Origin of the sequence: Streptomyces sp. NPDC002698 (genome assembly GCF_042888945.1) — a bacterium.
Classification (GTDB): domain Bacteria; phylum Actinomycetota; class Actinomycetes; order Streptomycetales; family Streptomycetaceae; genus Streptomyces.
In genome coordinates this window covers 229,680-271,008 of the sequence record NZ_JBIAQM010000009.1, presented here as the reverse complement: position 1 = coordinate 271,008, position 41,329 = coordinate 229,680, and the positions used below count along the sequence as shown (strand labels likewise).

32 protein-coding genes and 1 pseudogene (1 of these 33 running past the window's edge) are annotated in these 41,329 nt (G+C 71.8%); 19 read left to right on the top strand and 14 right to left on the bottom strand.

Features of this window, described 5'->3' with window-relative positions; translation table 11 throughout:
* The 3 genes and pseudogenes from ACFYW9_RS16355 to ACFYW9_RS16345 form a co-directional block, all read left to right on the top strand.
* Window positions 1-618 (top strand): annotated as a pseudogene (locus ACFYW9_RS16355) (hypothetical protein); the annotation flags it as partial.
* A 208-nt stretch (window positions 619-826) separates the two neighbouring features.
* The gene (locus tag ACFYW9_RS16350) at window positions 827-1,036 is read left to right on the top strand and encodes a hypothetical protein (RefSeq protein ID WP_389150094.1); all 210 of its coding nucleotides are present in this window, start codon (window positions 827-829) and stop codon (window positions 1,034-1,036) included.
* Window positions 1,037-1,119: 83 nt separating this feature from the next.
* Window positions 1,120-1,872 (top strand): peptidyl-tRNA hydrolase, encoded by a 753-nt coding sequence (locus tag ACFYW9_RS16345; protein WP_389150090.1) that lies wholly within the window; start codon window positions 1,120-1,122, stop codon window positions 1,870-1,872.
* A 9-nt stretch (window positions 1,873-1,881) separates the two neighbouring features.
* Here ACFYW9_RS16345 and ACFYW9_RS16340 read toward each other — a convergent pair whose 3' ends face one another.
* On the bottom strand, window positions 1,882-2,355 hold the full coding sequence (locus tag ACFYW9_RS16340) for a hypothetical protein (protein ID WP_351861430.1): 474 nt from the start codon (window positions 2,353-2,355) through the stop codon (window positions 1,882-1,884).
* A 288-nt stretch (window positions 2,356-2,643) separates the two neighbouring features.
* On the opposite strand from ACFYW9_RS16340, the gene ACFYW9_RS16335 reads away from it, so the two are divergent.
* Window positions 2,644-2,874 carry a DUF397 domain-containing protein gene (locus ACFYW9_RS16335; RefSeq protein WP_326784952.1) on the top strand — a complete coding sequence of 77 codons (231 nt, stop codon included), beginning with the start codon at window positions 2,644-2,646 and terminating at the stop codon, window positions 2,872-2,874.
* 129 nt (window positions 2,875-3,003) lie between these two features.
* On the top strand, window positions 3,004-3,927 hold the full coding sequence (locus tag ACFYW9_RS16330; RefSeq protein ID WP_389150085.1) for a helix-turn-helix domain-containing protein: 924 nt from the start codon (window positions 3,004-3,006) through the stop codon (window positions 3,925-3,927).
* A gap of 113 nt (window positions 3,928-4,040) precedes the next feature.
* Here ACFYW9_RS16330 and ACFYW9_RS16325 read toward each other — a convergent pair whose 3' ends face one another.
* A complete protein-coding gene (locus tag ACFYW9_RS16325; RefSeq protein WP_389150082.1) occupies window positions 4,041-4,859 on the bottom strand; it encodes an SAM-dependent methyltransferase in 819 nt (272 codons plus the stop codon).
* Window positions 4,860-5,245: 386 nt separating this feature from the next.
* Here ACFYW9_RS16325 and ACFYW9_RS16320 point away from each other — a divergent pair, with 386 nt between their 5' ends.
* The 4 genes from ACFYW9_RS16320 (at window position 5,246) to ACFYW9_RS16305 (ending at window position 10,652) form a co-directional block, all read left to right on the top strand.
* Window positions 5,246-6,793 (top strand): DUF692 family multinuclear iron-containing protein, encoded by a 1,548-nt coding sequence (locus ACFYW9_RS16320; RefSeq protein ID WP_389150079.1) that lies wholly within the window; start codon window positions 5,246-5,248, stop codon window positions 6,791-6,793.
* A gap of 315 nt (window positions 6,794-7,108) precedes the next feature.
* Window positions 7,109-7,876: a DUF4142 domain-containing protein gene (locus ACFYW9_RS16315; protein ID WP_389150076.1), complete on the top strand. Its 768-nt coding sequence runs from the start codon at window positions 7,109-7,111 to the stop codon at window positions 7,874-7,876.
* A 226-nt stretch (window positions 7,877-8,102) separates the two neighbouring features.
* Window positions 8,103-8,876, top strand: a complete 774-nt coding sequence (locus ACFYW9_RS16310; RefSeq protein WP_351861441.1) for a TIGR04222 domain-containing membrane protein — start codon at window positions 8,103-8,105, stop codon at window positions 8,874-8,876.
* 186 nt (window positions 8,877-9,062) lie between these two features.
* Entirely contained in the window at window positions 9,063-10,652 is a 1,590-nt protein-coding gene (locus ACFYW9_RS16305; RefSeq protein ID WP_389150071.1) for an alpha/beta hydrolase, read from the top strand.
* Between the two features lie 105 nt (window positions 10,653-10,757).
* Here ACFYW9_RS16305 and hemQ read toward each other — a convergent pair whose 3' ends face one another.
* Together hemQ and hemG are read right to left on the bottom strand one after the other, a co-directional pair.
* A complete protein-coding gene (gene hemQ, locus ACFYW9_RS16300) occupies window positions 10,758-11,489 on the bottom strand; it encodes a hydrogen peroxide-dependent heme synthase (protein WP_326784959.1) in 732 nt (243 codons plus the stop codon).
* A 4-nt stretch (window positions 11,490-11,493) separates the two neighbouring features.
* Entirely contained in the window at window positions 11,494-12,978 is a 1,485-nt protein-coding gene (hemG, locus tag ACFYW9_RS16295; protein ID WP_389150067.1) for a protoporphyrinogen oxidase, read from the bottom strand.
* 275 nt (window positions 12,979-13,253) lie between these two features.
* Here hemG and ACFYW9_RS16290 point away from each other — a divergent pair, with 275 nt between their 5' ends.
* Window positions 13,254-14,282: a DUF4349 domain-containing protein gene (locus ACFYW9_RS16290; RefSeq protein WP_389150123.1), complete on the top strand. Its 1,029-nt coding sequence runs from the start codon at window positions 13,254-13,256 to the stop codon at window positions 14,280-14,282.
* Between the two features lie 27 nt (window positions 14,283-14,309).
* Window positions 14,310-15,728 carry an FAD-dependent oxidoreductase gene (locus tag ACFYW9_RS16285; RefSeq protein ID WP_351861448.1) on the top strand — a complete coding sequence of 473 codons (1,419 nt, stop codon included), beginning with the start codon at window positions 14,310-14,312 and terminating at the stop codon, window positions 15,726-15,728.
* Window positions 15,729-15,840: 112 nt separating this feature from the next.
* Here the strand turns inward: ACFYW9_RS16285 and ACFYW9_RS16280 are convergent, their stop codons facing one another.
* On the bottom strand, window positions 15,841-16,173 hold the full coding sequence (locus ACFYW9_RS16280; RefSeq protein ID WP_351861450.1) for a hypothetical protein: 333 nt from the start codon (window positions 16,171-16,173) through the stop codon (window positions 15,841-15,843).
* 200 nt (window positions 16,174-16,373) lie between these two features.
* Here ACFYW9_RS16280 and ACFYW9_RS16275 point away from each other — a divergent pair, with 200 nt between their 5' ends.
* Window positions 16,374-17,192: a rhomboid family intramembrane serine protease gene (locus tag ACFYW9_RS16275; protein ID WP_351861452.1), complete on the top strand. Its 819-nt coding sequence runs from the start codon at window positions 16,374-16,376 to the stop codon at window positions 17,190-17,192.
* A gap of 35 nt (window positions 17,193-17,227) precedes the next feature.
* Here ACFYW9_RS16275 and hemE read toward each other — a convergent pair whose 3' ends face one another.
* Window positions 17,228-18,295: a uroporphyrinogen decarboxylase gene (hemE, locus tag ACFYW9_RS16270; RefSeq protein WP_351861454.1), complete on the bottom strand. Its 1,068-nt coding sequence runs from the start codon at window positions 18,293-18,295 to the stop codon at window positions 17,228-17,230.
* Between the two features lie 174 nt (window positions 18,296-18,469).
* Between hemE and ACFYW9_RS16265 the strand changes: the two genes are divergently transcribed.
* From ACFYW9_RS16265 to ACFYW9_RS16245, 5 genes are all read left to right on the top strand, one after another.
* On the top strand, window positions 18,470-19,147 hold the full coding sequence (locus ACFYW9_RS16265; RefSeq protein WP_351861456.1) for a DUF3000 domain-containing protein: 678 nt from the start codon (window positions 18,470-18,472) through the stop codon (window positions 19,145-19,147).
* 290 nt (window positions 19,148-19,437) lie between these two features.
* Window positions 19,438-20,100, top strand: coding sequence for a response regulator transcription factor (locus tag ACFYW9_RS16260; protein ID WP_019073943.1), 663 nt, complete (start codon window positions 19,438-19,440; stop codon window positions 20,098-20,100).
* Between the two features lie 190 nt (window positions 20,101-20,290).
* On the top strand, window positions 20,291-21,568 hold the full coding sequence (locus tag ACFYW9_RS16255; protein ID WP_389150060.1) for a ribonuclease D: 1,278 nt from the start codon (window positions 20,291-20,293) through the stop codon (window positions 21,566-21,568).
* A gap of 717 nt (window positions 21,569-22,285) precedes the next feature.
* Window positions 22,286-23,512: an acetyl-CoA C-acyltransferase gene (locus ACFYW9_RS16250; protein WP_351861459.1), complete on the top strand. Its 1,227-nt coding sequence runs from the start codon at window positions 22,286-22,288 to the stop codon at window positions 23,510-23,512.
* A complete protein-coding gene (locus ACFYW9_RS16245) occupies window positions 23,509-25,635 on the top strand; it encodes a 3-hydroxyacyl-CoA dehydrogenase NAD-binding domain-containing protein (RefSeq protein WP_351861461.1) in 2,127 nt (708 codons plus the stop codon). The genes ACFYW9_RS16250 and ACFYW9_RS16245 overlap by 4 nt, the downstream gene beginning before the upstream one ends.
* Window positions 25,636-25,716: 81 nt before the next feature.
* On the opposite strand, the gene ACFYW9_RS16240 is transcribed toward ACFYW9_RS16245, so the two are convergent.
* The 5 genes from ACFYW9_RS16240 to ACFYW9_RS16220 form a co-directional block, all read right to left on the bottom strand.
* A complete protein-coding gene (locus ACFYW9_RS16240; protein ID WP_389150056.1) occupies window positions 25,717-27,105 on the bottom strand; it encodes a GDSL-type esterase/lipase family protein in 1,389 nt (462 codons plus the stop codon).
* Window positions 27,106-27,170: 65 nt separating this feature from the next.
* Window positions 27,171-29,150 carry a PIG-L family deacetylase gene (locus ACFYW9_RS16235; protein ID WP_389150053.1) on the bottom strand — a complete coding sequence of 660 codons (1,980 nt, stop codon included), beginning with the start codon at window positions 29,148-29,150 and terminating at the stop codon, window positions 27,171-27,173.
* A gap of 83 nt (window positions 29,151-29,233) precedes the next feature.
* On the bottom strand, window positions 29,234-32,098 hold the full coding sequence (locus ACFYW9_RS16230) for a stealth conserved region 3 domain-containing protein (RefSeq protein WP_389150050.1): 2,865 nt from the start codon (window positions 32,096-32,098) through the stop codon (window positions 29,234-29,236).
* 10 nt (window positions 32,099-32,108) lie between these two features.
* On the bottom strand, window positions 32,109-33,050 hold the full coding sequence (locus ACFYW9_RS16225; protein WP_389150047.1) for a hypothetical protein: 942 nt from the start codon (window positions 33,048-33,050) through the stop codon (window positions 32,109-32,111).
* Window positions 33,047-34,846, bottom strand: a complete 1,800-nt coding sequence (locus ACFYW9_RS16220; RefSeq protein WP_389150044.1) for a stealth family protein — start codon at window positions 34,844-34,846, stop codon at window positions 33,047-33,049. The genes ACFYW9_RS16225 and ACFYW9_RS16220 overlap by 4 nt, the downstream gene beginning before the upstream one ends.
* Before the next feature lie 462 nt (window positions 34,847-35,308).
* Here ACFYW9_RS16220 and ACFYW9_RS16215 point away from each other — a divergent pair, with 462 nt between their 5' ends.
* Entirely contained in the window at window positions 35,309-36,418 is a 1,110-nt protein-coding gene (locus ACFYW9_RS16215) for an LCP family protein (RefSeq protein WP_389150040.1), read from the top strand.
* A gap of 73 nt (window positions 36,419-36,491) precedes the next feature.
* On the opposite strand, the gene ACFYW9_RS16210 is transcribed toward ACFYW9_RS16215, so the two are convergent.
* The gene (locus tag ACFYW9_RS16210; RefSeq protein WP_389150037.1) at window positions 36,492-37,508 is read right to left on the bottom strand and encodes a hypothetical protein; all 1,017 of its coding nucleotides are present in this window, start codon (window positions 37,506-37,508) and stop codon (window positions 36,492-36,494) included.
* 196 nt (window positions 37,509-37,704) lie between these two features.
* Here ACFYW9_RS16210 and ACFYW9_RS16205 point away from each other — a divergent pair, with 196 nt between their 5' ends.
* A complete protein-coding gene (locus tag ACFYW9_RS16205; protein WP_351861478.1) occupies window positions 37,705-38,085 on the top strand; it encodes an NTP pyrophosphohydrolase in 381 nt (126 codons plus the stop codon).
* A gap of 131 nt (window positions 38,086-38,216) precedes the next feature.
* On the opposite strand, the gene ACFYW9_RS16200 is transcribed toward ACFYW9_RS16205, so the two are convergent.
* Both ACFYW9_RS16200 and dxs read right to left on the bottom strand, forming a co-directional pair.
* Window positions 38,217-39,740 carry an amino acid permease gene (locus ACFYW9_RS16200; RefSeq protein ID WP_389150034.1) on the bottom strand — a complete coding sequence of 508 codons (1,524 nt, stop codon included), beginning with the start codon at window positions 39,738-39,740 and terminating at the stop codon, window positions 38,217-38,219.
* 148 nt (window positions 39,741-39,888) lie between these two features.
* Window positions 39,889-41,329, bottom strand: partial view of a 1-deoxy-D-xylulose-5-phosphate synthase gene (gene dxs, locus ACFYW9_RS16195; RefSeq protein ID WP_389150031.1) — the 3' portion only. The gene runs 491 nt beyond the window's last position; the window shows 1,441 of its 1,932 coding nt (coding positions 492-1,932); its start codon lies off the right edge, out of view; its stop codon occupies window positions 39,889-39,891.

Sequence of the window (41,329 nt, the reverse complement as noted above, 5' to 3'; positions counted from 1 at the left end):
AAGGACGTGTCGCTGCCCGAGACGATGAAACGGTCCATGGCCCGCCAGGCCGAGGCCGACCGCGAACGCAGGGCCCGGATCATCAACGCGGACGCGGAACTCCAGGCGTCCAAGAAACTCGCGGAAGCCGCCGGCGTGATGTCGGAACAGCCGGCCGCGCTCCAACTACGGCTGCTCCAGACGGTCGTGGCCGTCGCGGCCGAGAAGAACTCCACCCTCGTCCTGCCCTTCCCGGTCGAACTGCTGCGCTTCCTGGAACGGGCCCAGTCGGGACAGCCGCCGGTGGTGACGGAGTCGCAGCGGGAGCGGCGGCCGAAAGCGCCGTCCGCGGAGGAGCGGCAGCCGGCGGTCGAGCCCGTCGAGCCTCCCGCCCCGCCGGGGCGGATCAACGGGGTGCCGGAGGCCCTCGGCCTTCCGGAGGCGTTCGCGGACACGGACGGACTCGGCATCCCGGACACGTTCGGCATCCTGGGTGAGCCCAGGGTGCCCGTGGAGCCGGAGGGACCCGAGGATTCGGGGAATCCCGACGGGTTCGGGACCGTCGACGCCTACGGGAACGACGCGGACCGGTCCACGACCGCGGCGGAACGCGCGGAGCCGGAGTCACCCGCGGGATAGCCCCGCGCGGACGACGGGGAACTCGGCCTCGGGGTCGCGCCCCCGGCCCGGCCCGGCCCCAGGATCTCGCTCCCGACCCGACCTCAGGGCCGCGCTCCCGACCCGACCGCCGCGAGTCCGCCCTCTCCACCGTTCAGGTCGACTTCCCCCCAGCCGGACCGGCTGAGCCGGCCAGGGACATCAATACGCCTCCTCGTAAGGTGGAGGCATGAGCGACGACCACTGCGCGACCGGCGAAGACGGGCCGGGCACGGAGTCCCGCGACGCCCTCGACGCGGCGGCGGAGCAGGCCGGGCCGCCGTACGCGGAGTGCGTGCTGTGCCGTGAACCGACCGAGTACCCGGAGTCGCACAGGGGGATCACGCTGTGCCCCGTCTGCGCCTGGCAGGAGGCACAGCGCACCGCGTGTTCGGGCTGACCGGCGCGGGCACCGGCCGGACGGGCGGCTCCGGAACCGGACCGTCCGTCCGGAACGGATCTTCCGCCTGGCAGACTGGGGGCGTGAGCAGCGACGACCTGACCCCCGCCGACGACAGCCCGTTCCGTGACGAGCCCACCGTGCGTGACGAGGCACGGCAGTTCGTGCTGCCGCTGGTCGTGCACATCGAGAAGGCCGCTCCCCCGGCGCGCACCGACGCGCTGGAGACCTCGGCCCGGGCCGTGCTGACCATCCTGAGCGACGAGCGGTCGCTCGGGGACGGCATCTGGGCGCGGGCGATGCGGGACTGGCAGGACGCCCGGATCCGCAAGGTCGTGCGGCGGGCGCGCGGAGCCGAGTGGCGGCGGGCCGAGGCCCTGCCCGGCATCACCGTGACCGGGCGGTCCGCGGAGGTACGGGTTTTCCCGCCGGTACCGCTGGACGGCTGGCCCAAGGACCTGGCACGGCTCCAGGTGTCCGGTACGGATCTCGAGGATCCGGAGCCCCCGGCACCGGCCGATCCCGCGGCGCCCGTGCTGTGGCTGAACCCGGAACTCGACATGTCGGCCGGCAAGACGATGGCGCAGACGGGCCATGGCGCCCAGCTGGCCTGGTGGGAGCTGTCGGAGAAGGAACGGATCGCCTGGCGCGAGGCGGGCTTCGCCCTCTCGGTGCGCACGGCCGATCCGGCCCGCTGGAGTGAACTCAGCGCTTCCGAGCTGCCGTTGGTCCGCGACGCGGGGTTCACGGAGATCGCTCCCGGACTGACGGTCGCCGTCGAGGGACACGACCGCGTCGGCGCCCCGGCGAAAAGCGTTCCGGATGCGGCGGTCTGACGGCGGCCCCTACTTCGCCAGCGTGGTGGCGAGTTCCGCCGTGACGCGGACCAGTTCGGTGTCCGGCTCGGCGAGCAGGTGCTGGAGGGTGCCTCTGTGGGCGCGCACGGCCTGGCGGGCTTCGCGCTCCCATCCCACCCAGTTCTCCCGGCGGTTGAGGAGCTTGGGGTAGGCGGCGGCCGTGCGTTCCCACTGCCGTGCGTCCGCGATGTCCCTCAGGAGCTGGATTATCTGGACGCGGCAGGTGACCTGGGGGAGTTCGGCGAGTTCCCAGAGGAAGGGGACGGTGGCGGCCGTCGCCTGCTCCACGACGAATCCGTACTGGCAGATTCGTTCCCTCAGGTCCTGGAGTGCCGCCCTGGCCGTCGCCGCGTCACCCCAGGCGACGGTGTTGAGGAGGAAGGGGATGGCTTCCGCCGACCCCTTGGAGTCCTTGATCTCGTCCCACGGCACGCGTGCCAGATTCCCGAGTGGTGTTGCCATTTCCGCTCCCTCCGAAGGCGTCGGACAGTGACACGCGGGCGGGCCGAGGGCCCGTCCCGGACGATCACGCTCCCCGGGGAGAGCGGCTGAGTCGACGTCAGTACGCGCCCCTGGTAACGAGGTTGACGCCACGGCTATTATCCACGCTGTCAGCGTCTTCGTGCAATTGCACGAGAAATTGCATGGAGCCGGAGAGAGTTTTGGGCCACGTGAGGTCCGGCCGGAGCCCGCGACCGGGCGGCCGGGCGAACACACACCTGGTGGAACGTCAGCAAGGAGAGTGCGTTGGTGCCATCAGTGCCGAACGGAGTGCGGGCGAGCTCGCTGGGCGCCTCCTGGATCAAGAGCAGGCACAGCAATGCCGAAGGCAACTGCGTCGAGGTGGCCGACCTCGGTGACGGAGGTATCGCGGTACGCAACTCCCGCGACCCCGACGGTCCGGCCCTCGTCTACACCCCCGCGGAAGTGGCGGCGTTCCTGGCCGGCGCGAAGGACGGGGAGTTCGACCACCTGCTCTGATCCTGGCGTCCGATGCTCCGAACTCCGCTGAAACGGAACGATGGTTGTCCACTTCTGTCTCCCCCTGCGGCAGAGTCCGGGGCAGTGCGATAATTTTGGCTGTCTTCTGCCGGTCGACTGGGAGTCAGGATGTCCGTCGAGTCACCCCGCGTCTCCCGCCTCGAACCGTATCTGAGCCGGGAGGAGCCCGCTCCTACTCTGCTGAAGATGCTGGTCGGCGTTCAGCTGGCCGGCGCCCGCGAGGACGCGGGGCTGTCCCAGGAACAGGCGGCGCGTTCCCTGGGGTTCAGCGCGGCGAAGCTGTCGCGCATAGAGGCGGGCAAGGGCCGTCGGCCGCCGACGGAGGGCGACGTCCGCGCGCTGCTCGACCTGTACGGGACCGAGGACTACCAGGTGTCGGTCCTGCTCAGACTGCTCAAGCGCGCGGGCGAGCCGGGGTGGTGGCAGCGCTACGACAAGCGGCTGATGCCCGAGTGGTTCGACCGTCTGGTCGGACTCCAGGAGGCGGCCACCACCATCCGCACCTTCGAGATCCAGTACGTTCCGGGCCTGCTGCAGACCCCCGACTACACACGGGCCGTGGTGGAACGCGGGCTGCCGACGGCGCCCGCCGCCGAGGTGCAGCGCCGGGTGGAGTTGCGCATGCGCCGGCGGGAACTGCTGGACCGGGTGGACGCCCCTCAGCTGTGGGCCGTCGTCGACGAGTCCGTACTGCTGCGCGTTCTGGGCAGCCGCGCGGTGATGCGCGCTCAGCTGGAGCACCTCATCGAGATGGCCCAGCGCCCCCATGTGGTCGTGCAGATCGTGCCGTTGGACGTCACCAACGCCTCGGCTCCGGCGATCCCCGTCACCTATCTGCGCTTCGGCGGCGTCGAACTGCCCGACATCGTCTACCTGGAGCACATCAGAAGCGCCAACTTCCTGGAGGACCGGGACGAGACGGAGGAGTACCGGGTGGTACTGGACCGGCTCGCCGACGAGGCCCTCAGCCCGCGCGCGTCCCTGGCGCTGCTGCGCAGCACGGTGGAACAGCGGTACAGCGCCTCGCACTGACGAGCCGTCACCATCGGCCCCGGGCCGTTGCCGACAGGTCCGCCGGGCAGGTCCCGCCGCGCACACGCGAGCGGGTCCCGCCGCAGGTGCCGGGAGGCGGAAGTGGACCGGAACTAGCGGATCCGGCCGACCCCGCCGAACTCGATCCACTCCTGCGTGAGCTGGCGCGGCACGACGTCGGTGTCCGGGCGCCAGGTGGACACCTCGACCAGTCCGGGTTCGAGGATGTCCATGCCGTCGAAGAACTCCTCCACGTCCTTCTCCTGGCGGACCCGGCCCCAGTGCCCCTGCGTCGCGGTGTCCATGAAGCCGGTGACGAAGTCACGGACCTCGGCATCATCGCTGACCAGTTGGCACATCACCATGAAGCTGCCGGGCGCCAGCCGTTCGGCGACGCGGCGGATCACGGGGAGGGGCCCGTCGGTCTCGCTGTCCGGGATGCAGTGGAACACCGAGTTGAACAGCACGGCCACCGGCTGCGAGAGATCGATCAGCCGCCGGGTGTCGGGGTGGGAGAAGATCTCCTCCGTCTGCCGCAGGTCGGCGTGTATGACGGCGGTCCGCTCGTTCTGGTCCAGCAGGGCCCGGCCGTGCACCAGCACCATCGGATCGCTGTCGACGTAGACCACCCGGGAGGTCTCGTCGACCGTCTGGGCGACCTGGTGCACGTTGTTCTGGGTGGGCAGGCCGGATCCGTGATCGAGGAACTGCCTGATCCCGTAGCCGTCCGCCAGCGTCCGGACCACCCGCTGGAGGAAGCGCCGGTTGTTCAGAGCGAGCGCGCGCGTGCTGGGCACGACCTTATCCAGCTCTTCGCAGGCCGCCCGGTCGGCGGCGTAGTTGTCCTTGCCGCCGAGGTAGTGGTCGTACATGCGCGCGGCCGTGGGCACCGTGGCATCGATCGACGTGGTCAGCTGCTCGCCAGGCTGCATCGTTCCCCCAGATCAGTGTCGGCCGGCCTGACCGGCCCGACCGGCAATACATCTTAGGGAAACGGAAGTTGGCGATACCAGTCCCCGAACGAAGGACGCGGGAGGGCTTTCAGGCCGATTGCCGCCCCCTCGTTCACCGTTGTGGCGCGAAATGACCGATCGGCGGGGACCGCCGCCGGCCGTGCCCCGTGCCGGGCGGCCGTCCGCCGCGCATCGGCGTGACGCCGGGCGCGAACCCGCGAAACCTCAAATGTTGCTCTGAACGTCCGCCCCGGGGGGTTCGGTCCCGGTCCCCGGGGCCATGACCTGGTCACGCCGGTGCACCGGCCGTCGTGGGGAGCGACGTACGGTCGGGGCGCGGCCGAGGCCGTGACGGAGGAGGGGACATGAGGGAGCCGGGGCGGCTGGGTACGGGCATCGGGTGGAGGCCGGAGATCGCCGAGGCCGTGGAGAACATGGCCGGCATCGACTGGGTCGAGGCCGTGGCGGAGAACGTGTGCCCCGGTCATCTCCCCGAGTCGCTGCTGCGGCTGCGCGAGCGGGGGGTCACGGTGGTGCCGCACGGCGTCTCCCTGGGCCTCGGCGGCGCCGACCGGCCCGACGAGGCACGGCTCACCGCGCTCGCGGAACGCGCCGAGGCGCTGGGCTCGCCCCTCGTCACGGAACACATCGCGTTCGTCCGAGCGGGCGGCCCGCTCACCGCGTCGCCGCTGCTGGAGGCCGGGCACCTGCTGCCCGTTCCCCGCACCCGGGACGCGCTGCACGTCCTGTGCGAGAACGTCCGCGCCGCTCAGGCCGCGCTGCCCGTCCCGCTCGCCGTGGAGAACATCGCCGCGCTGATCTCCTGGCCCGGCGAGGAGATGACCGAGGGCCAGTTCCTGTACGACCTGGTCGACCGCACCGGTGTCCGGCTGCTCATCGACGTGGCCAACCTCCACACCAACCACGTCAACCGTGGCGAGGACCCCGCCAAGGCGCTCGACGAACTGCCCGTCGAGGCGATCGCCTACGTCCACGTCGCCGGGGGCTTCGAGCGTGACGGCGTGTGGCACGACAGCCACGCCCATCCGGTCGCACGGCCCGTGCTCGACATCCTCGCCGATCTCGCGTCCCGGGTGACCCCGCCGGGGGTCCTCCTCGAACGCGACGAGAACTTCCCCGGACCGGCCGAACTGGAGCGGGAGCTGACCGCGATCCGGGGGACGCTGGAGACGGCGAAGGCCGCGGCCCGGGGCACGCGGGAGACGGCGAAGGCCGCGGCCCGGACGGCGGAGCGGGGTACGGCGGTCCTGGTGGGCGGCCGGGCCGCCTCCCCGGCCGCCGGGGAGGCGGGGGCGGAAACGGAGCCGGCACGGAGTCCGGACACCTCGCCGACCACTCCCGCGATCACCACGCCGGCGCCCCTGGCCCCGGGTGACACCGAGGCCGCACCGGACAAGCAGGCCGGACCGGACGAGCAGGCCGGACCGGACAAGCAGGCCGGACCGGGTTCACGCGCCGGCGCCGGCGCCGGCGCTGACGACGCCCGTCGCCAGCGGGTGGCGCTGACGCAGGCCGCCCTGCTGTCCGCGCTCGTCGCCGGGACCCCCGCCCCCGAGGGCTTCGACCGCGTCCGCCTCGGGGTGCAGGCGCGCGCCCTCGCCGCCAAGCGGGCGGACGTCGTGGCGAAGGTGGCCCCGGAGCTGCCGGAGATCCTGGCCGACGCCTACCGGCCGGCGTTCCTCGCGTACGCGCAGCGGCGTCCGATGACCGGCGGCTACCGCCGGGACGCCCTGGGCTTCGCCGAACACCTGCTGCTCACGGGGCTCCCGGAGGGCGCGGACACGCGGCGGCTGCGCGACTGGTGGCTGGAACGATCGGGTCCGGCCCCGCTGTCCGGGCGGCCCGCGGCCCGGCTGGCCCGGGCCACCCGCCGGGTGCTGCTCCGGCGCTGAGCGGGCGTGCCGGGCGGGTTCCCGGCGGCGCGCGGCCGCGCGCCGCCGGCCACGGCGCGCCGCCCGGACCGGGCACCCCAACACACCTCAGCCGCGGAGTGTGCCCGGAGTAACACCTCCTCTTGTGAAGGTCATGTGTGCGCCCCGTTTCGGTCGTTTCGGGGTGTTCTGGCGTGCGCGCGAACCACCACAACCGGCACCTTCCCCCCTCAGTCCGATCCGTTCTTCGTGTACGGCGGTTGGCGTAGAGCCCCCAGTAGCATGCCAACCCGCACCCGAAGCGCATTAGCGTGCGGTGCCGCAACAGGAGGCACCATGCGATCCGACAACCGCACCGGACTCGTCAGCGGAACAGGGCTCATCGTCGCCGCGCTGCTGGCGACCGTCGTCGCGCTGGCCTTTCCGATCTGGTCGTACGCGGACCGTGCCGGCACCGGCCTGGACACCCTGAACTCCCAGACCGTGCCGACCCCCTACGGCCCGCTGTCGGCCCTGGACCGGGAGTTCGTCACCAGGGTCCGGCTGGCCGGTCTGTGGGAGCTGCCCGCCGGCCAGCAGGCCCAGGAGCGCGGCACCACCCAGGCCGTACGGACGGCCGGACAGCACCTCATCGAGGGGCACACGTTCCTCGACGCCCGTGTCCGCAGCGTCGCCGCGCGGCTCGGCCTGGAACTGCCCAGCCAGCCCAATGCGCAGCAGCGTCAGTGGCTGTCCACGCTCAGCGCGGCGCACGGCACGCGGTACGACCAGGATTTCGCGAACATCCTGCGCGCGGCGCACGGCAAGGTGTTCGCCATGGTCGCCCAGGTCCGCGCGAACACCCGGAACTCGCTCGTACGGGATCTCGCCGACGACGCGAACACCACCGTGCTCGACCACATCAAGGTCCTGGAGGCGACCGGATACGTGGACTTCGACGCGCTCGCCGAGGACGCGGCCACCGCGAGCCCGCCGCCGCTCACCCGCTCCCCCGCACCGCCCGGCCCGGTCCCGTTCCCGTCGTCGCCGATCCCGGTGACCCCGTCCTCGGGCTACCCGCTCCCCCCGGCCGCCACGCGCCCCGATCCCTCCCCGGCCTCCTGAACGACCGGCGCCGTCCGCCGACGCACCGAATGGTGTTCGAGCTCGTACCCGATTCCGCCGGGTACCACCAGGCCCTCAAGAGCGGTCCGGCTCATGCGAGTTGAGCACGTGGGGTGCCGATTCGCCGAGGTCCGCGACAAACGGAACGTCACATACCGGGAACGGCTCCGTCCCACATCGTGGGTGGAGCATGGCGTCCACCGGCCGCATCGCATAGAAAAACGCCATGTTCTGGGTCCTTCTCCTGTTCCTCGCCTGGCTGGCGGCCGGTGTCTCCTGCACCCGGCTGTGTCTGGCCGCGGTCCACTCCGCGTCCCTCGACGCCGACGCCGCGCCCGGGCACGACCTCACGCTGTACGAGGCCGCGTTCCTGTCCGGCGGACCGGCCCGGGTGGCCGACCTGACCCTGGTGTCGATGGCCCGCCAGCGTCGCCTGCTGCTCGCGCACACCGGCTGGGCCACGGTCGTCGACCCGCGCGGGCGCGACGACATGGAGCGCTCGGTCATCGGGGCCATCGGGCCCGAGGGCCAGTCCCGGATAGCACCGCTGCGGGCGGCCACCGCCGCCGCCGACTCGGTACGCCGGCTCGCGGACCGCCTGGTCGCGGCCGGCCTCGCCGTCCCCGACGGAGCCCGCACCGACGTCGCGGGTGCCGTCCGCCAGGTCCGGGCCGCCGCGGCCGCGGTCCTCGCGCTGGGCGTCGTGGCCCTGCTGCTGCCGGGCCAGGCCCCGGGCAGCGACGTCCCGGTGGCCGTCTGGTTCCTGCTCCCGCTCATCCTGACGCTGAGCTGTCTCGCCATAGCCCGGATCGAGGTGCACCCCTGCACCCGCTGGGCCTCCCCGGCCGGACAACGGCTGCTCGGCACCCTGGCCAGGCACTCCGACGCGTCCGGCGACGACCGTACGTACCTCACCTCCGTCGCCGTACGCGGCATCCGCGCGATCGGCGAGCCGGAACTGCGGGCGGCCCTGGCGCACCGCGACCGCGAGACCTCCTGACGGGAAGGGACCCACCAGGGCTGTCCGGCCATGCCCGCGGGTCAGGGCCGGGCCCCGGGGGTCGGAAGGCGCTCCGGGGGGGCGCATCGGGGTCATTGGCGCCGACACCGGCGGGCGGTGCTTTACTTCGCCGGCCTCCGGCCGAAGCATCCCTTCTGTCGCTGCCGTGCGCCGAAGGGATTCGCGATGAGAGCTGCCGTCCTCCACGGAACCGCGGGGTCCCTGCTGCTGACCGGCCTCGTCGCCGCTCCGGCGGACGGCGCGCCGGCCCGGCCGGACCCGTTCGTTTCCGCCGAGACGCGCGGCACCGCCGTCGCCGCCCGGCGCGCCGCCGCCGCGGGCATCCGCTTCGGCAAGTGCCCCAAGGAGGAGCATCTGCCGTCCGGCCTCCGGTGCGGCACGGTCACGGTGCCCCTCGACTACGCGCTCCCCGACGGCAAGCGGATCAGACTGACCGTCAGCCGGGTGAAGGCCACCGGCAAGGACCCGCACAACGCGAGGCACAAGGTGCCGCGCCAGGGCGCTCTCGTGTACAACCCCGGCGGTCCCGGCGCCTCCGGCCTGTACTTCCCGCTGATCGGCATGCTGCCCGCGTGGAAGCGGATCGGAGCCGCGTACGACCTCGTCGGCTACGCCCCGCGCGGCGTCGGCCGGTCGGCGCCGCTGACCTGCCGGGACCCCGAGCACCCGCCGAAGCCGCTCCTCCAGGCCCCGGCGGTCCCCTCGGAGGCGTTCAAGAAGGCACGCGTCGCGGAGGCGAAGGCGTACGCCCGCGGCTGCGCCCGGCGTTCGGGCTCCGCCCTGCGCCACTACACCTCGCTCAACAACGCCCGTGACCTGGACGTGCTGCGGGCCGCGCTCGGCGAGCGGAAGCTGACGTTCATGGGTGCCTCGTACGGGACCTACTTCGGTGCCCTGTACGCGACGCTGTTCCCCTCGCACGTACGCCGTATGGTCTTCGACTCGGCGGTGAACCCCGACCCCGAGAAGGTCTGGTACGGCAACAACCTCGACCAGTCGGCCGCGTTCGAGATCCGCTGGGCCGACTTCCGCGCGTGGATGGCCCGGCACGACAAGGTGTACAAGCTGGGCCGCACGCCCGAGGAGGTGCGGCGCTCCTACGAGAAGGCGCGGGCCCGGCTCGCGGCCTCCCCCGCGGGCGGCACGGTGGGGCCCGCCCAGCTCCAGGGCGCGTTCCTCCAGGCCGGGTACTTCGACGACTACTGGCCGCAGCGCGCGCTGGCGCTGTCCGCCTATCTGAAGGGCGACCCGAAGCCGCTGATCCAGCTGGCGGCACCGCATCCGGAGGCCGCCGCCGAGCAGGAGAACGGCAACGCGGTCTACACGGCCGTGGAGTGCAACGACGCGCCCTGGCCGACCGACTGGCGCACCTGGGACCGCGACAACACCCGTCTCGCGCGGGTCGCCCCGTTCGAGACCTGGGACAACGTGTGGATGAACCTGCCGTGCGCGTACTGGTCCGCGCCCCGGCAGAAGCCGCTCGACGTACGGACACTGCCCGGTGAGCTGCCGCCGACGCTGATCCTCGCCGCCGAGCGGGACGCGGCGACGCCGTACGAGGGTGCCAAGGAGTTGCAGCGACGGCTGTGGGGCTCGGTGCTGGTGACCGAGAACGGTGCCGGGACCCATGGGATCGCGGGCGGCCCCAACACCTGCGTCAACGGCTATCTGGACGCCTACCTGCTGGAGGGCCGGCTCCCCGGGCGGGACGCGGGGTGCGCACCACACCGGGAACCGGTGGCGCGGGCGCGCTGACCCGCCCCGGAAACCCGGAAGGCGGGCGCCCCCGGGAGGGGCGCCCGCCTTCTCGCGGGGACGGCCGGTGAGCTGCCGGGACGGCCGGGCGGAATGCCGGGACGGTCAGGCGAGGCCCGCGACCAGTTCGGCGACGTCCTTGCGGCGGCCGGTGTAGAACGGGACCTCCTCGCGGACGTGCATCCGGGCCTCGGAGGCGCGCAGGTGGCGCATGAGGTCGACGATGCGGTAGAGCTCGTCCGCCTCGAAGGCGAGCAGCCACTCGTAGTCGCCGAGCGAGAACGAGGCGACCGTGTTCGCGCGGACGTCGGGGTACCCGCGGGCCATCTTGCCGTGGTCGGCGAGCATCCGGCGGCGGTCCTCGTCGGGCAGCAGGTACCAGTCGTAGGAGCGCACGAAGGGGTAGACGCTGATGTAGTCGCGGGGCGTCTCGTCGGCGAGGAACGCCGGGATGTGCGAGCGGTTGAACTCGGCCGGGCGGTGCAGCGCCATGTTCGACCAGACCGGCTCCAGCGCGCGGCCCAGCTTCGTACGGCGGAAGAGGTTGTACGCCTCCTGGAGCTGGTCACTGGTCTCGGCGTGCCACCAGATCATGACGTCGGCGTCGGCGCGCAGTCCCGAGACGTCGTAGGTGCCGCGGACGGTGACGTCCTTGGCGGCGAGCTGGTCGAACAGCTCCTGGACCTCGTCGGCGTAACCGGCCCGGTCCTCGGGGAGCACGTCCTTCAGCTTGAAGACCGACCACAGGGTGTAGCGGATGACCTCGTTCAGGTCCTTGGCCAGCTTGCCCTTGTTCGGGATCCTGGCGGCCTCGGTGGTGGGGGCGTCGTCACTCATGAGGCTATTCTCCCGCGCCGCCGTGCAGGCTCTGCACCGGGTCGGCCCGCAGCGCCTCCAGCCCGGCGCCGTCGCCGCCGAGCCGGTCGACGGCGGCGTACGCGGACGCGATGCAGGCCGGGATGCCGACCCCGTCGTACGCCGCGCCGCACACCGCGAGGCCCGGCAGCTTCCCGACGTGCTCGCGGACGCGGGCCACGCGCGCGTGGTGGCCGACCGGGTACTGGGGCAGGCCGTCGTCCCAGCGCGTCACCCGGGTCTCGACCGGCTCGGCGTCGAGCCCGGTCGCCTCCCGCAGGTCGTGCCGGGACACCTCGACGAGATCGGCGTCGGACCTGCCGAGCACCTCCGTCTCGCCGTACCGCCCGACGGAGGTGCGCAGGATCAGCAGGCCGGGGTCCTGGTCGGCGATCCAGCCCCACTTGCGGGAGGCGAAGGTGGACGCCTTGATGGTGTGCCCGTCGACCGGCGGCACCAGGAAGCCGCTTCCTTCGGGGAGGGTGGCGCCCTCGCCGCGGTAGGCGAGGGTCACCAGGGCCATCGACGCGTATTCCACGGCGGCCAGCTCGGCCGCCGCGGCCGGGGCCTCCGCCCGCAGCAGCGCGGAGGCGGCCGGGGCGGGCAGCGCCAGGACGACCGCGTCGGCGTGCAGGACACGGTCCCCGGCGACGACGCGCCAGGCGGCGCGGGCGGGCTCACCGGGCCCGGCCGCCGTGGTCCTGCGCAGTTCGGTCACCGGCGTCCCGGTGAGGATCTCGCCCCCGCGTGCCGTCACCGACTCGGCGACGGCGAGCGGCAGCCGGCCCACCCCGCCGTCGATGCCCATGAACACGGGGCCGGTCTGCCCGGCGGCGGCCGCCTTGGCCTGGATGTCGCGGACGGCCTCGGTGAGGGAGGTGTGCGTGCGGGCGGCGGCGTAGAGCTGGGGGACGGCCAGGCGCAGCGAGATGCGGTAGGCGTCGCCCGCGTACACGCCCCCGAGGAGGGGTTCCACGAGGCGGTCGACGACCTCGCGGCCGAGGCGTGCCGCCACGTACTCGCCGACGGCGATGTCCTCGCCCACCTCGGTGCGGGGCAGGTCGGCGTCCCGCTCGATGCGGCGCAGGCCCTCTTCGGAGAGGACGTCCGCGACGGCGGAGGCGCTGCCGGGGACACCCATGACGTGGCCCTTGGGCATGGGGCGCAGGGTGCCGCGGGTCCACAGGGAGGCCGTCGCGGTGGCGGGCGGCTGGAGGCGGTCGCCCAGTCCCGCCTCACGGGCGAGGTCCACGGCCTCCGGGCGGCGCGCCAGCATCGACTCGGCGCCGAGGTCGACGCGCGCGCCCGCGATCTCGCCGGCCAGCAGCTTGCCGCCCAGACGGTCGGAGGCCTCCAGGACGGTGACGCGCGCGCCCCGCCCGAGGAGGCGGTGGGCGGCCGCCAGCCCCGCGATCCCTCCGCCGACCACCACGACGTGTCCCGAACCCGGAGAAGTGTCCTCTTCACGCATGGCTCCACCTTCTCAGACACCACCGACGCCTCCGTCGGGGAGCCCGGTGTCCGGCGCGAGTCCGGACCGTGACCGCATCGGGACCGGAGTCGTCCAACGTCCCGGGCCGCTGCGGCGTCGAAGAAGCGTCAGTCGTCACCACCTTGGGGGTAGCCCGCATGCTCACACGCAGCTCCGGACGTCCGGACCGACCCGTGCCACCTGTCTCGTCCGTCTCACCCGCTTCACCCGCCTCACCAGGACGCACCGCCCGCCCGGCCCGGGTCCTCGCCGGGATGTTCCTCGTCACCGCGCTCGCGCTGTCGGGATGCGGCGCCGCCGATGACACGGCCAGCACCAGCAGCGACAAGGGGTACGCGCAGGACGCCGGAGACGCGAAGGCCGGCCCCGCGGAGCGGGCGGACTCGGGTGCGGCCGGCAGCGGCAGCGACAGCTCGGGCGGGCGCAAGGCCGCCCCGCCCAAGGTGACGGTGAACCGCATCATCCGCACCGCTTCCCTGACCGTCGAGGTCAAGGAGGTGGCCAAGGCCCTGGACGACGCCCGGGCCACGGCCGAGAACGCCGGCGGCTACGTCGGCAACGAGACCACCACCCGTGACGGCAGGGGCCACGAGCGCACCCGCGTCGTCCTGCGAGTGCCCACCGAGCGCTACGACCAGGTGCTCGCCGACCTGGAAGGCGCCGGCAAGGTCGTCGAGCGGACGGCCAAGGCACAGGACGTCACCGACCAGGTCGTGGACGTGGAGAGCCGGGTCAAGTCGCAGCGCGCCAGCGTGACCCGGGTCCGGGAGCTGATGGACAAGGCGACCAAGCTCAGTGATGTGGTGGCACTGGAAGGGGAGTTGAGCAGCCGGCAGGCCGACCTGGAATCGCTGCTCGCCCAGCAGGCATCGCTGAAGGACCGCACGAGCCTGGCCACGATCACCCTCTCGCTGTCCGAGACCCCGGTGAAGAAGGCCGAGAAGAAGGACGAGGACCCGGGCTTCCTGGACGCGCTCCAGGGCGGCTGGGACGTGCTGGTCACCATGGTGCGCTGGCTGGCCCTGGCGATCGGGGCGCTGCTCCCCTTCGCGGTGCTCCTCGGCCTGATCGCCCTGGTGTGGATGCGTTTCGTGCGTCCCCGGCTGCCCCGTCGCCCGGCCCCGGCGGTGACTCCGGGTCCGGCCCCTGGTGCCGCGCGGGCGTCGGCGGTCCCGGTCCCGGCTTCCCGCCCGGCGCCCGGACCGGCTCCGGCGGGCGAGGCCGCGCCGAAGGCCGCCCCGCCCGCCCGTGGCGGAACCGCGGAAGGCGGCGAGGAGGACTGAAGTGCCGGTCCCCCGTAGCGTGTTCGTATGAGCATGAGCGATACGAACGGCGCGGGCGGCGGGCGTGGCGCCCGGGAACGACTGGTCGTGATCGGGGGTGACGCGGCGGGGATGTCCGCCGCGTCACAGGCGCGCCGGCTGCGCGGTCCTGACGAGCTGGAGATCGTGGCGTTCGAGCGGGGCCACTTCACGTCGTACTCGGCGTGCGGCATCCCGTACTGGGTGGGCGGCGACGTCCCGGACCGCGACCGGCTGATCGCGCGGACCCCCGAGGAACACCGTGAGCGCTCCATCGACCTGCGGATGCGTACGGAGGTCACCGGGATCGACGTCGCGGGCGCCCGGGTGCGCTCCCGGGACCTCGGCACCGGGGCCGAGGAGTGGACGTCGTACGACCGGCTCGTCATCGCGACCGGCGCGCGTCCGGTCCGCCCCGACCTGCCGGGAGCCGACGCGCCGGGCGTGCACGGCGTGCAGACCCTGGACGACGGGCAGGCCCTGCTCGACTCGCTGGCGGCTACCGAGGGCCGCCGGGCCGTGGTCGTCGGCGCGGGCTACATCGGCGTGGAGATGGCCGAGGCGCTCATCAACCGCGGGTACGAGGTGACGGTGGTCAACCGCGGCAAGGAGCCCATGTCCACGCTCGACCCTGACATGGGCCGCCTGGTGCACACCGCCATGGAGGGCCTCGGGATCACCATGGTCGACGACGCCGAGGTCACCGCGTTCCTCACCGGCGCCGAAGGGCGGGTCGGCGCGGTCGTCACCAAGGACGCCACGTACCCGGCGGACGTGGTGGTGCTCGGTATCGGCGTGCGCCCCGAGACGACGCTCGCCCGCGCGGCGGGGCTGCCGCTCGGCGACCACGGCGGGCTGCTCACCGACCTGGCGATGCGCGTGCGCGGGCACGAGAACATCTGGGCGGGCGGCGACTGCGTCGAGGTGCTCGACCTGGTCTCGGGACGCGAGCGGCACATCGCGCTGGGCACCCACGCGAACAAGCACGGGCAGGTCATCGGCTCCAACGTGGCCGGCGGATACGCCACGTTCCCCGGTGTCGTCGGCACCGCGGTGAGCAAGGTCTGCGATCTGGAGATCGCCCGCACCGGACTGCGCGAGAAGGACGCGCGCCGGGCGGGCCTGCGGTTCGAGACCGTCACCATCGAGTCGACGAGCCGCGCGGGCTACTACCCGAACGCCGCCCTCATGACGGTGAAGATGCTCGCGGAGCACCGCACGGGACGGCTGCTCGGCGTGCAGATCGTCGGCCGGGAGGGCGCGGCGAAGCGGGTGGACATCGCGGCGGTGGCGCTGACCGCGGGCATGACGGTGGAACAGATGACGATGCTGGACCTCGGCTACGCGCCGCCGTTCTCACCCGTCTGGGACCCCGTCCTGGTGGCGGCCCGCAAGGCGGTGGCGAAGGTACGGCGGGCAGCCCCGTGACGAGCACGGGACAGCGTGCCTTCCCCCGGTCCGACAGCGTGTCCTCCCCGGTCCGGACGGGTCCGGACGGGTCCGGACGGGTCCGGACGGCGGCCGGTGGCCCGGGTACCGGCTACGCGGACTCGTTCCCGGCCGTGCCGTTGATCCGGTCTATCGCCTGCCGGGCCTGCTCCGCGGGCGGCCGGGGCGGCAGCGAGGAGACGGAGCCGGCCGCGGTGACCGAGGGAGGGGTCTGGGCCGGCTTCGCGTGCGCCGCCGGCCGGGAGGACCGAAGGCGGTGGCTGACGGCCTCGTCCAGGGTCACCGGCCGCTGCATCCGGGCCGCGAGCCGGCCGGCCTCCTGGCCGAGCGCGGCGACGTCCTCCCAGGGGAGGTGCAGCACCAGGGCGATTTCCGCCTCGCCGTCGGGCAGGGCGTGCATCGGAGGAGTAACTCGGTCGCTCATGGCCTTGGTCCTCACGTCTTCACGTCGTCGCGTCGTCGTACCCGCGCCACGCCGCCGGAGCGGAGCGGGGGGCTGAGGAGACATACGGCCGCGGGGGCACATGTGTTCAGTGGGTCCGGCGGGAAACCCTGCCGGCGGCCGGACCGGCCGAGCGCGGTGGAGCCCGGATTCACCCCGCCCAGCGGGGGCAGTAGTCCCTCGTGGTCATTCCCGTCCATGACGTGAACCCGGTGCGGCGCACGCCCTATGTGACGTACGCGTTGATCGCCGCCAATGTGCTCGTGTTCCTCTACACCCCCGGCCTCTCCGGATCGGTGGCGGGCGACAGCGCCCTGTCGCAGCTGTGTCATCTGCGCGCGTTCATGGACCACTACGCCGCCGTGCCGCAGGAACTGATCCACCATCATGTGCCCCGCCTGGTGCCGACCGGGGAGGTCGGCGGCGGCCCGCACGGACCGGGCTGCGTGCTGGGCCCGCGGGGCTACGACAAGTCGCCGCCGCTGTCGGTGCTCACGGCGATGTTCCTGCACGGGAGCTGGCTGCACCTGCTGGGCAACCTGCTCTTCCTGCTGATCTTCGGCAACAACATCGAGGACCGGCTGGGGCACGTGCGCTTCACGCTGTTCTACGTGGCGTGCGGTTTCGCGGCGGCGTACGGCTTCGCGCTGGTCAACGAGGACTCGGGCGATCCGCTGATCGGCGCCTCGGGGGCGATCGCCGGGGTCCTCGGCGCGTATCTGGTGCTGTACCCGAGAGCCAGGGTCTGGGTCCTGGTCCCGTTCCTGGTGTTCCTGCCGCTCCGGCTGCCCGCGTGGCTCGTGCTGGGCTTCTGGTTCGTGCTCCAGGCCGCGTACTCGTCCGGCGCCGCCGTGCCCGCCGCGGGCACCGTGGCGTACGCGGCGCACGTCGTCGGCTTCCTGGCCGGCATGCTCCTGGCCTGGCCGCTGCGTCCGGGCACCCCGCCACCGCCCGAACCGCGCCGCCTGCTGTTCGGCAGACAGGCGCGGCACAGTTGGTGAGCCGGGGGTACGGGAGCCGGGGTACGGGAGCCGGACTAGCGCGCCGTCCGCGTGTGGACGTACTCCACCAGACGGCTCAGCGCGTCCGGGTCCATGCTCGGCATGACGCCGTGCCCGAGGTTGAAGACGTGGCCCTCCAGGCCGGCGGCGGCGTCGAGCACCTCGCGGGTCTTCGCCTCGACGGCCTCGGTGGACGCGAACAGGACCGCGGGGTCGAGGTTGCCCTGGAGCGCCTTGCCGGGGCCGACGCGGCGGGCGGCCTCGTCGAGCGGGACCCGCCAGTCGACGCCGACGACGTCCGCGCCGGCCTCGCCCATGAGGCCGAGCAGTTCGCCGGTGCCGACGCCGAAGTGGATGCGCGGCACGCCGTACGAGGCGACGGCGTCGAAGACCTTCGTCGAGGCGGGCATCACGGAGCGGCGGTAGTCGGCGGGGGCCAGGGCGCCGACCCAGGAGTCGAAGAGCTGGACGGCGCTCGCCCCGGCCTCGATCTGCACCTTCAGGAAGGCGGAGGTGATCTCGGCGAGACGGTCGAGCAGGTCGGCCCACAGCTGCGGGTCGCTGTACATCAGCGCCTTGGTGTGCTCGTGGTTCTTGGACGGGCCGCCCTCCACGAGGTAACTCGCGAGGGTGAAAGGCGCGCCCGCGAAGCCGATGAGGGGGGTCTCGCCGAGTTCGGCCGTCAGGAGCCCGATCGCCTCGGTGACGTACCAGACGTCCTCGGGGGTCAGATCGCGCAGCTGGGCCAGGTCGGCACGGGTGCGGATCGGGTTCTGGACGACCGGGCCGACGCCCGGCTTGATGTCCAGGTCGACGCCGATGGCCTTCAGCGGGACCACGATGTCGCTGAAGTAGATCGCGGCGTCCACGTGGTGCCGGCGGACCGGCTGGAGCGTGATCTCGGCGACCAGCTCGGGCCTCATGCAGGACTCCAGCATGGGGATGCCCTCGCGCACCTTGAGGTACTCGGGCAGTGAGCGACCGGCCTGCCGCATGAACCACACGGGTGTGTGCGGCACGGGCTCGCGCCTGCACGCCTTGAGGAAGGCGGACTCGTACGTGGCTGTCGGCTGCTGCCCGGCGGGGCTGTGGTTGGCGCTCACGACGGAAAGTCTCCCACGGCTCACGGACACCCCCGTCCCGGGCTCCGGTGCGCCCGCCGCCCCTCCGGACGGCGCGCTCGCGCGACGGCGTGCGCCCGGCGTGATCCGGACAGGGGTCCCACGCACGGGTGTCTCTCCCTGCGCGCGGGCTCCGTTCCCCTTAATCTTCCCGGCATGGCTGCGGCTCAGGGACGACTGTCGGACGGCGCTGGCGGAATGGACGACGCGAGGGAGGAGAAGGAGGGGGACAAGGATGCGGCGGAGACGGCCCCGTTGCCCTTCCGGGCGGCTGTCGACGCGCTGCGGGCCGCCCGGCCCCGGCCGGACATCGAGATCGACCCGACACGACCACCGCAGCGCCTGGCTCCGTACGCGTACGCGCTGGAGGCCGCGGTCGTCGCCGACGACGAGGATCTGGCCGACGGCCGCCTCGTCCTGCTGCACGACCCGGCCGGGCACGACGCCTGGCAGGGCTCCTTCCGTCTGGTGACCCTGGTCCGCGCGGAGCTGGAGCCGGAGATGGCCGCCGACCCGCTGCTTCCCGAGGTCTGCTGGTCATGGCTGACCGGCGCGCTCCAGGCCCGCGGCCTCTCGTACGGCGAGCCGAGCGGCACCGTGACCCGCGCGAGCTCGCACTACTTCGGCGGGCTCGCGGAGCGCCCGGCCGCCTCGCAGATCGAGATCCGCGCGTCCTGGACACCCCGGGAGGGGCTCGGCGGCGTACCGGACACCGCCGCGCACCTCGCCGGCTGGTGCGACCTGCTGTGCCAGGTCGCGGGGCTGCCGCCGGTGACTCCGGGTGACGCCTCGGTGGTCACCCTGCCGCAGCGCCGGGGACCACAGTCCCGCTGACCCCGCGAGGGCGCGCGCCGACGCGCGCGCCCTTTCCGTTTCCTTACCGGCCGCATATCGATACGACCACTTTCGGCCGCGTATCGACACGGAACGACGCGGAACGACTCGATTCGATCTTCGGATGATCGATCGTGCGTCCGAATTGCACGGATTGTTACTCACCCCATCGTGATCATTCCCTAAAGGTCGACAGGTTTGATGCCGAAGACGTCTGTGACCTTGAAAGCACGGTTCGTCCTGGCTCGCCCCTCTCAGAGCCGGTCCCGTCCCGCACCCCAGGAGGCCTGGTGTCCGTTCTCCTCGAGCAGCCCGCAAGCCTGGTCGCCTACCGTCCGAACAAGCCGACCGCCATGGTGGTCGTGGCAGACCCCCGGGTCCGTTCCACCGTCACCCGCCATCTGTGGGCGCTCGGAGTGCGCGACGTCATCGAGGCGTCGTCCGTCGCGGAGGCCCGTCCCCGAATCGGCAACCCGCGAGACATCTGCGTCGCCGACGTCCATCTGCCGGACGGTTCCGGCCTCACCCTCCTTTCCGAAACCCGAGCCGCGGGCTGGCCCAACGGCCTCGCCCTCTCCGCCGCCGACGACATCGGCGCCGTACGCAACGCCCTCGCGGGCGGCGTCAAGGGCTACGTCGTCACCGGCACCCGTACGAACGTCGGGCTCCCCACCCGGCCCGGCGCCGCGCCCATCGGCTCGGCCGCCGCCCGTATGCACCGCCGCCCCCCGGGTGCCCCGAGCCACCCGGGCGGCTACCGCGAACTGTCCGGACGAGAGGTCGAGGTCCTGCGCCTGGTCGCGGAGGGCCAGTCGAACAAGGCCATCGGCGTCTCCATGGGCCTGTCCGCACTGACCGTCAAGAGCCACCTCGCCCGCATCGCGCGCAAGCTCGGCACGGGCGACCGCGCCGGAATGGTCGCGGTGGCCCTGCGGACCGGAATCATCCACTGACCCCTCCCCCGCCACCTTCCTCCCGCCTCCCCGCCTCCCACCCCGACACCGGACGGCCTCCCCGCCCCCCGGCCGCCTTCCTGCCCGTGAACCGCGTGTTGCGTTCACCTGACTGGTTTACGACCATCCGACGCCCGTCGACGGAACGTTCCGTCGACGGGCGTCGTCCATCCACAGATACCCTTGACAGGTGACCGACGCCCAAGAGACCGCAGCAGACAGCTCACTGCGAACCACCGGAGGCGGCCCTCCGGACGACGTCGAATCGGCGCCGACCCCGTTGCTCGAGCCCCGAGAAGGCATCCCGCCGGTGATCACCGACGAGGCCTCGCTCGCCGAGGTGATCGCCGCGTTCGCCGCCGGCTCCGGCCCGGTGGCCGTCGACGCCGAGCGCGCCTCCGGGTACCGGTACGGCCAGCGGGCCTATCTGGTGCAGCTGCGCCGCGAGGGCGCCGGCAGCGCGCTCATCGACCCCGTCGCCTGTCCCGACCTGTCCGGTCTCGGTGAGGCCGTCTCCGGGGCGGAATGGGTCCTGCACGCCGCCACCCAGGACCTGCCCTGCCTCCGCGGGATAGGCATGATCCCCACCACCCTCTTCGACACCGAGCTGGCCGGACGCCTGGCCGGGTTCCCCCGGGTGGGCCTCGGAGCCATGGTGGAGAGCGTCCTCGGCTTCGTCCTGGAGAAGGGGCACTCCGCCGTCGACTGGTCGACACGCCCGCTGCCCGAGCCCTGGCTGCGCTACGCCGCGCTCGACGTGGAACTGCTGGTCGACCTGCGCGACGCACTGGAGAAGGAGCTCGACCGGCAGGGCAAGCTGGAATGGGCCCGCCAGGAGTTCGACGCCATCGCCCAGGCCGAGCCCGCACCCCCGCGCAAGGACCCCTGGCGCCGTACGTCCGGGATGCACAAGGTGCGCCGCCGCCGGCAGATGGCCGTCGTACGGGAACTGTGGGAGACCCGGGACCGCATCGCGCAGCGCCGGGACATCTCGCCGGGCAAGGTGCTCGGGGACGCGGCGATCGTCGAAGCGGCGCTGGCCGTGCCCGCCAACCTGCACGCCCTGGCCGCCCTGAACGGCTTCGGGCACCGCATGGGCCGGCGCCAGCTGGAGCAGTGGCAGGCCGCGGTCGACCGCGCGAAGGCGCTGCCGGACGCCGAGCTGCCCCAGCCCGGCCAGCCGGTGACCGGGCCTCCCCCGCCGCGGGCCTGGGCCGACAAGGACCCGGCCGCCGCCGCCCGGCTCTCCGCCGCGCGGGCCGCCGTGTCGGTGCTGGCCGAGCGGCTGAACATGCCGCAGGAGAACCTGATCACCCCGGACACCGTGCGGCGCGTGTGCTGGGAGCCGCCCAGGACACCGGACACGGAGTCGGTGGGCGCGGCGCTCACCGCCTGCGGGGCGCGGCCCTGGCAGGTGGAACTGGTCACGCCGGAACTGGTGACGGCACTGTCCGTGAAGACCGCCTAGGACGTCCGGACCCTCGGGACGCCTTGGCCCGCCGGGAGCGTCACGCCGGGGGCGGACGGATCCGGGACGGCCCGGAGCGCCTCTCCGCGGTGGCGGTCTCCCCCGCTCGGCGGCGGGCCCGGCGTACGGGCCGCGCCTCGGGCGTATCGGCGCACCCGGCGTCGGTCACCCGTTCGGCGTAGGACCGTGCCGGGCGCGCGCCCGTGTCCGTCGTGCGCCGCCTGTACGCCGTGTGCGCGCCGGATGTCCGGCGCGCGCTCCGATTGCTCCGTACGCCGGGCGCTCCGAGCGCCCGGCATGTCCGTCGTGCCCCACCGCGTACGCCGCCCGGGGTGCGTTCCGGCTCTCCCGGTGCACGCCGGACGGGTCCTCGAAGGGGAATCGACCCGTCGAACGGGCGACGAGATCACGCCAAGATCCTGGGACGTCCGAGTGCGGCCGTTTCCCGGGTGTCCGACCCTGGAGAAGCGGCGTGACAGCAGGCCGGACGGCCGCGGTGGGACCGTCCGGCGCGAGGACCGGCGGGGCGGCCCCCGGGCGGCGGCCGCCCGCGCGCGAGTGGCCGGGCCGGAACGCGCGGGCCTTCCGGATGTGACCTTCGCCGCTCCCGCCCGCGGGACTGGGCAGGTTGGTTACTCGTAAGTAGCATGGGTGCTGAGCGCGCGCTCAGGCGTGTGTCGCGCAGCAGTGCCATCCCGCATCTGGAGGAGAGCCATCGTGCCTCGTACCGTCAGGGACGTCGTCTTCGTAGACGGCGTCCGCACCCCGTTCGGCAAGGCGGGCCCGAAGGGCATCTACCACGAGACCCGCGCCGACGACCTCGTCGTGAAGGCCATCCGGGAGCTGCTGCGCCGCAACCCCGGTCTTGACCCCAAGAAGATCGACGAGGTCGCCATCGCCGCGACCACGCAGATCGGTGACCAGGGTCTGACCCTGGGCCGCACGGCCGGCATCCTCGCCGGGCTCCCCCAGTCGGTCCCCGGCTACTCCATCGACCGCATGTGCGCGGGCGCGCTGACCGCCGTCACCGCCACCGCGGGCTCCATCGGCTTCGGCGCGTACGACGTCGTCATCGCCGGCGGTGTCGAGCACATGGGCCGTCACCCCATGGGCGAGGGCGTGGACCCGAACCCGCGGTTCGTCAGCGAGAAGCTGGTCGACGAGTCCGCCCTGTTCATGGGCATGACCGCCGAGAACCTGCACGACCGCTACCCGACCATCACCAAGCAGCGCGCCGACGAGTACGCCGTGCGCTCGCAGGAGAAGGCCGCCAAGGCGTACGCCAACGGCAAGATCCAGCAGGACCTGGTGCCGATCTCGGTGCGCAACACCAACCCGGAGGTCGGTGAGACGGGCTGGGGCCTGGTCACCGCCGACGAGCCGATGCGTCCGGGCACCACGCTGGAGAACCTGTCCGGCCTGAAGACCCCGTTCCGCGTCCACGGCCGGGTCACCGCCGGTAACGCCGCCGGTCTGAACGACGGTGCGACCGCGTCGATCCTCGCCTCCGAGGACTTCGCCCGCGAGAACGGCCTGCCGGTCAAGATGCGCCTGGTCTCGTACGCCTTCGCGGGCGTCGAGCCGGAGGTCATGGGCTACGGCCCGATCCCGGCCACCGAGAAGGCCCTCGCCCAGGCCGGTCTGTCGATCGAGGACATCAACCTCTTCGAGATCAACGAGGCCTTCGCCGTCCAGGTGCTCGCCTTCCTGGAGCACTACGGCATCGCCGACGACGACGCGCGCGTCAACCAGTACGGCGGCGCCATCGCGTACGGCCACCCCCTCGCCTCCTCCGGCGTCCGTCTGATGACGCAGCTGGCCCGCCAGTTCGAGGAGCAGCCGGAGGTCCGTTACGGCCTCACCACCATGTGCGTCGGCTTCGGCATGGGCGCCACGGTGATCTGGGAGAACCCGCACCACAAGGACGCCGGAGGCGACAAGTGACCACCGCTGAACTCCTGAAGGGCGCAGCCGAGCTGTTCCCCGACGAGGTAGTGACGTCCGCGAACGTACGCCACCTCGACCTGCCGTTCGGTGCCGGGCGCTTCGCGCTCATCACCCTCGACAACGGCTTCGACCACACCAAGCCGACCACCTTCGGTCCCCAGTCGCTGGCGAACCTGAACGCCGCCATCGACCAGGTCGAGAAGGAGGCCGCGGCCGGCGAGATCGTCGGTATCGGTGTCACCGGCAAGCCGTTCATCTTCGCGGTCGGCGCCGACCTCAAGGGTGTCGAGCTGCTGAAGAAGCACGAGGACGCGCTCGCCATCGGCAAGGGCGGCCACGAGGTCTTCAAGCGTCTGTCGGGCCTCGCGGTCCCGACCTTCGCCTACTACAACGGCGCGGCGATGGGCGGTGGCGTCGAGGTCGGTCTGCACTGCTCGTACCGGACCGTCTCCGCGGCCCTGCCGGCGTTCTCGCTGCCCGAGGTCTTCCTCGGTCTGGTCCCCGGCTGGGGCGGCTGCACGATCCTGCCGAACCTGATCGGCGCGGACAAGGCCGTCTCGGTGATCATCGAGAACTCGCTCAACCAGAACAAGCAGCTCAAGGGCGGTCAGGTCTACGACCTCGGCATCGCCGACGCGCTCTTCGAGGGTGCGGACTTCCTGGAGCAGTCGCTGCTGTGGACGGCCTCCGTCCTCAAGGGCGAGATCGCCGTCGAGCGCCCGGAGATCGACCGCGGCGAGGCCTGGGACCAGGCCGTCGCGCGTGGCCGGTTCATCGCCGACAGCAAGGTACACGGGGCCGCCCCGGCCGCCTACCGCGCGCTGGACATCATCGCCGAGGCCAAGGACGGCGACCTCCAGAAGGGCTACGACGCCGAGGACGTGGCGCTCGCCGACCTGATCATGGGTGGCGAACTGCGCTCCGGCATCTACGCGTTCAACCTGGTCCAGAAGCGCGGCAAGCGTCCGGCGGGTGCGCCGGACAAGTCGCTCGCGCGTCCGGTCACCAAGGTGGGCGTCGTCGGCGCGGGCCTGATGGCCAGCCAGCTCGCCCTCCTGTTCCTGCGCCGCCTGGAGGTCCCGGTCGTCCTCACGGACATCGACCAGGAGCGCGTCGACAAGGGTGTGGGCTACGTCCACGCCGAGATCGACAAGCTGCTGCTCAAGGGCCGCGTGAACCGGGACAAGGCCAACCGCCTGAAGGCCCTGGTCTCCGGTGTGCTGGACAAGGCGGAGGGCTTCTCCGACGCCGACTTCGTCATCGAGGCCGTCTTCGAGGAGATCGGCGTCAAGCAGCAGGTGTTCGCGGAGGTCGAGGCGGTCGCCCCGGCGCACGCGATCTTCGCCACCAACACCTCCTCGCTGTCGGTCACCGAGATGGCGTCGAAGCTGAAGAACCCCGAGCGGGTCGTGGGCTTCCACTTCTTCAACCCGGTCGCGATCCTCCCGCTCCTGGAGATCGTGCGCGGCGAGCAGACGGACGACGCCTCGCTGGCCACGGCGTTCGCCGTCGCCAAGAAGCTGAAGAAGACCGCGGTCCTCACCAAGGACGCCCCGGCGTTCGTCGTGAACCGCATCCTGACCCGCTTCATGGGCGAGATCCAGAACGTCATCGACGAGGGCACCTCGGTCGAGGTCGCCGAGAAGGCCATCGAGCCGCTCGGCCTGCCGATGTCCCCGCTGGTCCTCCTCGAACTGGTCGGCCCCGCGATCGGCCTGCACGTCTCGGAGACCCTCAACCGGGCCTTCCCGGACCGCTTCACGGTCTCCCCGAACCTCGCGGCCGTCGTCAAGGCGGGCAAGCGCGGCTTCTACGTCTACGACTCCGGCAAGCCGGAGCTGGACCCCGAGGTCGCCGCTCTCCTCAAGCAGGGCGACGTCGTCCTGACCGAGGAGCAGGTGCGGGACCGGGTCCTCGACGCGGTGGCCCAGGAGATCGGCCTCATGCTCGACGAGGGCGTCGTCGCCGAGGCCCAGGACATCGACCTCTGCCTGATCACCGGCGCGGGCTGGCCCTTCCACCTGGGCGGCATCACGCCGTACCTGGACCGCGAGGGCGTCTCGGAGCGCGTGACCGGGAAGCGTTTCCTGGACGCGGGCGTGGCGTCGGTTCCGGCGTAACGGCCTGACGTGACAGGAAGAGGGCCCCCGCCGTTCGGCGGGGGCCCTCTCTCGTTCAACAGCCGTGAACCGGGGGCCGGTTCACCAGACCGGCATGGCCGGGTAGTGCTCGCACGTGCCGGAGCAGGTCTCCCGGGACTCCAACGAGGTGCGCAACCAGCTGTCCTCGGGGATGCCCCGCACGCGCAGCGTCAGCGAGGCGGGTGCCGAGCGGACAGCGCCGAACACCGACACGAACTCGACCGTGCGAGTGCCGGGCCGCCAGTCGTGGGCGTGGGTGAGGTACCAGGTTCCGTCCTGCTTGACGGGTGCCTCGGCGATGACTCTGCCCTGCTCGAGGAACATGACCTTCGACGTACCGCGGGACGCCCTGCCGGAGAAGCGCGGGCGCGGCCCGGTCCAGGCGTCCTGCTCGGGGCCCACGATCCGCGGAGCCGCCAGGCGGTCGACGACCTCGAACGCCAGCTCGGACCTGCGTGAGACGGCGTTGCCCACGACCGCGAGCACCTCGATGCTGTGCTGGCCGTCCGGCCAGTTGACGACCCGGCGCCACTGCCATGCCCCCGAGGCGGAGACGGCCGTGCCGCCGAGATAGCGGCCCTCCTCGTAGAAGAGGACGTAGTCGGTTCCGGTCGGCGCCTTGCCGGCGAACTCGCGCTGCGCGCCCACGAACTGACCGGGATCGGGCGAGGTGAAGACCGGCACGCCGGGCACACTCGGGATGATGTCGAGAGCCGCCTCGGGGTGGCTCACCATGAACTCGGTGAGCTCTGCGGGGCTCTCCCCGGGAGTCAGCAGCCGCTGATCGACCAGATCGACCGGCAGGCCGGGGACCTCATGGAGAGCGGCGGCCGTACGCCGGGCCACCTCTCGTGCGCCCACTTCGTTGAAGTGTCTGGCGTCGATGATGCCGTCGGGGTGGTTCGGGTACTCACCCGGATCCAGCCACCGGTACAACCGGCGTGCTCGCTTCGGTCCCAGTTCGGCGAGCATCGTCGTCGTGAACGTGGTCATGTCGAGCAGAGCAGCGCCGGTCTCGGCCGCGACTTCCCGGGTGAGTTCGGTGTATTCGCCATGGGTGTCCAGGACGTTCCCGGCCTCCCCGAAGGAGCAGCGGGCCGCCGGGGTGACCAGCACGGGAACGGCCCCCTCTGCCTGGATCGCCTCGACGTACAGGCGCAGATACTCCTGGTACTCGCGCGGCGCGTGGTAGCGGTTGAGCTGGTTGACACGCTCCTCGTCGTGACCGAAGGCGATCAGCACCAGATCGCTCGGGCTGAGGAGGTTGAGGAGCGCGGTGAGCCGCTTGCCGAAGTAACCACGCAGGGTCATGGCATCACGGGCGTAGTTGCGCACCTCGTAGCCCTCGCCCAGGAATTCGCCGAGGTACTGGCCCCAGCCGGCGAGCGGTGCCTCCTCCTCGGACCGCGGCGCGGCCACCGAATTGCCCAGGATGCAGATCTTCCTCATGTCTTGCTCATGCCTTCCTCAGTCTTCTCTGTCTGTCTTCTGGTCCCGCGGCACCGGGACGGGTGTCACACGAGCGTCAGCGGGCCAAAGCCGTCCGCGAGGTCCGGCTTGGCCTGGCGCATCACTCGGAGCCGAGCGTCGGAACCGATCGTCGCCACCACGACCCGGCCCGCGTGGTCGCGGGCCAGGGCGGGCGGACGCGCCATCAGCACGTCGTGGTCGGTCCACCGCGGTGCCGCTTCCTGGCCCTGGGTGGCAAGGACCGCTGTACTCAGCCGGTTCCGGGCGTTCCGGCGCGCGAGAACCACGAAGTCCTGTCCGCCGGTCTGCTGTCGCAGGGCCGCGATCCGCCCTGTACCGCCGTGACCGCCCAGCCGATCAGCCTGTCGGTTCCACCGCCCGTCGGGCCTCTGCCGCAGGCACATCACCTCGCCGGAGTCCTCCTCGCGGTAGAAGAGCGCCGCCCTGGAGCGTCCGACCTGCAAGGGAGTGATGCCTCCGGTGGGCCGCCAGGCGTCGGTGTCGACCGAGGTCACGTTGTCCTGCATCTTGTACGGGCCGTACATGCCGTCCTGGTACCAGCGCACCCCGCCCGACCTGTTGCTGGCGTACAGCTCGATCCGGCCGGTGGACATCAGGACCGCGTTCAGGCAGTCCTGCAGGTTGCGGCCGTGCAGGTCCTCCCATTCGCCCCAGCCGCCGTCGACCTGGCGGCGGGCGCTGGCGCCGGAGCCGAAGTTGCGCATGAAGACGTGCAGGATTCCCGCGCTGCCGACCACGGCCACGGGGGTGCCGACCTCCCGACGCCGGCGCCAGTCCTCCGTGTAGTCGTTGGGGTTGCCGATCCTCTCCCAGGGCACCACCGCCCCGGTGTGAGCCTGCCGCCACATACGGACGACGTCGACATCTACCTCGCCACCGGGCCCGGGGGTGCGGCACATACCGACGAGGTGCACCCCGCCCTCGCGGTCCGGTGCCACGGACAGGGCGGGGGTCAGGCCCCCGCCGGGCAGCAGGACCGGTCCGCCCCAGAGATCGCTGCCCGGCACGCTCTCGGTCCACACGGCGACCCGGCCGCCGAGCACCGCGTAGGCGGCGAGTCGGCCGTCCGCCTGCAGATGGAGCCAGTCGGTGCCGCCTTCGTACCGGGCCCTGGTGCTCCACCCGTAGCGACGGGTGTCGGCTCCGTCGGACAGCTGCAGGTCACCGCAGTAGCGGTGTCGGCAGTCGTGTCCGTCGGCGGAGGTGTACACCTCCAGCACACGCTTCTTCTCGGCCCAGCTCTCCTCCGCGAGGTTGCTGGGCCACATCTTGTTGCTGTAGCCGACGCAGTGGTCGACGAGCGGTGGCCCGCCGCCCTCCGCGATGTAGCCGTCCAGGGCGGCCAGCGCGAACTGCGCCGTCGCTGTGTGGTCCTGGTGATCGCTGGAGATCGGCCCGCGAACCTCGTCCCAGTCCGTGTGCCAGGGGTCGGGGTCCATGGTCCAGAACTGGTCGGGGCGTGTGCGGTGGAGCAGCTCGATCAGGGAACGCAACAGGGCGTCCTTCGTGATCTCCTGCGGCTGGGACAGCGGCGACTCCGCGGCGACAAGGGTGAGCTGGGACATCGACGTCCCGCTCCACAGCTTGGCCAGCCGGACGGACGGCGTGTCGGCAGGGAAGCCGTGCCCGGTGTTGACGATCCGCAGCCCGAAGAAGAACAGCTGGACATGAGGGGCCGCCAGCAGAACGGAACGGTCCGCCGTCACCCCGGTCGAGAAGGTGAACACGTCCCGTGACCATGCGCTCTCGCGGTCACCGGTCACCATGTCCGCGTACGCCGCGCGCAGACCCTGCTGCCGTGCCTCGGCGTACCCCTCGTAGTCCGGCGGGCTGTCCAACCGCCGGGGGTCACGGATGTCTATGTTGATCCCGTCGGCCTCCGCGGCTGTCAGGTACACACTGGTGACACGGAACCCCGCCTCAAGAGCTCGCTGCAGATCGGGGTTGATGAAGTAGAGGTCGTCGTCGGGATGCGCCAGCACCTGGAACAGGGAGGCCTGCACGGGAACTGGTTCCGTGGGCTGAGCTGCGGTTTTCGCCGGCCCACCGATGGACGGTCGACGATGCAGTTCAGGAATGCCGAAGGTCATTGAGGCCATCCCGTGAGTCGTCCGGCGTGGAATTTCTGATTGCGGGGCGAGCCCGCCTCGAACTGGCTGGCTATCGGGAAATAGCTCGGCAGGAAGGCCGCCAGCGTGGCGTCCTGCTCGTCCTCCGACACGTCTCCGTCATGGAAGTCGTTGAGGCAGAAGACGTCGTTGGACCGCGTGGCGAGCATCCGGTTGAGCTTCTTCACCTGTTCGCTCAGGCCGACGTTGACGAAGCCGCCCGCGATACGGCCCGGCACGCTGCGGCCGGTGTAGTAGCCGAAGTAGTGGTGCAGCGACGAGGCGACCGACACGTCGGTGGCATTGCGCAGCTGGTTGCCCGCGGTGTTGCGCAGCGCGTCGGCGAACTCGGTCTCCAGGTCGCGCATCACGCTCCGGCGCAACGGATGCGGCGCGTGGATGAAGGAGTTCACCAGCACCCGGCCGAACTTCTCCGACAGCAGCCGCCGGTTGTTCTTCGCCGCCATGCGGCTGAATTCGTCCTTGTCGTTGATCGGACTCAAGGGGATGGCGTTCGACGACATGAAGTGCTTCGACATCCCGTTGCCGAGGAAGAACAGGCTCGGCTGGATCGGTCGTGCCGCGAACACGTCGTCGTTGAAGTAGAGGAAGTGCTCGGCGAGACCGTCGATGTGATGGAGCCGGCTCTCGATGGCATGCGAGTTGTACGTGGGCAGCTGCCCCTCGCCGGCGAAGATCTCGGTGTGGTCCACCACGCGCACCCGGGGGTGGGTGGTGTCCAGCCACGACGGGACCTGACGGTCCGTCACCAGGTAGATGTTCCTGATCCAGGGCGCGTACATGTCGAGGGACCTGAGGGAGTAGCGCAGCTCGTCCCGGTTGCGGAACCGCGCGGCACTGGTCGCCGCGTCCTCGGTCTCGATGCCCTTGGCCGCGAGCACGGCGTTCTTGCGCTCCAGCCACGCGACGTCCGCGCCGTCGACCCAGGTGTACACGGCGTCGACGGGGAACGCGATGTCGTGATGGAGATCGTCGTTGAACGCCTGGATCGTCGGGTACCGGCGCCCGGCCAGCACCATCGAGTCCAGGCGCAGCGCCTCCTTGGGCAGCCGGGCGCCGATGAGCGTCCGGAAGGGCGAGACGATGTGGTCGGGGTCGGTCTCGTCGTCGTCCCAGAAGGCGACGGTGCAGCCGTACGTGGCCCCGAGCCGCAGGGTGCGGGAGGGGGTGACCACGCTCTGGTAGACCCGGACCCCCGCGCAGGGGGTCTTCGCGTGTCCGGTCGTCAGGCCGCCGAGCGTGGTGACGACGGCGTCGTCCCGCTCGTTGAGAAGGGCCACGTACACGGCCTGCCGCGTGAAGCTGCGGCCGAACGCCTTCAGGGCCGCCTCCCGGTGGTTGGCGTGCACGGCGACGGTGTGCCGCACCTTGGTCGTCCGGGTGACGAAGTACGGGATCCCGGCCGCCTCCAGGGCGGTCGCGACCATCGCCAGGTTGGCCTGGATGATGTCGTGGGGGGTCTCCGCCTCGATGATGCGGCACACCTGCCCGCCGTCGCGCACGAGGCCGCCGCCACGGCGCAGCATGCGCTCCTCGGCCGTCGCGAGCTCTTCGGAGTTCTGCGTGCTGCGCGGCGCGGTGGCGGCCGCCCTGGCCTGGCCGTCGGTGCCCGACGTCAGCGAGTGGACCGCGATCCGCGCGGCCTTGCGCCTGTCGCGGCGCCCGGAGGCGCGGTCCTCCTCCAGGCTCGCGAAGAGGCGGTCGAAATTGCGGTTGTAGCGGAAGCCCGCCGCGACCTCCGCGGCCTCGGCTCCCATCGACCAGCGCAGGTCGGTGTTCTCGATCATCTCGAGCAGTGCCCCGGCCAGGGCGTCGGTGTCGCCGGGGGTGACCAGCAGGCCGGTCCGCCCGTGCTCCACGACCTCTCGCGGGGCGGTCGGGCAGTCGTAGGCGACCACGGGGACACCGGCGGCGTGGGCCTGCATCAGGAAGAGACCGAGCGCGTCCTCGGTCGCCGCGCTGAGCGCGATGCTCGTCTTGGCCCACTCCTCGGAGAGGTCGGCCGGCGCCTCGCCGACGAACTGGACACTGCTGTGCAGGCCGAGCTCGTCCCGCTGTGCCCGCAGCGCCTTGCCGAGCGGACCGTCGCCGATGATCCGCAGGGTCCAGGTGGGGTGCTGCGGGCTGACCTTGGCCCACGCGGTCAGCGCCTGCGCTATGCCGAAACGTTCCTCCATGCGGGCGACGAGCGTGACCATGCGGGTCTCGAGCGTCGACCGGGGCCGGAAGCGCCGGGCGAGCGCGGGCCGGGCGACGATGAGCGGCGGCAGCGCCTGTCCGAAGGTCTCGGTGAACCACTGGCGCGAACGGACACGCGGCAGGGCGAGCGCGTCGCAGCGCACGAGGTGCCGCAGCAGCGGCTCCGTGGCCGGGCCGGCCGCCTCGTGAGCACCCAGTTCGTAATGGACGGCGATGATGTGCGGCGGCAGGAAGCGCGCGACGTACGCGAGGAGCGCGGGCGACGTGGTGATCAGGACGTCCGCGTCGAGGTGGCGGAGCGCGTGCTCCATCTCGATGTCGGCGAGCCGGTGGAAGTGCTCGTCCCAGCGGCGCTCGACGATGTCGCTGGGCAGGGCGGCCAGAGCCGTCTCGGCGTCGTCGGCGAGCCCGGACCGGCGCACGGCCCGGGACTTGAGCGACTCGATGAGGAACGTGACGTCGACACGCGGGTCCGGGGACTCGAAGCGCCGGCGGCGCTCCTTGAACACACTGATGATCCGGACTTCCTCGTGCCGGCCCGCGAGGGCCGTGGCGTGTCCGAACACGGCGCGCTCCGCGTCACCCAGGACATCCGCCCGGGTCAGCAGAAAAGCGACTCTCAAATCTCGTTCCTTAATCAGCCCGGTCGCCGTCACTGCAGGTGAGCCTGAAGCTCCCTGCCGGCGTGTACCGGGGTTCGATCCTCATCAGGACGCCGCGGCGCGGTGACACGAGGATCTTGCGCATCGTGAACACCCGCCCCGGTGCCTGTACGTCGTGAAGCCGCCTGGCGAGACGGAGGGGCGCGCCCCGGTCCGGGTGCACCATGACGTCCCAGTGCTCGCGCCGGCCGCCGGCCGGCAGCATCTCCGCGAGCGGCACTTCGAGCCGCCAGACACCGGGCTGCACCTCGGCGAGTGAGCGTCTCACCCTCCGCCCCGCGGCCACGACCTCGGCCCAGGGAGCGGTCGCCCGGGTACCGAGCACCCGCAGATCGACGTCGATGCGCGCGTGCTGGATGTGCACCGCGGCCACCTCCGCCGCGGGCCGGACCTTGGTGCACACGACGCGCGCGTCACCGCGCACCGTACGTCCGAGGCGGTAGCGCTCCGCGGTGAGCGGCGAGCGGGCCATGGGCCCCGTCGCACCCTTGCGCGGCGTGGTCGGCTCGGCCAGCGTGAGCGGCAGCCGCACGCCCCGGCGCCCCGAGCGCACCTCGAGACTGAGCTTCCAGCGGCCCCGGCGGACCGGCACGCCGCCCGCCTCGGCACCGAGCAGCACCGCGGCGTCCATGAGCCAGGGCCCCTCGGGGTCGGGGTACACCCGCGCCGGGCGGCGGTGCCGCCGCAGCCCTCGCCGCAGGACGATCTCGGCCGTCTCCGCCTGGGTCACGGACGCGGGCAGCTCGGCATGCAGGTTCACGGTCTGCCCGTCGAGCAGCGCGGCATAGCGCAGCAGCGCCGTCCGCCCCAGGCGCCGAGGAAGGAAGAACCCGGTCATCAGCGACGCCCGGTACGCCGAAAGCCGCCCGAGGGTCCATCGGCGCGCGGCGCGCACGGCCCGTCCCGGTCTCATCGGGCGCCTCGTCCCACCTGCGAGAGACGTCGCGTCGGAACGCTCTCCGCCTGCTCCAGCTCACACGGGCTCGGCACGGGAAAGTACGAGTCGAGGAAGCGGGTCACCATCCGGGCTTGGGCCTCTCTGTCCTCCGGCACCACGGTGTCGTTGATGCAGAACGTGTCGAAGTCCCGCTGGGCGAGCAGTCGGTTCATCCGGTGCTCCGCCTTGCTGTCGCCGATGTCGATGTAGACGTAGCGCAGGTCGCCGACCGTGGCGCGGGCGGAGTTGTACGCGTAGTAGTGGTGCAGCGACGAAGCGACGGGGATGTCGTTCGAGGAGCGGAACCGCGAGTGCTGGGTCACCCAGTGCGCCCGCTCGTAGACCTCCTCGATCTCGGCGAGGACGCTGCGCCTGAGGGCGTGCGGGGTGTGCTTCATCTTCTGGGAGATCACGGTGCCGAACTGCTGGGCGATGAGACCGCGGCTGTTCTTCCCCGCGGCGTCCACGGGCAGGTCCTGCGGCTTGATCTGGCCGGACGGGATCAGCGCCTTGGACATGAAGAACTTGGACAGCCCGTTCGGGTGGAAGAACCGGTCCGGCCGTACCGGCCGTCCGAAGAAGACGTCGTCGTTCAGGTACAGGAAGTGCTCCGCGAGTCCCGGGATGTGGTGCAACTGGCTTTCGATCGCATGCGAGTTGAAGGTCGGCAGGGCCGTCGGATCACTGAAGATCTCCCGGTGGTCGATCACCTTCAGGCCCGGATAGCCGGTATCGAGCCAGCCGGGTACCTGTCCCGCGGTCACCAGGAAGATGTTCCGGACCCAGGGCGCGTACTGGTGGATCGACCGCAGGGAGTAACGGAGTTCGTCCCGGCTGGTGTAGCGCGCGTCGTTCGTCGCCTGCTCGTGCAGCGACGCCCGGCCGATGGCCAGCGTCCGCTCGGCGGCGGTCTTGCCCGCGCGCCACACCGGGTCCGCGTCGTCGACCCAGGTGTACACGACGTCGATCGGGTAGAGGTGGTCGCCGATCAGCGAAGCGGTGAACTCGGGCAGGGTGCGGATCCGTCCCGTCCGGTACAGCGACGGGACGGGGCTGAAGAGGCTCTGATCGGCCTGACGGCGTTCGGTGAGCAGCGGCGTGCTCGCGACCACCGGGTTGGAGCGCGGCGCGACCAGCTCGCCGTCGACCTCGTTCCAGAACTCCAGTTCGCATCCCGACTCGTGGCCGAAGACCAGGTTCTCCGTCGGGTCGCAGACGTTCCAGGACAGCCGGAGCACCTGCCGCGAGCGGAGCCTGCGCCAGGTCTTCGTCGACCTTCCGGTCAGCGGCGTTCCCTCGGGCACCGCGCAGACGTAGCCCGGGTTGCGGCCGAAGACGAGCTGGAGCACTTCCTCCACGTCGGCACGGAACCCGGCGGGAACGGCGACGCAGGGCACGGACCTGGCCGTGCCGCGCACGGCGAAGTAGTCGATCTCGGCGTCCTCCAGCACCGCGACGAGCAGGTGGAGGTTCCTGGCCCGCGCGGCCCACTCGGTGGCCCCGGGGACGACCGTGGCCAGAACGTGCCGGCCGTTGGACTGCACGACGCGCATCGGGGGGTGGCCCTCGCGCACGTCCGGACCGCTCCGGCCGCTCAGCGCGGCCTTCACCAGCGCCGAACGGAACGCGTCGAGGGCGGCGAGGGTACGGATGACGGCGGTCCGCAGCGGGCGCGGCACGCGGCGCACGATGCGCCGACGTGCCCGCACCGGCACCAGGGATCGATATGTCGATACCAGGGCACTGTTCTCGGGGTTACCCGGGCTCACCACGGCTCCTCAGCGTCTTCCAGAAAAGGGCTGAGGCCCCCCTCACACCCAAAGTGATCACACAGGCGGGATCAACCGGCCCCGAGCCGAGGAGATCGCGTCACGGAATATTCACATCCCAGCTACCGGCTGTCCACTTTTCGCCCCCGCCAGACACAAACGTGAGACGCGATTCACTGAACTTTCCATCAGGACAGGAGTAATGCCCGTCTTGTACCCCCTGACCGGGCGGCCCCCGGTCTTTCGCGCCCGGGATCGCCCGTCCGGCACCTCCCGAGAGGGCGGCTCCTCCGGTCCCGAGGCGCAGGCACGAGACCGACGCCCCTGGACGCACATACGTCCGAACCCGTGTCTATAGTGCAGGTCAGCCCGGCAATGCACGGACCGGCCACTCCCCCCACCCGAGTCCTCGAGCCATCGACATCCGCCCGTACCAGGGCACGACCAGCTAGGACCCGGACCAGGATGAGCCATGTCCCGACGCCCCAGAACCCCGCCCCCGAAGCGCCGCGAAAGGGCGGCGGCGGAAAGCGGAGCGCCAAGCGCGAGCGGACCGGCGGCCGTCGCACGGGCAGGAAGATCCTGCTGGGTCTGACCGTCCTCGTCCTCGCGGCCGGCGGCACCGGCTACTGGCTCTACAGCGACCTCGACAGCAACATCAAGGGCGTCGACCTCGACAAGGCCATCGGTGACGACCGGCCGGCGAAGCTGCCCACCTCCGGGCAGAACATCCTCGTCCTCGGATCCGACTCGCGCGCCGGCGCCAACGCCGCCCTCAAGACGGGCAACGTCTCCGGGGCGCGTTCCGACACCGCGCTGGTGATGCACATACCCGAGGGCCGCCAGAAGGCCGTCGCGGTCAGCATTCCGCGCGACACCCTGGTGACCCGCCCCGAGTGCACCGAGGCGGACGGTTCGAAGGTGCCCTCCGCGCAGCGCGTCATGTTCAACTCCATCTACTCCCAGGTCGGTTCGGCCTGTGTGGTGAAGACCGTGGAGAAGATCTCCGGGATCCGCATGGACCACTACATGGAGATCGACTTCGCCGGCTTCAAGGACCTGGTGGACGCGATAGGCGGGGTGACCGTCACCGTCGGCAAGGACATCCACGACAGCTCCAGCGGCCTCGACCTCGCCGCGGGCACGCACCGCCTGAACGGCACCCAGTCCCTGGAGTTCGTGCGGACCCGGCACGGCATCGGCGACGGCAGCGACCTCGGACGCATCGGCCTCCAGCAGCAGTTCATGATCGCGCTCCTGTCCGAGATCAAGAAGCAGGACCTGCTGGGCAGCCCGGCGAAGACGTACAAGATCGCCGACAGTCTGACCCAGGCCCTCACCACCGACTCCGACCTCGCCTCGCTCACGGCGCTGGCCGAGTTCGGCCGGAGCATGAACGGCGTCGACCCGTCCACCATGGAGACGATCATGCTCCCGGTGGCGTACGACAAGGTCGACCCGAACCGGGTGGTGGCGGCCGAACCGCGGGCGTCGACCCTGTGGAAGGCGCTGCGCACCGACTCCGCGATCCCCGAGTCGGCGAAGAAGTCGCCCGCCACCGGCGGGAGTTCCTGACCTGCTCCGACGGACAAGGGCCCGGCCGGTACCCGTTCGGGTACCGGCCGGGCCCTTGTCCGTGTGAGCGGTGTCAGACCGCCCGCCATGCCTCCAGGGCGATCCCCGGCTCGTCCTTGCGCCGGGTGACGCGGAGTTCTCCGGTTCCCGGGGAGAGCGTCGCGGCGACCACCCGGCCCTCCTCGTCCTCCGTCAGCGACAGCAGGGCGTCGGCGGGGAGTTCGGGCCCCGACTCCGTCCACCACGCGCCCGCCGACTCGTCCTCGGTCGGATAGGCGGCGAAGGCCACCCGGCCGCTCGCCGCGCGTTGGGCGAGCAACGTGCAGTCGTGGCCGTCGAGTTCGCAGCGGATGACACGGACGGGACCCGGGCCGGCCGAGGCCAGCAGGGGCACGGGCCTGGTGCCGGGACGCCAGACACACACATCGCCCGAGTCGTCGGTGAAGAAGAGCGTGGTGGAGCCGGCGGAGGTGGTGAGCGCCTGGAGGGTGTCCGGGCGGACCGGTGCCTCCAGCGCCTCGTCCAGGGCGGGTACCGCGCCCGGCTCCTCCTGGCTCCAGTGCAGAAGGCCGCCCGCCACGGCCGCGTACAGCTCGACCCGGCCGGACATCCCGGTCACGGCCGCCAGGTCGCCCCGTACGTCATGCCCCTTGAGGTCGCGCCAGGGCCCCCAGCCGCCCTTCTCCTTCTGGGCGATCATGCTGACCCCACCGCCCTTGTTGCGCACGAAGACATGGGCGCGCCCCTGGGCGTCGACCGCGACGGCGGGGTTGCCCGTCCGGTCCCCGGTGCGGTTGGGGTGACCGATCGGGTTCCAGTCCAGGGCGGCGAGGTCCGGCCGGAAGTGGGTCGAGTGGACGAGACCCGACTCGCCCTTGACCGTGGGGCGCCAGGAGACCAGGTGGGTGTAGCGGTCGGGTCCCTGCCCCAGGGCCAGTACGGAGTGCAGGCGCTGTTCGCCCCCCACCGTGCGGGCGGAGCCCCAGGGGCCGCCGGGTCCGTGCTCCGCCCGGCAGCGGACGGTGGCCTCCGACAGCAGGTACACACTGAGCCTGCCGTCGCGACCGCGTATGAGCCAGTCGACGTTCACCGGTTCACCTTAATCGGGGGCGGCCCGCCCGGTGATCCGGGGGATGCCTCTTGCCGGATCGAACGCCCCGCACCCGTCAGCCGTTCGCCGGCGCTCGGCGCCGCGCGGCAGCCCGGCGCGGAAGCCGTTCGTGGCCGGGACCGCGTCCGTCATGACGCGCGGCCGGGCCGGTGGCCGCCTCTGGCAGGGTGAAGCCATGACGACTCTGCTCATCGTGGACGGTGCCAATGTGGTCGGATCCGTGCCCGACGGCTGGTGGCGCGACCGGCGCGCGGCGGCCGTGCGGCTCCGGGACCGGCTGGCCGGCCTTGCGGAGGCCGGGGTGCCCGGTCATCCCGGTCCGCTGGACATCGTCCTCGTCGTGGAGGGCGTCGCCCGGGGGGTGGCCCCGGTTCCCGGCGTCCGGGTGGACGAGGCCCCGGGCGACGGTGACGACCGGATCGTGGAGCTCGTCGCCGCGGCACCCGGCCGCCCCCGCCTGGTCGTCACGGCCGACCGCGAACTGCGGCGGCGGGTGGGCGAACTGGGCGCGAAGGTCACGGGTCCCCGGACCGTGCACCGGGCGCCCGAGGACTGACCGGCTCGCGCCGGGCCCCGCACCGCCACGTACCAAGCGCGCGCGTTCGGGTGGGCGCGGAACGTACGGGGCCCCGCGCCCGCACGCCGGGACGCGGGAGGCACGGGGCCGGTACGGACATCGCCGGGTGGTTACCCGGCCGCGCCGCCGGGCGGGGTCCGGGTGCCGTCCGTACCCGTCTCCGGGTGGCGCTCCAGGAGGCTGTGCCTGCGCCCGTAGAGGAAGTAGACGACGACGCCGACCACCATCCAGATCGCGAACCGCAGCCAGGTCTCCGCGGGCAGGTTCAGCATCAGCCACAGCGTTGCGAGGACCGACAGGATCGGCACCCACGGCACCCACGGGGTGCGGAAGGCGCGGGGCAGGTCGGGGCGGGTGCGGCGCAGGACGACGACGCCGACGGCGACCACGATGAAGGCGAAGAGCGTGCCGATGTTGACCAGTTCGGCCAGCTCGCTGAGGCTGGTGAAGCCCGCGAGGATCGCGATGATCACACCGAGCAGGATGGTCGGCCGGTGCGGGGTGCGGAACTTCGGGTGCACGCGGGAGAAGAAGCGCGGCAGCAGTCCGTCGCGGCTCATCGCGAAGAAGACACGGGTCTGGCCGAGCAGCAGGATCATGCAGACCGTGGTCAGTCCGACGGCGGCGCCGAAGCTGATGAAGCCCGCGTACCAGGGGTGCCCGGTGGCCTTGAACGCGTCGGCGAGCGGGGCGTCGATGGACAGCTCGCTGTAGTGCTGCATGCCCGTGACCACGATCGACACGAGGACGTAGAGCGTGGTGCAGATGATCAGCGAGCCGAGGATGCCGCGCGGCATGTCCCGCTGCGGGTTCTTCGTCTCCTCGGCGGCCGTGGCGACCACGTCGAAGCCGATGAAGGCGAAGAACACGACGGACGCCGCGGTGAAGATGCCCATCACGCCGAAGTTGGTCGGCGCCCAGCCGAAGATGAGCTGGATCAGCGGTGACTTGATGCCGCTGCCCGCCTCCACGGCCTGCGCGTCGGGGATGAACGGCTTGTAGTTGTCGCCCTTGATGAAGAAGGCGCCCGCGATGATCACGACCAGGACGACGGTGACCTTGATCGCGACGACCAGCGTGGTGATCCGGGCGGAGAGCTTCACGCCGATGACGAGGATGGCGGTGAGCACCAGCACCAGCGCGGAGGCGAGGATGTCGAAGCCGAACCCGGTGGCCCCCTCGCGCCCGCTGAGCGATTCGGGCATGTGCCAGCCCGCGTTGTCCATCAGCGAGCGCACGTAGCCCGACCAGCCGACGGCCACCACCGCCGTGCCGAGCGCGAACTCCAGGACCAGGTCCCAGCCGATGATCCAGGCGGGCAGCTCGCCGAGGGACGCGTAGGAGAACGTGTACGCGGACCCCGCGACCGGGACCGTGGAGGCGAATTCCGCGTAGCACAGGGCGGCCAGGGCGCAGGCGACACCCGCGGCGACGAAGGCCAGCGAGACCGCCGGCCCCGCGTTCTCCTTGGCCACCTTGCCGGTGAGGACGAAGATGCCGGTGCCGATGATGACGCCGACACCGAAGACAGTGAGGTCCAGAGCGGACAGCGACTTCTTGAGCGCGTGCTCCGGTTCCTCGGTGTCCAGAATCGATTGTTCGACCCTTTTCGTCCTGAAGAGGGTGTTGCTCACGGACGTACCTCCCACGCTTGTCGTCCTCCGACATGATCGAGAGGGCAGGTAGCACGTATGCCCCGACGCGGCGCGTATCACGCAGACGGGCCGGTTTCACCACCCGTACAGGGTGCTGAAACCGGCCCATCGGCCGTGCCCGGAGGCGTCAGTCGCGCGCGGGCTGTACCGCGTCCACGGCCTGCGCGGCGCTGCTGTCGAAGCGGCCGTCGAGCTTGGCGACGAGGCCGGTGACCTGCCGGGCGATGTCCGGCGCGGTCAGCCCGATCTCGGCCATGACCTCGGCGCGGGAGGCGTGGTCGAGGAAGCGCGGCGGGATGCCGAAGTCGCGCAGCGGGATGTCGACGCCCGCGTCGCGCAGCGCCTGCGCGATCGCCGAGCCGACACCGCCGACCCGGGAGTTGTCCTCGACGGTGACGACCACGCGGTGCTGCTCGGCGAGCGGCGCCATGGCCTCGTCCACCGGCTTGACCCAGCGCGGGTCCACGACGGTGGTGGAGATGCCCTGGCGGTCCAGCAGAGCGGCGATCTCCAGGCACATCGGGGCGAGCGCGCCGACGGAGACCAACAGCACGTCGGGGGCGTCGGTGCCGGGCTCCCGCAGGACGTCCATGCCGCCGATCCGGCCCACCGCGGGGACGGCCGGGCCGACCGCGCCCTTGGAGAAGCGCACCACGGTGGGCGCGTCCTTCACCTCGACGGCCTCGCGCAGCTGGGCACGCACCTGGTCGGCGTCGCGCGGCGCCGCGAGCCTGAGGCCCGGGACGACCTGGAGGATCGACATGTCCCACATGCCGTTGTGCGAGGCGCCGTCGGTGCCGGTGACACCGGCGCGGTCCAGGACGAAGGTGACACCGCACTTGTGCAGGGCCACGTCCATCAGGACCTGGTCGAAGGCGCGGTTCAGGAAGGTCGCGTAGACGGCGAAGACGGGGTGCAGTCCGCCGGTGGCGAGGCCGGCCGCGGAGACGGCGGCGTGCTGCTCGGCGATACCGACGTCGTAGACCCGCTTGGGGAACGCCTTGGCGAACCGGTCCAGGCCGACCGGCTGGAGCATCGCGGCGGTGATCGCGACGATGTCCTCGCGCTCCTTGCCGAGCGCCACCATCTCCTCGCCGAAGACGGAGGTCCAGTCGGCGCCGGAGGAGGCGATCGGCAGGCCCGTGTCCGGGTGGATCTTGCCGACGGCGTGGAAGCGGTCGGCCTCGTCCTGGAGGGCCGGCTGGTAGCCGCGGCCCTTCTCGGTCAGGCAGTGCACGATGACCGGGCCGCCGAAGCGCTTGGCGCGGGCGAGCGCCGACTCCAGGGCCTCGATGTCGTGGCCGTCGATCGGGCCGACGTACTTCAGGCCGAGGTCCTCGAACATGCCCTGCGGGGCGATGAAGTCCTTCAGGCCCTTCTTCGCGCCGTGCAGGGTCTCGTAGAGCGGCTTGCCGACGACCGGCGTGCGCTCCAGGAGGTCCTTGCCGCGGGCCAGGAAGCGCTCGTAGCCGTCCGTGGTGCGCAGGGTCGCCAGGTGGTTCGCGAGGCCGCCGATGGTCGGCGCGTACGAGCGCTCGTTGTCGTTGACGACGATGACCAGCGGGCGG

Coding starts and splice junctions, on each gene's coding strand:
- hemG (WP_389150067.1), bottom strand. CDS start 12,978: ATGCGTGAAGAGGACACTTCTCCGGGTTCGGGACACGTCGTGGTGGTC.
- ACFYW9_RS16205 (WP_351861478.1), top strand. CDS start 37,705: ATGACGACTCTGCTCATCGTGGACGGTGCCAATGTGGTCGGATCCGTG.
- ACFYW9_RS16330 (WP_389150085.1), top strand. CDS start 3,004: ATGTCCGTCGAGTCACCCCGCGTCTCCCGCCTCGAACCGTATCTGAGC.
- ACFYW9_RS16290 (WP_389150123.1), top strand. CDS start 13,254: ATGTTCCTCGTCACCGCGCTCGCGCTGTCGGGATGCGGCGCCGCCGAT.
- ACFYW9_RS16305 (WP_389150071.1), top strand. CDS start 9,063: ATGAGAGCTGCCGTCCTCCACGGAACCGCGGGGTCCCTGCTGCTGACC.
- ACFYW9_RS16325 (WP_389150082.1), bottom strand. CDS start 4,859: ATGCAGCCTGGCGAGCAGCTGACCACGTCGATCGATGCCACGGTGCCC.
- ACFYW9_RS16310 (WP_351861441.1), top strand. CDS start 8,103: ATGTTCTGGGTCCTTCTCCTGTTCCTCGCCTGGCTGGCGGCCGGTGTC.
- ACFYW9_RS16320 (WP_389150079.1), top strand. CDS start 5,246: ATGAGGGAGCCGGGGCGGCTGGGTACGGGCATCGGGTGGAGGCCGGAG.
- ACFYW9_RS16265 (WP_351861456.1), top strand. CDS start 18,470: ATGGCTGCGGCTCAGGGACGACTGTCGGACGGCGCTGGCGGAATGGAC.
- ACFYW9_RS16280 (WP_351861450.1), bottom strand. CDS start 16,173: ATGAGCGACCGAGTTACTCCTCCGATGCACGCCCTGCCCGACGGCGAG.
- ACFYW9_RS16240 (WP_389150056.1), bottom strand. CDS start 27,105: ATGAGGAAGATCTGCATCCTGGGCAATTCGGTGGCCGCGCCGCGGTCC.
- ACFYW9_RS16340 (WP_351861430.1), bottom strand. CDS start 2,355: ATGGCAACACCACTCGGGAATCTGGCACGCGTGCCGTGGGACGAGATC.
- ACFYW9_RS16315 (WP_389150076.1), top strand. CDS start 7,109: ATGCGATCCGACAACCGCACCGGACTCGTCAGCGGAACAGGGCTCATC.
- ACFYW9_RS16285 (WP_351861448.1), top strand. CDS start 14,310: ATGAGCATGAGCGATACGAACGGCGCGGGCGGCGGGCGTGGCGCCCGG.
- ACFYW9_RS16350 (WP_389150094.1), top strand. CDS start 827: ATGAGCGACGACCACTGCGCGACCGGCGAAGACGGGCCGGGCACGGAG.
- hemQ (WP_326784959.1), bottom strand. CDS start 11,489: ATGAGTGACGACGCCCCCACCACCGAGGCCGCCAGGATCCCGAACAAG.
- ACFYW9_RS16215 (WP_389150040.1), top strand. CDS start 35,309: ATGAGCCATGTCCCGACGCCCCAGAACCCCGCCCCCGAAGCGCCGCGA.
- ACFYW9_RS16225 (WP_389150047.1), bottom strand. CDS start 33,050: ATGAGACCGGGACGGGCCGTGCGCGCCGCGCGCCGATGGACCCTCGGG.